Source organism: Gammaproteobacteria bacterium (assembly GCA_019911805.1).
In the GTDB taxonomy this organism is placed as follows: Bacteria; Pseudomonadota; Gammaproteobacteria; order Thiohalobacterales; family Thiohalobacteraceae; genus JAHJQQ01.
Map to the genome: position 1 here is coordinate 1 of JAIOJV010000078.1, position 42,817 is coordinate 42,817.

Annotated in this window: 41 protein-coding genes, 1 other RNA gene and 2 riboswitches; of the genes, 19 read left to right on the forward strand and 23 right to left on the reverse strand. The window is 65.4% G+C overall.

Features of this window, described 5'->3' with window-relative positions; genetic code table 11:
- The 4 genes from lptD to K8I04_10440 all read left to right on the forward strand — a co-directional run.
- On the forward strand, positions 1-2,262 hold a 2,262-nt coding region (lptD, locus tag K8I04_10425; GenBank protein ID MBZ0072124.1), incomplete at its 5' end, for an LPS assembly protein LptD.
- Positions 2,231-3,586 (forward strand): peptidylprolyl isomerase, encoded by a 1,356-nt coding sequence (locus tag K8I04_10430; protein ID MBZ0072125.1) that lies wholly within the window; start codon positions 2,231-2,233, stop codon positions 3,584-3,586. The genes lptD and K8I04_10430, both read left to right, overlap by 32 nt.
- A gap of 76 nt (positions 3,587-3,662) precedes the next feature.
- Positions 3,663-4,442 (forward strand): 16S rRNA (adenine(1518)-N(6)/adenine(1519)-N(6))-dimethyltransferase RsmA, encoded by a 780-nt coding sequence (gene rsmA, locus K8I04_10435; GenBank protein ID MBZ0072126.1) that lies wholly within the window; start codon positions 3,663-3,665, stop codon positions 4,440-4,442.
- 85 nt (positions 4,443-4,527) lie between these two features.
- The gene (locus tag K8I04_10440; GenBank protein ID MBZ0072127.1) at positions 4,528-4,974 is read left to right on the forward strand and encodes a universal stress protein; all 447 of its coding nucleotides are present in this window, start codon (positions 4,528-4,530) and stop codon (positions 4,972-4,974) included.
- A gap of 45 nt (positions 4,975-5,019) precedes the next feature.
- On the opposite strand, the gene K8I04_10445 is transcribed toward K8I04_10440, so the two are convergent.
- Complete coding sequence (locus K8I04_10445; GenBank protein ID MBZ0072128.1) at positions 5,020-5,439, reverse strand: hypothetical protein; 420 nt, start codon at positions 5,437-5,439, stop codon at positions 5,020-5,022.
- A 273-nt stretch (positions 5,440-5,712) separates the two neighbouring features.
- Positions 5,713-5,934 (reverse strand): acetyltransferase, encoded by a 222-nt coding sequence (locus tag K8I04_10450; protein ID MBZ0072129.1) that lies wholly within the window; start codon positions 5,932-5,934, stop codon positions 5,713-5,715.
- Between the two features lie 175 nt (positions 5,935-6,109).
- Here K8I04_10450 and tal point away from each other — a divergent pair, with 175 nt between their 5' ends.
- The 5 genes from tal (at position 6,110) to K8I04_10475 (ending at position 10,626) form a co-directional block, all read left to right on the forward strand.
- Complete coding sequence (gene tal, locus K8I04_10455; GenBank protein ID MBZ0072130.1) at positions 6,110-7,255, forward strand: transaldolase; 1,146 nt, start codon at positions 6,110-6,112, stop codon at positions 7,253-7,255.
- Between the two features lie 65 nt (positions 7,256-7,320).
- Entirely contained in the window at positions 7,321-8,085 is a 765-nt protein-coding gene (pgl, locus tag K8I04_10460; GenBank protein ID MBZ0072131.1) for a 6-phosphogluconolactonase, read from the forward strand.
- Between the two features lie 166 nt (positions 8,086-8,251).
- Positions 8,252-9,262 (forward strand): glucokinase, encoded by a 1,011-nt coding sequence (locus tag K8I04_10465; protein ID MBZ0072132.1) that lies wholly within the window; start codon positions 8,252-8,254, stop codon positions 9,260-9,262.
- A 137-nt stretch (positions 9,263-9,399) separates the two neighbouring features.
- Positions 9,400-9,783: a Co2+/Mg2+ efflux protein ApaG gene (gene apaG / locus K8I04_10470; protein MBZ0072133.1), complete on the forward strand. Its 384-nt coding sequence runs from the start codon at positions 9,400-9,402 to the stop codon at positions 9,781-9,783.
- Between the two features lie 9 nt (positions 9,784-9,792).
- A complete protein-coding gene (locus K8I04_10475; GenBank protein MBZ0072134.1) occupies positions 9,793-10,626 on the forward strand; it encodes a symmetrical bis(5'-nucleosyl)-tetraphosphatase in 834 nt (277 codons plus the stop codon).
- Positions 10,627-10,896: 270 nt separating this feature from the next.
- Here the strand turns inward: K8I04_10475 and folA are convergent, their stop codons facing one another.
- The 7 genes from folA to K8I04_10510 all read right to left on the reverse strand — a co-directional run bounded on the left by folA (position 10,897) and on the right by K8I04_10510 (position 18,549).
- Entirely contained in the window at positions 10,897-11,406 is a 510-nt protein-coding gene (folA, locus tag K8I04_10480) for a type 3 dihydrofolate reductase (protein ID MBZ0072135.1), read from the reverse strand.
- Between the two features lie 512 nt (positions 11,407-11,918).
- Positions 11,919-12,713 carry a thymidylate synthase gene (locus K8I04_10485; protein MBZ0072136.1) on the reverse strand — a complete coding sequence of 265 codons (795 nt, stop codon included), beginning with the start codon at positions 12,711-12,713 and terminating at the stop codon, positions 11,919-11,921.
- Between the two features lie 186 nt (positions 12,714-12,899).
- The gene (gene lgt / locus K8I04_10490; protein MBZ0072137.1) at positions 12,900-13,718 is read right to left on the reverse strand and encodes a prolipoprotein diacylglyceryl transferase; all 819 of its coding nucleotides are present in this window, start codon (positions 13,716-13,718) and stop codon (positions 12,900-12,902) included.
- 183 nt (positions 13,719-13,901) lie between these two features.
- Positions 13,902-15,155: a class I SAM-dependent rRNA methyltransferase gene (locus K8I04_10495; protein ID MBZ0072138.1), complete on the reverse strand. Its 1,254-nt coding sequence runs from the start codon at positions 15,153-15,155 to the stop codon at positions 13,902-13,904.
- A 7-nt stretch (positions 15,156-15,162) separates the two neighbouring features.
- Positions 15,163-16,806 carry a glycosyltransferase family 39 protein gene (locus K8I04_10500; GenBank protein ID MBZ0072139.1) on the reverse strand — a complete coding sequence of 548 codons (1,644 nt, stop codon included), beginning with the start codon at positions 16,804-16,806 and terminating at the stop codon, positions 15,163-15,165.
- 56 nt (positions 16,807-16,862) lie between these two features.
- Positions 16,863-17,561 carry a VTT domain-containing protein gene (locus K8I04_10505; protein MBZ0072140.1) on the reverse strand — a complete coding sequence of 233 codons (699 nt, stop codon included), beginning with the start codon at positions 17,559-17,561 and terminating at the stop codon, positions 16,863-16,865.
- Between the two features lie 265 nt (positions 17,562-17,826).
- On the reverse strand, positions 17,827-18,549 hold the full coding sequence (locus K8I04_10510) for a glycosyltransferase family 2 protein (protein ID MBZ0072141.1): 723 nt from the start codon (positions 18,547-18,549) through the stop codon (positions 17,827-17,829).
- Between the two features lie 92 nt (positions 18,550-18,641).
- On the opposite strand from K8I04_10510, the gene K8I04_10515 reads away from it, so the two are divergent.
- Positions 18,642-20,720 (forward strand): thioredoxin domain-containing protein, encoded by a 2,079-nt coding sequence (locus K8I04_10515; protein MBZ0072142.1) that lies wholly within the window; start codon positions 18,642-18,644, stop codon positions 20,718-20,720.
- A gap of 173 nt (positions 20,721-20,893) precedes the next feature.
- A complete protein-coding gene (mscL, locus tag K8I04_10520; GenBank protein MBZ0072143.1) occupies positions 20,894-21,298 on the forward strand; it encodes a large-conductance mechanosensitive channel protein MscL in 405 nt (134 codons plus the stop codon).
- 49 nt (positions 21,299-21,347) lie between these two features.
- Here the strand turns inward: mscL and K8I04_10525 are convergent, their stop codons facing one another.
- Positions 21,348-21,566, reverse strand: a complete 219-nt coding sequence (locus K8I04_10525; GenBank protein MBZ0072144.1) for a hypothetical protein — start codon at positions 21,564-21,566, stop codon at positions 21,348-21,350.
- Positions 21,567-21,883: 317 nt separating this feature from the next.
- Positions 21,884-23,035 (reverse strand): RNA polymerase sigma factor RpoD/SigA, encoded by a 1,152-nt coding sequence (locus K8I04_10530; protein ID MBZ0072145.1) that lies wholly within the window; start codon positions 23,033-23,035, stop codon positions 21,884-21,886.
- Positions 23,036-23,258: 223 nt separating this feature from the next.
- Here K8I04_10530 and K8I04_10535 point away from each other — a divergent pair, with 223 nt between their 5' ends.
- Positions 23,259-23,717, forward strand: coding sequence for a helix-turn-helix domain containing protein (locus K8I04_10535; protein ID MBZ0072146.1), 459 nt, complete (start codon positions 23,259-23,261; stop codon positions 23,715-23,717).
- Positions 23,718-23,905: 188 nt separating this feature from the next.
- A complete protein-coding gene (locus tag K8I04_10540; GenBank protein MBZ0072147.1) occupies positions 23,906-25,816 on the forward strand; it encodes an LTA synthase family protein in 1,911 nt (636 codons plus the stop codon).
- A 221-nt stretch (positions 25,817-26,037) separates the two neighbouring features.
- On the opposite strand, the gene K8I04_10545 is transcribed toward K8I04_10540, so the two are convergent.
- From K8I04_10545 to K8I04_10595, 11 genes are all read right to left on the reverse strand, one after another.
- Positions 26,038-26,976 carry a carbohydrate kinase family protein gene (locus K8I04_10545; GenBank protein MBZ0072148.1) on the reverse strand — a complete coding sequence of 313 codons (939 nt, stop codon included), beginning with the start codon at positions 26,974-26,976 and terminating at the stop codon, positions 26,038-26,040.
- A 292-nt stretch (positions 26,977-27,268) separates the two neighbouring features.
- Entirely contained in the window at positions 27,269-27,631 is a 363-nt protein-coding gene (locus K8I04_10550; GenBank protein MBZ0072149.1) for a diacylglycerol kinase, read from the reverse strand.
- 3 nt (positions 27,632-27,634) lie between these two features.
- A complete protein-coding gene (gcvPB, locus tag K8I04_10555) occupies positions 27,635-29,086 on the reverse strand; it encodes an aminomethyl-transferring glycine dehydrogenase subunit GcvPB (protein MBZ0072150.1) in 1,452 nt (483 codons plus the stop codon).
- 134 nt (positions 29,087-29,220) lie between these two features.
- A complete protein-coding gene (tpx, locus tag K8I04_10560) occupies positions 29,221-29,718 on the reverse strand; it encodes a thiol peroxidase (protein MBZ0072151.1) in 498 nt (165 codons plus the stop codon).
- A 204-nt stretch (positions 29,719-29,922) separates the two neighbouring features.
- On the reverse strand, positions 29,923-31,323 hold the full coding sequence (gene gcvPA / locus K8I04_10565) for an aminomethyl-transferring glycine dehydrogenase subunit GcvPA (protein ID MBZ0072152.1): 1,401 nt from the start codon (positions 31,321-31,323) through the stop codon (positions 29,923-29,925).
- A 111-nt stretch (positions 31,324-31,434) separates the two neighbouring features.
- Positions 31,435-31,827 carry a glycine cleavage system protein GcvH gene (gcvH, locus tag K8I04_10570; GenBank protein MBZ0072153.1) on the reverse strand — a complete coding sequence of 131 codons (393 nt, stop codon included), beginning with the start codon at positions 31,825-31,827 and terminating at the stop codon, positions 31,435-31,437.
- Positions 31,828-31,936: 109 nt separating this feature from the next.
- Positions 31,937-33,037, reverse strand: a complete 1,101-nt coding sequence (gcvT, locus tag K8I04_10575) for a glycine cleavage system aminomethyltransferase GcvT (protein MBZ0072154.1) — start codon at positions 33,035-33,037, stop codon at positions 31,937-31,939.
- 139 nt (positions 33,038-33,176) lie between these two features.
- Positions 33,177-33,290: riboswitch (glycine riboswitch) on the reverse strand.
- Positions 33,291-33,385, reverse strand: a riboswitch (glycine riboswitch).
- 22 nt (positions 33,386-33,407) lie between these two features.
- On the reverse strand, positions 33,408-34,676 hold the full coding sequence (locus tag K8I04_10580) for a UbiH/UbiF/VisC/COQ6 family ubiquinone biosynthesis hydroxylase (GenBank protein ID MBZ0072155.1): 1,269 nt from the start codon (positions 34,674-34,676) through the stop codon (positions 33,408-33,410).
- Between the two features lie 262 nt (positions 34,677-34,938).
- The gene (gene ubiH / locus K8I04_10585; protein MBZ0072156.1) at positions 34,939-36,162 is read right to left on the reverse strand and encodes a 2-octaprenyl-6-methoxyphenyl hydroxylase; all 1,224 of its coding nucleotides are present in this window, start codon (positions 36,160-36,162) and stop codon (positions 34,939-34,941) included.
- Between the two features lie 108 nt (positions 36,163-36,270).
- The gene (pepP, locus tag K8I04_10590) at positions 36,271-37,575 is read right to left on the reverse strand and encodes a Xaa-Pro aminopeptidase (protein MBZ0072157.1); all 1,305 of its coding nucleotides are present in this window, start codon (positions 37,573-37,575) and stop codon (positions 36,271-36,273) included.
- A 91-nt stretch (positions 37,576-37,666) separates the two neighbouring features.
- Positions 37,667-38,230, reverse strand: coding sequence for a UPF0149 family protein (locus K8I04_10595; protein MBZ0072158.1), 564 nt, complete (start codon positions 38,228-38,230; stop codon positions 37,667-37,669).
- Positions 38,231-38,418: 188 nt separating this feature from the next.
- Between K8I04_10595 and K8I04_10600 the strand changes: the two genes are divergently transcribed.
- From K8I04_10600 to K8I04_10625, 6 genes are all read left to right on the forward strand, one after another.
- On the forward strand, positions 38,419-38,652 hold the full coding sequence (locus K8I04_10600) for a TIGR02449 family protein (GenBank protein ID MBZ0072159.1): 234 nt from the start codon (positions 38,419-38,421) through the stop codon (positions 38,650-38,652).
- Positions 38,649-38,963 carry a cell division protein ZapA gene (locus tag K8I04_10605; GenBank protein ID MBZ0072160.1) on the forward strand — a complete coding sequence of 105 codons (315 nt, stop codon included), beginning with the start codon at positions 38,649-38,651 and terminating at the stop codon, positions 38,961-38,963. The genes K8I04_10600 and K8I04_10605 overlap by 4 nt, the downstream gene beginning before the upstream one ends.
- Before the next feature lie 44 nt (positions 38,964-39,007).
- Positions 39,008-39,194: non-coding RNA, 6S RNA (ssrS, locus tag K8I04_10610), on the forward strand.
- A gap of 39 nt (positions 39,195-39,233) precedes the next feature.
- The gene (locus tag K8I04_10615; GenBank protein MBZ0072161.1) at positions 39,234-39,869 is read left to right on the forward strand and encodes a 5-formyltetrahydrofolate cyclo-ligase; all 636 of its coding nucleotides are present in this window, start codon (positions 39,234-39,236) and stop codon (positions 39,867-39,869) included.
- A gap of 76 nt (positions 39,870-39,945) precedes the next feature.
- Positions 39,946-40,404, forward strand: a complete 459-nt coding sequence (locus K8I04_10620; protein MBZ0072162.1) for an EVE domain-containing protein — start codon at positions 39,946-39,948, stop codon at positions 40,402-40,404.
- Between the two features lie 368 nt (positions 40,405-40,772).
- Positions 40,773-41,156 carry a hypothetical protein gene (locus K8I04_10625; protein ID MBZ0072163.1) on the forward strand — a complete coding sequence of 128 codons (384 nt, stop codon included), beginning with the start codon at positions 40,773-40,775 and terminating at the stop codon, positions 41,154-41,156.
- Positions 41,157-41,245: 89 nt separating this feature from the next.
- Here K8I04_10625 and ilvA read toward each other — a convergent pair whose 3' ends face one another.
- Complete coding sequence (ilvA, locus tag K8I04_10630; GenBank protein ID MBZ0072164.1) at positions 41,246-42,766, reverse strand: threonine ammonia-lyase, biosynthetic; 1,521 nt, start codon at positions 42,764-42,766, stop codon at positions 41,246-41,248.
- Positions 42,767-42,817 lie beyond the last annotated feature (51 nt).

Consider the following 42,817-nt stretch of genomic DNA (forward strand, 5'->3'; position numbering starts at 1 on the left):
CCATCCCCCGCTCCGGCAGCACCCCCGGTCACACCCGTGCCGCCCCCTCCAGCCCCGCGAGAGGCGGCGGTGCCGGTCACCTCGGAGGCGGCGCCCACCGCGACCGGGATCGTTGCTGACACCCGCAATGCCGCCGAACCCTACGGCCCCTGGGCACTGTGTGCCCCGCGGCCCGTGGCGGCGCTGCCGCCGGCCACCCTGGCCGATACCATACTCACCGCCGATCGGGCGGAGATCGAGCAGAACCGCTTCTACACCCTGACCGGCGACGCCGTTGTGGAGCAGCCCGGCCAGCGCATTCGCGCCGACCGCATCCGCTATGACGAAACCCGCGACGAGGTGCAGGCCGACGGTGACGTCCGGCTCGACCAGTCCACATTGCAGGTGACCGGCGACTCCGCAACGCTGCAGCTGGGCAGCGATACCGGCGAAATCCACGCCGTGCGGTACTTCGTCCCTGCCCAGCATGCGCGCGGCCGGGCCGAGATCGCCCGCCAGGAGAGCGCCACGATACGGTCCTTCGAGCACGCGACCTACAGCACCTGCGACGAAGACCGCGAACGCTGGCGTCTGCACGCCCGCAGCGTAACGCTCGACGCGGCCGAGGGCGTCGGTTACGCCCGCCACGCCCGCCTGGAAGTCGGTTCGGTACCAATTTTGTACACGCCTTACATCAGTTTCCCCATCGACGACCGACGCAAGAGCGGTCTGCTGGTGCCCAGCTGGGGCAATTCCGAAAGCAGCGGTGCGGAGCTGACCGTACCCTACTACTGGAACATCGCACCGCACCGCGACGCCACCCTCACCCCGCGCCTGCTGAGTAAGCGCGGGGTACAGATGCAGGGTGAATTCCGCTACCTGAATCCGACCAATCTCGGCCAGCTCGGACTGGAATACCTGCCCTCGGACCGCGCGTTCAACGACGAGGACCGTACGCTCTTCACCCTCGAGCACAGTGGCCGACCGCTGCCGCAGCTGCAGACCACGATCCGGGCGGCCGACGTCTCGGACCAACGCTACTTCGAGGATCTGGGCCACAGCCTGGAGGTCAGCAGCATCACCCACCTGGAGCGCCTCGCCGAGGCCACCTGGTTCGGCCAGGGCTGGTCGCTGACCGGGCGCGCTCAGGATTACCAGACCGTGGACCACACCATCTCCGACCTCGATCACCCTTACCAACGCCTGCCGCAAGTGCTATTGGCGGTGCAGCCCCGCAGCCAGCCCTACGGCCTCGATCTCCGCCTCGACAGCGAGATCGTGCAGTTCGGTCACGACCTGCGTGAGGATGGCACGCGCCTCGATCTGCAGCCCAAGGCGAGCCTGCCACTGAGTGGCGCGGCCTGGTTCATCACACCGGCCCTGGGCGTACGCCATACCCAGTACAGCCTGGACGACCGCGCCGCGGGGTTGCCGACCGATCCGTCGCGGACCACACCCATCGCCAGCCTGGACAGCGGCCTGTTTTTCGAACGCGATACCCGCCTGTTCGGCAACGCCCTGCACCAGACCCTGGAGCCGCGCGCCTACTATCTGTATGTGCCGTACGAGGATCAGGACGAACTGCCGGTGTTCGACACCGGTCTGCGTGACTTCAGCTTCCAGCAGATGTTCGAAGACAATCGCTTCAGCGGCGCCGACCGCATGGGCGATGCCAATCAGCTGACCCTGGCGGTCACCAGCCGGTTTCTCGACCCCGAGAGCGGTGTGCAGCACCTCAGCCTGAGCCTGGGCGAGATCCTCTACTTCCGCGACCGTGACGTGGTGCTGCCGGGTCAGCCGGTGGGAAACCAGAGTGCCTCCAACCTGGTCGGCGAGCTGGACATGCGCCTGACGCACAGCTGGAAGGCCACCGCCGGCATCCAGTGGGACCCGCACGAGTCCAAGACCGACCGCGGCAGCCTGCGCCTGCAGTACCGCCCGGACCCGCGCCATCTGTGGAACCTCTCCTACCGTTACCGCAGCGGGGAACTGGAGCAGATCGACACCTCGGCACTGTGGCATTTCACCCCGCGCTGGCACGGGGTGGTCCGCTGGAACTACTCGCTGCCCGACCGCACGTTGCTGGAAGGCCTGGTCGGCGTCGAGTACGAGAGCTGCTGCTGGGTCCTGCGCCTCATGGGCCGCGGCTACGTGCATGACACCGACGGTGAACGCAACGACGCGATCCTGGTCCAACTGGAGCTGAAGGGCCTGACCAGCTTCGGCGACCCGATCGAGGCCCTGCTGGAAAATGGTATCCTTGGCTATCAGCGCAATCAGTAGGTTCAATCCCGTGATCCAATGCCTTCGCAACGCCCTCTGCCGCCGCGTCCTGCCGGTATTCCTCGCCCTCGCGACGCTCCTCCCGGCCGGCGGTGCCAGCGCCGCCGACGACCTCAACCGCATTGTCGCCGTGGTCAACGACGATGTGGTGCTGGCGAGTGAACTGGAAGCGAGGCTACGCATCGTGGGTGAACAGCTCGCGGCCCAGAACACCCAGATGCCACCCGCGAACGTGCTGCGCCAGCAGGTATTGGAGCGGGTGATCGTCGACCAGCTGCAGTTGCAGCTGGCAGCGCGCAACAATATCCAGGTCGACGACGAGACCCTCAACGCCAGCCTGCGCAATATCGCCGAGCAGAACGGCCTCAGTCTGGAGCAGTTCCGTGCCGCGCTGGAGGCCGAGGGCCATCCCTTCGCTGCCTTCCGCGAGGAGATCCGCAACCAGATCATCCTGTCGCGCCTGCATCAACAGATGGTCGGTAACCGTATCAACGTCACCGACCAGGAGATCGACAACCTGCTCGCCAATGAGCAGGCCTGGGGTGGTGGTGAGCGTGAATACCATCTCGGGCATATTCTGATCGCCGTACCCGAGGGTGCGTCCCCGGAGATGATTCAGGCCGCCGAGGAGCAGGCCAGGGGTATCGTACGCGAGCTGCGCGCGGGCGCGGACTTCGCGCATACGGCCGTATCGGTATCGGCGGGCCAGACCGCGCTCGAAGGTGGCGATCTGGGTTGGCGCAAGGCCGGGCAGCTGCCGACGCTGCTCGCCGAGCCCGTGTACGCGATGCAGCCCGGCGACATCACCGATCCGATCCGCGGCACCGGCGGCTTCCACATCGTCAAGCTGATCGAGACACGCGGTGACGACCGGCACGTCATCACCCAGACCCATGTGCGGCATATCCTGCTGCAGCCCGATGAGCTGATGTCGGAGACCGAGGTGCGCCTGCGGCTCGAACAGTTGCGTGAACGGATCATCGGCGGTGAGGACTTCGCCGCGCTGGCGCGCTCGCATTCCAAGGACCGGGTGTCCGCCTCCAAGGGCGGCGATCTGGGCTGGGTGAGCCCGGGCGACCTGGTGCCGCGCTTCGAGGAGGCCATGAACCGCCTGCAGCCGAACGCGATCAGCGGCGTGGTCGAGACGCGCTTCGGCCTGCATATCATCCAGGTCCTGGGGCGGCGGGACCATGACAGCACCGATGAGTTCAAGCGCAACAAGGCGCGCGAAATGATCCGCAAGCGCAAACTGGACGAAGAACTGGCCCTGTGGATCCGCCGCCTGCGCGACGAGGCCTATGTCGAATACCGTACCGAAGAGTGAGCCGGCGCGGCACGGCGTACGCCAGACATCACGCCCGGCCTGACGACGGTCGGCCGGATCGCGGCAACAGGCCCTGATGGCGCACATAGCCCGCAAACGTTTCGGCCAGAATTTTCTGCACGACCGCGGTGTCATCGCGCGCATCGTCGCGGCCATCGATGCGCGCCCCGGCCAGGAACTCATCGAGATCGGCCCCGGCCAGGGTGCGATCACCCTGCCGCTGCTGGCGGCCTGCGGGCGGCTGCAGGCGGTCGAACTGGACCGCGATCTGCTCGCCCCGCTGCAGGCTGCGGCGACGGGCGTCGGGGAGCTGATCTTGCACAACCGCGATGCCCTGCGCCTGGATTTCTGTGCGTTGCGCCAGGGCGAACACCGGCTGCGCATCGTCGGCAACCTGCCCTACAATATCTCGACGCCACTGCTGTTCCATCTGCTCGATCAGGCGACATGCATCGCCGACATGCACTTCATGCTGCAGCAGGAGGTGGTCGAGCGCATGGCCGCAGCGCCCGGGGCCGCGGCCTACGGCCGTCTGTCGGTGATGCTGCAGTACCGCTGCGCGGTGACACCGCTGTTCACCATCGGGCCGGGCGCCTTCCGCCCGGCGCCCAAGGTCGAATCGGCCTTTGTGCGGCTCATCCCGCATCCCGTACCGCCGGTGACCGTACGGGATGAGCAACGCTTCGCGCAGCTGGTACGACAGGCGTTCTCGCAGCGGCGCAAGACCCTGCGCAATACGCTTAAGGGCCTGCTGGATGCCGAGGCCATCGCGGCGGCCGGCATCGACCCGCAGATCCGCGCCGAGCAGCTGGATCTGGCGGCCTTCGCGCGGCTGGCGAACGTCCCTGTCCCCTGAGCCTGTCCATGCCTGCCCGGCCGGCCGCCCTGCCGTCCCGGTCCTACGGCTATACTGATCCACGACGCTCATAAGGGGAATCGCCATGGAACACCATCGACACATCCTGGCCGCCGTCGACTTCGGCGGCGACAGCGATCAGGTGATAGATCGTGCCGCCGCACTGGCCCGCGCCATGGGAGCCCGGCTCAGCCTGGTGCATGTCGTGGAGTTCCTGCACTTCGATCTCGCCAGCGAGTTGGTGCTGCCACAGGATGTACACCTGGAGACGCAGATGGTCGAGGCCGCCACGCGCAGGCTGGCGGCAATCGCCGCGGACATCGATGTCGACGGGTCGGTGAATCACTGGGTGGAACTGGGTGCTACCAAGCAGGAAATCATCCGCATCGCGGAGACACAGGGCGTGGACCTGATCGTGATCGGCAGCCATGGGCGGCACGGGATCGGCCGGCTGCTGGGGTCGACCGCCAATGCCGTGCTGCACGGCGCAAGCTGCGATGTGTTGGCGGTGCGCATCCGCGCGCCCGATTGAGAGCGATTTCCGGTAGCCGCTCGGTGGACAAGCCGGGCGGCGGTCTTACCAGTGCCTGGTCAGATTGATGTACAGATCCGGACGCCACTCCGGAACAGCGCCGCCGGCCGAGTCAGCATTCTTGGCCGCCGTCGACACCGGTGCAGGACGCAGGCTCAGGGTGAGCTCCGGGCCTCTGACTCCGAACGGCCGCCCCACCCCGCCACGTGTCTCGATCAACTGTCGCAGCGCGGGGCGCTCGAGCAGATTGTTCACCCAGAGCGGTGCAATACGTTCCGCCAGGCCAGTGCGCGGATCCAGCAGCAGGTGTGTCCCGACGGCATAGAGGCTATCCGCTCTGGCGGCCCGCTGCTCCCCGGGTCCGGCCGCCTGGGCAGCTGTCGTCACCACCACGCCCAGGCCCACGATCAGCGCCAACAGCAGCAGCGGGTCGGGTTTACGCATACGGGGGCTGCGGTATTTCATGTCGAGTCTTCCGCTGGGCGATTTCGGATCAATTTCTGGCTGATTCGCCGTGCAAGCGCCAAATCCCCTGGCACCCTGTCGAAACCGGATCGGTGCGCCTGTCTGGGTGTTAACGGCCACGCGCCGATCACCTTCAATCCAAAAGGGAACCGGGTTCACAACTTTGAAAGGGAAAGATCGAGACGCGGCCAGGGTAAGGCACCCGCCAGTTGCCCGCACGCAGCACTGGCAGCTCGGGCCAATGATAGATTTAACATTATGTTTTAATTGATATTATCTTGTGGCTCCGTGGCTGCGGTACGCGCCATCCAGCCAGCAACGGGGCAAGGCCTCGCCCGAGGGGAAGGCCAGATCGCCCTTGGCGAAGGCCGCCGGGTCCTGGAGCTCTTCCCCGGCGTGGATCCGTCCCTGGACGCTGTCCTGAAACGGATCGAACAGATTCGGGAGATTCAGGATCTCCACCAAGTCACCGCTGGACACGTGTTTGAGATACATGTGACACCTCCAATCGTCCGACTCGCCCGCCGGTCTTCCATCGCCACACCTGCGCCCGGGAACAACGGGCGGCCTTCGCCAGTCGAATGTGCAGGACTGGTCTATTCTCACTATAGTCCGTTGTTACGGGTGGCAGGACGCCAACGCCCGATACCATCATTCCCAGGAGGGATCCATGACGACACCGGCCTCATGCGTGACCCAGACATTCGGTCAGACGATCTGGTACGACAATATCCGTCGCGAACTGCTGCGCTCCGGCGCCATCGCGCAGATGATCTCCGAGCAGTGCCTGGCGGGCCTGACCAGTAATCCGAGCATCTTCGAGAAGGCCATTACCACCGGCCGCGAATATGACGAGGCCTTGTCGTCCGCCCGCCGACAGCATCCCCAGGCCTCCGCCCAGGACATCTTCTACGACCTGGCGATCGACGACATCCGCGCGGCGGCGGATCTGTTTGCCGGGCTGCATCGCAGCAGCGAAGGGCGCGATGGCTGGGTCAGTCTTGAGGTCTCGCCGGATCTCGCTTATGACACCGACACGACGATCGATGAGGCCGAAGCGCTGTTCCGACGCGTCGACCGGCCAAACGTCATGATCAAAGTGCCCGCCACGCGTCAGGCGCTGCGTGCGATCGAGGTGCTGACCGACCGCGGCATCAGCATCAACGTGACCCTGCTGTTCTCGACCGCCCGCTATGAGCAGATTGCGGATGCCTATCTGCTCGGCCTCGAGTCCCGGCTGCGCCGCGGCCAGCCGCTGCACCGGCTCCGTTCGGTCGCCAGCTTCTTCGTCAGCCGCGTCGACAACCTCATCGACCGGCAGCTGCAATCGGTCATCGCCCAGGCGGAACCCGCGCGTGCGGCACGGGCGCAGGCACTGCTCGGCCAGGTCGCCATCGCCAATGCACGCCTCGCCTACCGGCGCTTCCAGACCCTCTTCGGCAGCGAGCGCTTTCAGATGCTCGCCTCCGCCGGTGCCCATGTGCAGCGTCTCCTATGGGCCAGCACCAGCACCAAGAATCCGGCCTACAGCGATCTTCTGTATGTCGAACCGCTGATCGGCGCGGATACCATCAACACGCTCCCACCGCAGACGCTCGCGGCCTTCAATGATCATGGCAAGGTCGCACAGACACTGCCCGCCGATACGGTGCAGGCGGAGAACGTCCTGAAGGAACTGGAAGCGCTGGGCATCAGCCTGGATGCGGCCACCCGTCAGCTCGAGGACGATGGCATCGCTGCCTTCGCCACGTCGTATCACAACCTGCTGCAGTCCATCGCGGAGAAGACGGCCCGGCTGTCGGGCACGGGCAGTTGAGCGGCACTCGCCATCGGGCCGGGCGCGTGCCACCATAGCGTAAACACCCGACCGGCAGCGTTGTCATGTCACTACAACAGAGAATTTGTGACTATCCACTCTACGTCCATCCGGACGTCACACGTCTCGCCGAGATCGTCGCCGAGCGCGTGATCGCCATCGGTACCGACGCCATCGCGCAGCGCGGCGCATACCACCTGGCCCTGTCCGGCGGTTCGACCCCGCGGCACCTGTACCGGACACTGGCGCAACCCGAACGGCAGGCACGGCTGGACTGGAGGCACGTGCACCTGTATTTCGGCGATGAACGCGCGGTGCCGCCGGATCATCCCGACAGCAACTTCCGCATGGCCCGCGAAGCGCTCATAGACCACGTCCCGACACCGGCCGCGCAGGTGCACCGCATGGCCGCCGACCCCGCCCATATCGAAGCGGATGCGCGGGCCTACGCCCAGGTGCTGGCGACGCACCTGCCGCAGGACACTGCCGGGATACCGGTATTCGACCTCATCCTGCTCGGTCTCGGGACAGACGGTCACACCTGCTCGCTGTTTCCGGATACGCCGATCCTCGCTGAGCAGGAACACAGTGTGGCCGCCGTGCATGCGACGCATCTGGACAGCTGGCGGCTATCACTGACCTATCCGACGCTGCACGCCGCGCGCCAGTTGCTGTTCCTGGTGAGCGGCCCGGACAAGGCGGTCATCATGGCGCGCCTCTGCGGTCCAGCCGCTGCGGGTACCAGCCGGCTACCGGTGGAGCGCATCGAACCCGGCGGGGCCGTCGAATGGCATCTGGACCGCGCGGCAGCCGGGAGTCTTGCCTCATGAACCTGAAAAACTCATTGCAGCCACGGCAGCGCACCGAAGGCGCGGCGATGAAACCACATCGTGAAGCCCGGGCTCAGCACCTGGCGGATGAGGGAGGTTATTGTATGAAACGTAGGATCCCGCCTGTGTTTTTTCGTGTACTTCCGTGGCAAATGCAGTTTCTGAGATGAATGCACCAGCGGTCATGGCGGCCGATGTCGGCGGCACGCATGCACGCGTACAGCTCGCTGAGATTGCCGACGGTATCCCCCAGACAGTCCACGAGCGGCATTATCGCAGCGCCGCCCATGCGGATCTGGCGTCGATCCTCCAGGACTTCCTGGAGTCGACCGGCGCACGGCCCCGCCACGCCTGCATCGCGGTCGCCGGCCCCGTCAGCCGCGCTGCGGACGGCCAGCGCGCACGCGTCACCAACTTGCCCTGGACGCTCGACAGCCGTGCGCTCGCCGCGCAGCTGGGCATCGATACATTGCAGATCATCAATGATTTCGAAGCGGTCGGATACGGTATCGCTGCCCTGCGACCCGCCGACCTGGTCACCCTGCAGGCCGGCGAGCCACAGGCCGGCGCGCCGCGCGCCGCATTGGGTGCAGGTACCGGCCTCGGTCAGGCCCTGCTGATGCCATGTGCGGGCCGCTACGACGTCATTGCCACCGAGGGCGGGCACGCCGACTTCGCCCCGCAGACCGATCTCCAGATGGCCCTGCTGCGTCACCTTACGGCACACCACGGCCACGTCTCTTATGAACGCCTGCTATCGGGGGCCGGGTTGGTGCACCTCTATGAATTCCTGCATCACGAGCGGACCGGCACGGCCGCGCCGGCACCCGCTGGCGACCCCGCGGCGGCCGTGAGCCAGGCCGCTCTGGCGGGCACGGACCCCATTGCCGTCGAGGCCTTGCAGGAATTCGTGCGCATCTACGGCGCCCAGGCGGGCAACCTCGCGCTCGCCTGCCTGCCGTTCGGCGGGCTGTTCATCGCCGGCGGCATTGCACCAAAAATCCTGCCGCTATTGCAGGACGGTGGCTTCGTGCAGGCCTTCAACGCCAAGGGCCGCATGGAACCGCTGCTGCAGCGCATACCCGTGCACATCGTCGCGCACGCGGCGCCGGGCCTGTTGGGTGCCGCCTTGTGTGCCGCACGCCCGATCGCCGACGAGATTGCACGGGGGCACTGAGGGATTTTGAAATAGTGGCCACCCCCGGCGTATCCTGGGAGCCTGTCGGACTCGGGCGGTCGTAGCGAGCCGGGTGGGATAGCAGTCCCACGTCCGACAGGCTCCTAGCCACCCCTAAGTCGATCAGCAGGTACATGATGGGTCAGTCGTCGAACTACGCCGTTGAAGTCCGTGTGGAGTCGCAGTATGTGGAGGCGCAGTCCGTCCCCGCGAGCCAACGCTATGTATTCGCTTACCTGGTGACCATCCGCAACACCGGCGATATCCCCGCGAAGCTCCTGACCCGCCATTGGATCATCACCGACAGCAACGGCAAGACCCAGGAGGTGCGCGGTGAGGGTGTGGTGGGGGAACAACCACACCTCCGGCCGGGCGAGGCCTTCCAGTACACCAGCGGCACCATGATCGAGACCACGGTAGGTTCCATGCGCGGCAGTTATCAGATGATCGCCGACGATGGCGTCGAGTTCGACGCGGAAATACCAGCATTCACCCTGTCGACGCCGCGCGTGCTGCACTGACGCCACCCCGTGGCCGTCTACGCCATCGGCGATGTCCAGGGCTGTCTCCACGAACTGGACCGCCTGCTGACCGAGCTGCATTTCGACCCCGCCCGCGACCGGCTGTGGTTCGCCGGCGACCTCGTCAACCGCGGCCCCCGCTCACTGGAGACCCTGCGCTTCGTGCGTGGCCTGGGCGCCGCGGCGACCACCGTGCTGGGCAACCATGATCTGCACCTGCTCGCCGTCGCCTGCGACCCGGCGCGCGCCCGGCCCAAAGACACCCTGCACCCCATCCTGGACGCGCCCGATCGCACGGAACTCCTGGACTGGTTGCGCCGCCAGCCGTTACTGCACCATGACGCGACCCTCGGCTACACGCTCATCCATGCCGGCTTGCCGCCGCAATGGGACCTCGGTCTGGCGCAGGACTGCGCCCGGGAGGTCGAGGCCGCCTTGCGGGGAGACGACTACGCCGCATATCTCACGCAGATGTACGGCAACGAACCCGACCGGTGGACGGACGACCTGCAGGGCCAGGAGCGCCTGCGCTTCATCACCAACTGCTTCACGCGACTGCGCTATTGCGATGCCGACGGCCGGTTGGGGCTGGCCTTCAAGGGGGCGCCGGGCAGCCAGCCGGCCGGCTGGCTGCCGTGGTTCGAAATCCCGCAGCGGCGCAGCCGGTCGCTGCGGATCGTCTTCGGACACTGGTCGACGCTCGGCCCACGCGATGATCCCGGGATCTTTCCGCTGGACAGCGGCTGCCTGTGGGGCGGGCAGCTCACCGCACTGCGCCTGGACGGGGTACCGCGCTGGACCCGCGTCCCCTGTCCCGGCGTCCGCACCCCCGGGCACGACTGACCGGGGCCGGACACCGCTCCCGGCTCGTTTCAGCCCAAAAATCGCATTTGCCACGGAAGCACACGGAAAAACACGGACAACATCACACGCTTCACATAACAGCCCTCCTCATCCGCCAGGTGCTGAGCCGGGGCTTTGCGACACTGTTTCATTTCGGTGTCTTCCGTGTGCTTCCGTGCCTGAAGTGAGTTTCCCAGGTTCAGTGCAACGCGCCACGCGCCTGCACAGGCAACCGGGGATGTGGGTATGTGTACATCACCTCGCGTGGGATCAGGTCGAGTCGTGATCGGAGATAGGACTCCGACGCTCGAGCAGCACGAAGCTGTAGGGGTAGGGGTTCTGCTCGTCCGGCGCATGCTCGCTGCGCTCGAGCTCTCGCCAATCCGCCGGTGTCAGCTCGGGAAACCAGGTATCACCCTCGAAGGCCGCATCGATGTGCGTCAGATAGATGCGCTGGGCGCGCGGCAGCAAGTCCGTATAGAGTTGCGCGCCGCCGATGAGCATGATCTCGGGCGCGCCGCCGGCCGCCGCCAGGGCCGCGTCGATCGAGGCCACGACGGTGCAGCCCGGGGCCACATAGTCCGGATCGCGGCTGACAATGATATTGGTTCGTCCGGGCAGGGGTCGGCCGATGGACTCGTGGGTCCGGCGTCCCATGACGATCGGTTTGCCGAGGGTCACGGCCTTGAAGTGCCGCAGATCGGCCGGCAGCCGCCAGGGCAGCGCGTTGCCGTGGCCGATCAGCCGATTGCGATCCATGGCGACGATGAGAGAAATGATCATGGCAGGATTGTATTATCAACCACGAAGGACACGAAGGAACATCTGATTTATAGGCCTACGCAATGCGAAGATGCAGCGAAGATCCTGGGCCACTACTGTCCCATAAACTTCGCAACATGGTTCCGAGCGGCCACTGACAAGACCGTCGGCCGCAGGGATGCGGCCGTCGAGCCTACAGGATGTATTCACGGCGGGTCTTGCCGGTGACCGCTCGGAGCCATATCCCCACAATTGCCAACCATGCTACTGACCGCGCCAAGACATGCCAGCTATCAAGCTATTCAGGCTATATAGAACGTTTATGGGAAAGCAGTGATCCTGGGCGCATTCAACACTGAATATCTCTGCATGTCTGCGCTCTAACCGCATAAATCAGTGCCCTTGAAAGGCGCCCTTCTGCCCTTGGTAAGTGCTCTCCCGCGAGGGAAGAGGGAACTCACAGTTTACAGTTTTACGTCGGTCAATTTTTCCCTTCGTGCCCTTCGTGTCCTTTGTGGTTGACACCGCACTCACACCGCCACCGGCGCCTTGATGTGCGGGTGATGCTGATAGTTCGTCAGCTCGAAGTCCTCGAAGCGGAAGGCGAAGAGATCCCTCACCTCGGGATTGATACGCAGGGTCGGCAACGGGTAGGGCTCGCGGGCCAGCTGCAGATCGGTCTGTTCCAGGTGATTCAGATACAGATGCGCGTCGCCCAGCGTATGTACGAATTCGCCGGGTTCCAGACCGACGACCTGAGCGATCATCAGGGTCAGCAGCGCATACGACGCGATATTGAACGGTACGCCCAGGAAGATGTCCGCGCTGCGCTGGTACAGCTGACAGGACAACCGCCCGGCCGCGACATAGAACTGGAACAAGGCATGGCAGGGCGGCAGGGCCATCCTGTCGATCTCACCGACGTTCCAGGCACTGACAATGATGCGCCGGGAATCGGGGTTGTGGTGCAGCTGATCGAGCACCTGTGCGATCTGGTCGATGTGACGCCCGTCCGCGGCCGGCCAGGAGCGCCATTGCGATCCGTACACCGGGCCGAGATCACCGTTCCCGTCGGCCCACTCGTCCCAGATGGTCACACCGTTGTCATGCAGATACTTGATGTTGGTGTCGCCCCGCAGAAACCACAGCAACTCGTGGATGATCGAGCGCAGATGCAGTTTCTTGGTGGTCACCACGGGAAAACCCTGCGCCAGATCAAAGCGCATCTGATGACCAAATACGCTCAGCGTCCCGGTGCCGGTGCGATCTTCCTTACGTACCCCCTGTTCGCGCACATGACGCATGAGGTCGAGATACTGCTTCATGACATTGCCTTCAGATATCTGCTCGAATGGTCTTTAGCCACGGAAAGCTGGGGCGAAGCCAGTGCGGGAACACGCGGTGTCGCGCCCCGGCAATCAGCGCCCGAACCGGCAGTCAGCGGCCTCCAAGAAATTTTTATTGATTATGTCCGTGCCTTCCGTGTTTTCCGTAGCCAATGCTCTCTTACCTCACTGCCCGCCGCGACGGCTCAGCACCAGCAGGATGAGGCCGAACAGGATCATCGGCAGCGACAATATCTGTCCCATGGTGACCCAGTTCAGCGCGAGATAACCGAGATGTGCGTCCGGCAGGCGCACGAACTCGACGGCGAAGCGGAATACGCCGTAGCCTAACAGGAACAGCCCGGATACGGCCATGGTCGGCCGTGGTTTGCGCGAATACAGCCATAGAATGACGAACAACACCAGGCCTTCCAGGAGCGCCTCGTAGAGCATGGACGGATGTCGCGGCGCACTGTAACCCTCGACGGCGCCGCCACAGAATTGCGGGAAACGCGCGCAGGGCAGCTGCATCGCCCAGGGCACATCGGACACGCGCCCCCACAGTTCGCCATTGATGAAATTGCCGAGGCGCCCGGCGCCCAGGCCGATCGGCACCAGCGGCGCGATGAAGTCGGTGACCTGGAAGAAGCTGCGCCCTGTCTTGCGGCCATACAGCCACATGGCCAGCAGCACGCCGAGCAGGCCGCCGTGGAAGGACATGCCGCCCTCCCAGATCCGCAGCAGCATGAACGGATCACCGAGGAAGAGATTGAAATTGTAGAATAGCGCGTACCCGATACGCCCACCGAGGATCACACCCAGCGCCGCATAGAACACCAGATCGCCGATCTCCTCCGCCTGCCAGCCACTGTCGGGGCGCCGGGCGCGCACGCCGCCCAGCCACCAGGCAGCGACAAAGCCGATGAGATACATCAGTCCATACCAGTGCACCGCGAAATCGCCGAAACGCAGCGCGGCGGGATCGATGTCAGGATAGGTCAGCATTGTTTCAACTCAGTTTTTCGAACACCGATTAACCACGAAGGACACGAAGTAAATTCACGAATGAATGCTCAACGAAAAGTCCCCTGCTCCTTGATGGGGAAGGGCCGGGAGACAGGGAGTTACGGTTTGCATTTCCTTCGTGCCCGTCGTGTCCTTCGTGGTTAAAACCATACCTCACCGCACTCACGCCGGCAGCACCCGGCAGTACAGCGCCTTGAGGTACTCGGTCTCGGGGATCGCCGCATGCGTGGGATGGTCCGGACCCTGGCGGCCGCGTTCCAGGATCTGCACGCTGCGGTCGAGATGCCGCGCGGCGGCCAGCACCAGCTGCTGCAGTGTCCCGGCCTCGAGGTGATAGGAACAGGAGGCGGTCACCAGGATGCCGTCCTTCGCCAGTACCTGCATGGCCTGCTGATTGATGCGCTGATAGGCCTCGATGCCGGCCTTGACGTCCTTCTTGCGTTTGATGAAGGCCGGTGGATCCAGCACCACCACGTCGAACTGCTCGCGCGCCTCACGCAGTTCGCGCAGCACGTCGAAGGCATCGCCCCGGCGGGTCTGCACGCGCGCCTCCACGCCATTGAGTCCGGCATTCACCGCAACCTGCGCCAGCGCCTCCGACGAGGTATCCACGCACAGCACCTCGCGCGCGCCGGCGCAGGCCATCTGCACACCCCAGCCACCGGCATAGCTGAACAGGTCCAACACCCGCAGGCCGTTCACGTAACGCGCCAGGCGCGCGCGGTTCTCGCGCTGATCGTAGAACCAGCCGGTCTTCTGGCCGGCCTGCAGGTGGGCGCGGAAGTGCGTGCCGTTCTCCTCGAGGTCCACCTGCGGCGGCACCCTGCCAATCTCCTCGACATAGTTGTGCAGGCCTTCCAGGGCACGGACCGGACTGTCGTTGCGCAGCAGGATGCCGGTGGGCTTGAGCACCTTCTCCAGCGCATCGATCAGGGCATCGCGTACCTGTTCCATGCCGGCCGTGGTCAACTGCACGACCAGCACGTCGCCGTAGCGGTCGACGATCAGCCCCGGCAGGGCATCGCCCTCACCGTGCACCAGGCGGTAATAGGGCCGGGCGTACAGGCGTTCACGCAGGGACAGCGCCACGTTCAGACGGTGCACCAGCAGCGAGCGATCGAGCACATGGCCGGAGTCACGGCTCACCAGGCGCGCGCAGATCAGCGAATGCGGATTCACATAGCCCGTACCGAGCGGCTTGCCGTTGGCGGCCTCGATCCGCACCGGCTGGCCGGGCGCGAAGGCCGTCAGCGGCGTGCGCGCCGTGTCGACCTCGTTGCTGTACACCCACAGGTGGCCGGCACGCAGACGGCGCTCCTCGTTCTTCTTCAGTCGCAAGGGGGCCAGTGTGGCGGGTATGGAGGGTGTGGCGGCGTCGCTGGATGTCACGGGGCGCTCCGGTCGATGGCCGGGCATTGTAGCATCACTGCGCGGCCAGCCATTTCCCCGCGGCCCACAAGACCAGGTCGTCGGCGTCGCCGCGATAGTCCTGCAGCAGTTCCCCGCCGGTGCAGGGCTCAGGCATCTGATCGCAATACAGCACCAGGTAGCCGTCCGGATGGGTGCGTGCCCAGCCCGTTGCCGCCGCCGCATCGATCACCGTCAGCGGCGCACGCAGGCGCCCGAGGAAATGAAACTGGCCGTGATATTTGCCGACATGGGCGACGGGATGGCCGACTGCCTGCAGTTCACCGAGCCGCAGGCTGAACGCGCGCAGATCGTAGGCCGGGGCCGCCACGCGCAGCACCGCGACATGCAGACCCACCAGCAGGACGACACCGGCCAGCGCCAGCGCCTCCACGCGGCCCAGGAGCCCGGCCGGTCGCCACCGCCACCACAGCGCGGCGGCCGCGAGAAAGGCCAGGCCCCAGAGCGGCTCGATGGCGGCGGCCCAGTGGACCCGTGCGTCCAGGTCGCGGAACGCGGCGAACCCGAACAACAGCGCCGGCGCCGCCAGCAGTGCCAGCGCCAGCCCCTGCCGCCGTGGCGACCCCTGAGGCACCTTTTGGGACAGCCCTTGGGGCGCCCTCTGGGATGCAAAGACATCCGACACACGCGCCAGCGCGCCGGCCGCCAGCAGTGCCAGAGCGGGGAATACCGGCAGCAGGTATTTCACCTGCTTGCCGCTGATCAGGCTCAGCGCGATCACCGCCGGCAACGCCCAGCACAGCAGGAAGCGGCCGGCACGTTCGCCGCCGATCCCGCCGCGCAGCGCACGCCACAGCGGCGGCCACAACGTCCAGGGCAGCAGCAGCAGCGGCAGCCACGGCAGATACCACCAGAACGGCTGGCGGTGCGCGAACGAATCCACCATGCGCTCGGCGGTCTGTCCCCAGAAGATCGCGCGCTGGTAGTCCGGACCACCGGTCTGGCCCGCCGGCAACGCCCAGGCAAGCGCGATGGCCGCGCCGAGCACGACCGCCGCGGCCAATCCGCCGTACCACCACGCCCAGCCCCGCAGGCGCGCACGATCCACCCACAGCCGCCCGAGCAGGGCGGCCGGCAGCACGTGCAGCAGGATCACCGGCCCCTTGGCGAGCACGCCCAGCCCGATGGCCAACCCAACCACCAGCCAGCCGCTGCCCAGCCCCGTCGCCGCACGCTGCAGGCCCAGCATGCCGAGCAGCGTGCACAACACGATCAACAGATCGAACTGGATGAGCGTGGAAAAGCCGGCGAAGAACACACAGCCGAACAGCAGCCAGGGCGCCAGCACCGCCGCCAGCGGTCGTTGCGGCCACAGCCGCCGCGCCAGCAGCACCGTCAGACCGAGACACCCCAACCCGATCAGCGGCGCGACCAGCCGCGGCCAGACGTCATTGACGCCGAACAGCCACCAGCCGGCCTGGATCAGCCAGAACAGCAGCGGCGGCTTGTGGCTGTAGGGCTCGCCGTTGAGATAGGGCACCAGAAAGTCGCCGCGTGCCCACATCTCCCAGGCGACGCCGACGTAGCGCGTCTCGTCTACCGGCAGCAGCGGCCGCGTGAGCAGGGCCGTGACGACCAGCAGCGCCCAGGCGGCGAGCAGCAGCCAGAAGGAATTGCGTGTGCGACCCGGTGCGGTCATGGGGTGCGATCCTGGAACAGGGGCGGTGCGAAAGTCACGTCGGTCATGGTCACGGCTCAGTCATCCAGACCGAACTCGTGCTCCAGTTGCACATCCAGATGCCGACCGCGGCGGAACCGGCGGTACAGATAGATGCCGAGCGCGCCGGAGACGAGGAACAGCACGATCCCCAGACCGAGGCGCCACAACGGATCGACACCGACACCGCTGCCGGCGAGCGCGAATACCAGCGTCTGCGGCACATAGCCGAGGGCGGAGCCGAGCACGAACGGCAGCACGCGCACCCGGGTGACGCCCGCGGCGAGGTTCGTGACCAGGTTGCTGCCGGCCGGCAGCAGCCGGATCAGCAACGTCATGCTGAAGGTGTGGTCGTGGATGAAGGCAGCGATATGATGGATACGCCCGGAGAGGCGCGCGGGCAGCAGCCCCCGTCCGAACCAGCGGGCATAGTAGAGCGTCAGCATGCAGCCCGCCACCGTCGCCGTCACACCCAGCAGCGTGCCCAGCACGAGATCGAAGGCATAGCCTGCCAGAAAGCTGATCACCTGGCGTGGGATCCCGATGGCAATGGCGAACGCACCCATGGCGAGAAACAACAGCTCGCCACTCAGACCGTGGCCGCGCACCTCGTGATCGATCCAGGCCTTGTCCAGCATCGAGGTCAGGTGCAACTTCTCGAACACGACCAGCACCGCTACGAGGCTGACGAGGAGTATCAGGCCGTTGAGGAAAATACGTAGCTTCGGGGTGGACATATGTGGCGGTCGGCTCAGCTCAGGATCCATCTATACATCTATCATCACTGCCGTCCCATAGCTTTTATTCTGAAAACTCATTTGCCACGGAAGCACACGGAAGAACACCGAAATGAAACCGCATTGCGAAGCCCTGTCTCCGTGCCTGGCAGGTGACGTAGGCGGTTGTGTAAGGCCGATGATCTTGTCCGTGTGTTTCCGTGGCAAATACGGTTTTTGGGTTTATGAGACACCCGTGATCCAGTATCGAACGATGCGCCGTGCGCTACTCGATCTCATGCACCACCGGCCGCTTGGCACGCCGCTGCAACCAGCTCACACCGAACAGGTCGACGATACCGACCCACAGCCGGTTGTGCATGCCGTACTTGCTCACCCCGCGCTCGCGATGGCGGTGACGCACCTCGACGGAGCGCACCTGGCCACCGGCCCGCAGCACCAATGCGGGCAGGAAGCGGTGCATGTGGTCGAAGTAGGGCAGGTCGAGAAACAACTCCCGCTCGAACACCTTCAGCCCACAGCCGGTGTCGGGCGTGGCATCCTGCAGCAGGGTACGGCGCACGGCATTGGCGATCCGGGACGACACGCGCTTGAACCAGGTGTCGCGGCGGGTCCGGCGCCAGCCGGCGATCAGGCGCAGCTCGGGTGGACGGTCCGGCGCCTGCACCACCGCCATCAGGTCGGGGATGTCGGCCGGGTCGTTCTGGCCGTCACCGTCGAGCGTGGCGATCCAGGGTGCGCGCGCGGCCTGCACACCGCTGCGCACCGCCGTGCTCTGGCCGCAGCTCTGCGCATGGCGCAGCACACGCAGGCGCGGATGACGGGCGCGCGCGGCGCGCAGGACCACCGCAGTGTCGTCGCTGCTGCCGTCGTCGACGTAGATCACCTCGTAGTCGTAGCGCCCGTCCAGCGCCGCGTCGATCTCGGCCAGCAGCGGCAGGATGTTGTCCTGCTCGTTGCGAACCGGGACGACGACGGAAAGATCCATAGTGATGTATCGCGTTGCAGACCAGCGGCAAAGACAGTTCGCCGCGAAGCCGCTATAGTTGACAATCTCACTCAGGAATCAGCGGCAGCGCAATGAACAAGGGCGGCGACTATAGCAATCATCTGGCCGACGAGACCAGCCCCTACCTCCTGCAGCACGCGGGCAACCCCGTGGATTGGTATCCCTGGGGTCCCGAGGCGCTGGCCAGGGCGGCCCGCGAGGACAAGCCCATCCTGCTGTCGGTGGGCTACTCCGCCTGTCACTGGTGCCACGTCATGGCCCACGAGTGCTTCGAGGACCCGGCGGTCGCCGCCGTCATGAACGACCTGTTCGTGAACATCAAGGTCGACCGCGAGGAACGCCCCGACCTCGACAAGATCTACCAGACGGCGCATGCGCTGCTGACGCAGCGCAACGGTGGCTGGCCGCTGACCATGTTCCTGACGCCCGACGGCCGTGTGCCGTTCTTCGGCGGCACCTATTTTCCGAAGGAACCGCGCTACGGCCTGCCCGGCTTCGTCGATCTCATGCAGCGCGTGGCCGACTTCTATCGCGAACGCCAGGCCGACATCACCGCACAGAACGAGGCCCTGCTCAAGGCCCTGGACGGCCTCGCCGCACCCGCCTCTGCGTCCGGTGCTACGCCTGGACGCCCCTCGGCGCAACCGCTGGACATCGCGCGCAACCAGCTGGAACAGCAGTTCGACCCGGTCCACGGCGGCTTCGGCCGCGCCCCCAAGTTCCCGCATCCGACCAGCCTGGAGCGCCTGCTGCGCCATTGGGCGGCGACCCGCGATCGGGGTCAGCCCGACGAACGCGCCCTGCACATGGCCGACTTCACCCTGGAGCGCATGGCGCTCGGCGGCATCTACGACCAACTGGGCGGCGGCTTCTGCCGCTACTCGGTCGACGATCAATGGATGATCCCGCATTTCGAGAAGATGCTCTACGACAACGGCCCGCTGCTGGCACTGTATGCCCAGGCACACGCCGCCACCGGCAAGCCGCTGTTCGCGCGGATCGCCGCCGAAACGGCGGCCTGGGTGATGCGCGAGATGCAGTCGTCAGACGGCGGTTACTACTCGACCCTGGACGCCGACTCGGAGGGCGAGGAAGGCCGCTTCTACGTCTGGACACCCGCCGAGGTCCACGACCTGCTCGGCGCCGACTACGACCTGTTCGCCCGCCGCTTCGGCCTGGACCGCGAAGCAAATTTCGAGGGCCGCCACCACCTGCACGTGTGCGCCGACCTGCCGGATCTCGCCCGTGCGTTCGGGATGGATGAAACGGCTGTCGCGCAGCGCCTGGACGCCGCGCGGGCCATGCTGCTGGCGGCCCGCGGGCGGCGCGTCCGGCCCGGCCGCGACGAGAAGATTCTGACCGCCTGGAACGGCCTCATGATCCGCGGCATGGCAATCGCCGCGCGCCATCTGGAACGGCCGGAGTACGCCGCCTCGGCGGAGCGTGCCCTGGACTTCATCCGCGCGACGCTGTGGCGCGACGGCCGTCTGCTGGCGACCTGCAAGGACGGCCGCGCGCACCTGAACGCCTATCTCGACGATTACGTGTTCCTCATCGACGGTATTCTGGAGCTGCTGCAGGTACGCTGGCGCGACGGCGACCTAGCCTTCGCACTGGAACTCGCCGAGGTCGTGCTCGGGCATTTCCAGGCGCCCGACGGCGGTTTCTTCTTCACCGGCGACGATCATGAGGCGCTCATCCAGCGCCCCAAGCCGCTCACCGACGATGCGACCCCGTCGGGCAACGGCGTGGCCGCGACGGTGCTCGGCCGGCTGGGCCATGTGCTCGGCGAGCCGCGCTTCCTCGAGGCCGCCGAACGCACCCTCGTCGCGCTCTGGGCCGGCATCGAACAGAACGCCTACGCCTGCGCGGCGCTGCTGCTCGCCACCGAGGAATACCTCGCACCCATCCAGACCATCGTGCTGCGCGGCGCGGTGGTGGCGCTGAGAGACTGGCACCAGTCCTGCGCGCGACCCTATGCGCCGCGCCGCCTCACCTTCACCATCCCCGCCGATGCCACCGACCTGCCCGGCATCCTGCGCGAGCGCCGGCCGCAGGGCGAGCGCGTCGCCTATGTCTGCACCGGTACCCAGTGCGCGCCGCCGGTCACCCGGCTGGATGATCTCGCCGCCGTGCTGCAGGCCAGCTGAGCGCGACACCGGACCGTCACACGGGCCCATCGAACCCGCGTCGGCCGGCCCGTCGTTCCATTCCCTGCCCGCAATTGATTCTGTACGATAACGCCGGTACGCGACGGCGCGCCCTATGGCACCTGCGTGCCACACGATCATGACGGACCATACAATCAACCGGAGGGATTAACATGGGGATGGTCAGCGAATTCAAACAGTTTGCCATGAAGGGCAATGTGGTCGACATGGCCGTCGGTATCATCATCGGTGCGGCCTTCGGCAAGATCGTCTCGTCGTTCGTCGGCGACGTCATCATGCCACCACTCGGACTGCTGATCGGCGGCGTGGACTTCACCGATCTGGCGGTCACGCTCAAGGCGGCGACGGACGGCGCAGCCGCCGTCACCCTCAACTACGGCACGTTCATCCAGACGGTATTCGACTTCGTCATCGTCGCCTTCGCCATCTTCATCGCCATCAAGGCGATGAACCGGCTCAAGCGCAAGGAAGAGGAAGCGCCCGCCACGCCGCCGGCACCGAGCAATGAAGAGGTGCTGCTGGCGGAGATCCGCGATCTCCTCAAGCAGAAGGGCTGAACGGGACGGACCGGGGGGCGGATCGCACCCTGCCCCCGGCGCCCCCGGATCAGGGCGCGGTGTCCTGCCCCTGCCGCCGGGCGGCGGACGCGTCCAGGACGCGCTGGACATCCCTGGCCTTCTCCACGGCCTGCACCTGTGTGCTGAATACAGAGCCGTCGTCCACACCGCTACCCTGCCGGGACGAGGTCTGGGGCTCGCCGTCCTGCCCGGAACATCCGCTCAGCAGCAGCGCGGCCAGTACCGACAAACATACCGTTCGTGTCATAACACCCCCTAGCTCGTGCGTGGTGGAGAATTGCGTGGTGGTGGGCCGCACCGAAGACGGCTCATGCAGTTTGAGCTTCCCCCCGAAAACCGCATCTGCCCGCTCCGCGCCTGCGAGGAAGCAGGCGTGTAGGGTGCGTCGGCGCCAGCGACGCACCGTGGCGTGAAACCCGGTGCGTCAGGCTGCGCCTCGACGCACCCAACGGATGACTTTATTAGGGTTTTCGACAATGGGTCTTTTCCGTGTTCTTCCGTGTGCTTCCGTGGCCGAAACGCTTTTCAGTATAAGCACAGATACGGCCCCTGCAATGTGCCCGCTCAACCCGGGTTGCCGCGCAAGTCCCAGGCCGTATCCAGGCCGCGCAGGGTCTGCAGCGCCTGCGCCTCCAACTGGCGGATGCGTTCGCGGGTCACGCCCTGCTGACGCGCGATCTGTTCCAGGGTGCAGTCGTCGCGCAGGCCGATGCCGAAGCGCATGCGCAGGATATGGGCCTGGCGCTCGGGCAACTGGGTCAGCAGGGCCTGGATCGCGCGCTGCATACCCGCACGTTGTGCGTTGTGCTCGGGGCAGGTAGCGGGCGCGGCGACCAGCTGATCGACCATGGCGAGGCCGTCGGTGCCGCGCAGCGGCGCGTCCAGGGCGAGCGGTGCGGCCTGTGTCGCCATACCCCGGTGTACATCGGCGACGCTCACACCCAGCTGTGCGGCGATCTCGCGCTGGGCGACCGTATGGCCACGCCGCGCGGCCAGCTGCTCGGCCGTGCGCGCGACCTCCCGCCCCTCCCAGTAGTGCGCCACGGACGGACGCACGGCCTGCCCCTGGCGCACGATGGCATAGATCATCGCCCGCCGGATCCACCACAGGGCGTAGGTCGACAGACGCACACCGCGCGCCGGGTCGAAGCGCTCGATGGCACGCAACAGGCCGAGATTACCCTCCTGCACCAGGTCCATATAGGCCAGTGGGCCGTTGCGATACTGTCGGGCGAGCGTGGCGACCAGGCGCTGATTGGCCTCCACCAGCCGGGTCGTCAGTGCCCGCATCGGTTCCAGCCCGCGACCGAACACGCGCGCCAGTCGCGCCTCAGCAGGACCCGCAGCGGCGAGGTGTACCTGCAGATCCGCCATGTATTCAGCCCGTAAGCGCAGCGGGCTCAGCGCGGTCCACAGCGGCTGTGGCGCGCACCCGCCCTCCCGCAACAGCATCAGGGCCTCGGCGAAGTGGATCGCGGGCGCGTTGGAGGACGCCGCCCAACGACCGAGCATGGCCGGATCATCGCGGCCACCCAGCCAGACGTCCAACCGTTCGGCGACCAGCGGCCACGCCGTCGGACAGGCGACGATGGCCTGACAGACGTGGCGCTGCACCCGGTCGATACGCCACACCCAGGCGAGTTGAACCGCGGCCGGAGGGACGGCGCAGGCGTAGATCCGGGAACGATACAGCTCGGCTGCATCCATGTGTTCCATCGGTGGCTTCTCTCCCATAAAAGTTCGGATGGTACTTCGCGGGGCTGGCCGGCAGACGCCCCGCACACCTGCCACAGGTACATGGCGTTGCCTGACGTCTGCCGCGAGGCACTGTGGTATGCTTTTTTCAACTTGTTGTTTTGACCCATTAAAAAATACACTACCTGTGTATCGGTGCACATGTTTTGTGTATGTCTAACACACGCGGATGGTGGCGTCAAGAATGCGGGAGGAAAAGAACGCTGCGTTGTTGCGCCAGGTGCTGGATCGGCTCAAGACGCTCGAGGGGGTCCGCAACGACACCGACCTGGCCGAACCGCTGGGGACCAACAAGCGTAATGTCTCCGCCTGGAAGGAACGCGGCACCCTGCCCTGGGAACGGCTGCACGCCTATTGTCTGCGCCGGCAGGTCTCGCTGGAATGGCTGATCAACGGCCGTGGCGCCGCCCAGGTGACTGCGCTGGTCGCCGAGCCGGGCAGCGTCTACCGACTGGAGACCGACCAGGATGTGATCTATCGCATCGCCGCCGACGTCCACCGCGCCCTCCAGCAGGAAGGCACCACCATCAGTCCGGACAAGTTCGCCCAGATCGTGCGGCTGCTGCACCGCGACCTGCTGCAGGGCGGCGGGGACGCCGTGGCCTATGACAAAGTGCTGGCGGTCGTGAAGCTCGCAGGATAAAAGCATGCGAAGGACGCAGCCGGCGAGACCCGGCCCGCTGAATTTCAGACAGGGTCGACCGCGGTGCGGCATCGCTGCCGGCCGGTCCACCACCGACCGTCGCGACCGCGAGGCACGCCTGCCTCCGTTCCCTGGGCACACACCTTCCGCGGGCGCCGGCGACCCCTGACCATGTGAGGTACCTGTCCATGTCCACTTTCTTCGAGCGTCGCTTCGGGGCAGTCTACCTCCTGACCGCTCTCTTCCTGGCCGTCGGCGCCCTCACCCGTATCACCCTGCTGCTGCAGTCGACCGACACCGGCCTGGGCGCCGCCACCGTCGCGGGCGCGTTCGCGATCGGTGCCGGTTTCGATCTCATCACCGCCGGCTATTTCACCCTCCCGCTGATTCTCTACCTGGCCCTGCTGCCGGAGCGGCTCCATCACAGCCGCGCACAGCGCACGCTGCTGCAGCTGGGTGTCTTCGCCACGCTCTACCTGCTGCTGTTCGTCGCGGTATCCGAATCGATCTTCTGGGATGAGTTCGAGAGCCGCTTCAACTTCATCGCCGTCGATTATCTCGTCTATACGACAGAGGTGATCGGTAATATCCGGGAGTCCTATCCCGTCGGCAGCCTGCTGACCGTTATCGGTGCCGCGGCACTGTCGGTCTTCCTGCTGCTGCGGCGCCTGATCCGTGTGGACGGCGAGGCCGCCCCCCTGCGGCGGCGCCTGCGCGCGGCGGCCGCGCTGCTCGCCCTGCCGATCGTGTCGACGGTCGCCGTCGACAGTTCCTCGGCGAACTTCTCCACCAATCGCTATGCCAATGAGCTGGCCGGCAACGGCATCTACGACTTCTTCGCCGCCTTCCGCCAGAATACCATCGACTACACGCGCTTCTATGCCGTCGAGGATGAGGACCGCGTGTTCCGCCATCTGCGCACGCTGCTCGCCGAACCGGGCTCCCGCTACACCAGCGCAGACCCGCGCGATATCACCCGGCACATCGCGGGACGTGGGCCCGAGCAGCACCTGAACGTCGTGCTCATCACGGTGGAAAGCCTGAGCGCCGAATTTCTCGGCATCTTCGGCAGCGACCGACAGGCGACGCCGCACCTCGATGCCCTGGCGCGCGACAGCCTGCTGTTCACCCAGCTGTATGCCACCGGCACCCGTACCGACCGCGGCCTGGAGGCCATCACCCTGTCGGTGCCGCCCACGCCCGGCCGCTCCATCGTCAAACGGCCAGACAACGAGAACATGTTCTCGCTCGGCCGGGTATTCCAGGCACATGGCTATCGGACCGAGTTCCTCTACGGCGGCTACGGCTACTTCGACAACATGAATTACTTTTTTTCCCACAACGGCTTCGATGTCGTCGACCGCAACGACATCGCAGCGGAAGACATCCATTTCGCCAATGTCTGGGGGGTCGCCGACGAGGATCTCTACACCAAGACGCTGGCCGAGATCGATCGCGCGCATGCCGACGGGCAGCCGTTCTTCGGCCTGGTGATGACGACCTCCAACCATCGCCCCTACACCTACCCCGAAGGCCGCATCGATATCCCGCCGCCGGGCAGACGTACCGGGGCGGTGAAATACACGGACTATGCCATCGGTGACTTCCTCGATCGTGCGCGCGGCAGACCCTGGTTCGACGACACCGTGTTCGTGATCGTCGCCGACCACTGCGCCAAGAGTGCCGGCCGTGATGCCCTGACCGCTGCCCGCTACCGGATCCCTCTGCTGGTATACGCGCCCCGCCACGTCACGCCCGGCCGCGTCGACCACCTGATGAGCCAGATCGATGTCGCGCCCACGTTGCTCGGCCTGCTGAACTTCAGCTACGACAGTCGCTTCTTCGGCCGCGACGTGCTGGCATCGCAGCAGGCAAACGCCGGCCGGGCGCTGCTGGGGAACTACCAGAAACTGGGTTACCTGAAGGATGGTGAACTGGCGGTGCTGGCGCCGCACCGGCTGACCGAGGCCTATCGGCTTGGCGACGACGGCGCCCAGGAACTCGTGCAAACCACCGACCGGCATTTAGTGGAAGACGCCATCGCTTACTACGAAGGCGCCAGCCTGCTCTACCAGCGGGGGCTGAACCACTATCCCTGAGCGTATCCGAAGGCTCGGTAGCGGGTCGGGAAATCCCCGGAACGACCCGGGCAGATCGCGAGTCAGCCACGGAATCGCACGGGCGGGCCCCGGGTGCCGGCCCAGGCGCTATCGAGCCTTGGGACGATCGCTCACGGATACCGCGGCGTGCAGCCCCTTCCGTGTGCTTCCGTGGCCAGACTCCTTTCCCCTGGCTCGCACGCCGGCCTCCGGCCGGCCGGTCACCACCCCAGCGTGTGGCCGAAGCTCTCGCGATAGCGGTCGGCGAATTCGTCCCGGTCGAAGCGGTGGTTCTGGGTACCGTGCCGCTCGATCTTGAAGGCACCCATGAGCGCCGCGATCCGGCCGGTGACCTCCCAGTCGAAATCGTGCATCAGGCCATACAGCAGGCCGGCGCGATAGGCGTCGCCGCAGCCGGTGGGGTCCAGCAACTCGTGGGCCGGCGCGGCCGGGATGTCGAGGCGCTTGTTGGGCAGATAGATCTCCGAGCCCTTGCCGCCACGGGTGACGATCAGACCGGCGACGCACTCGGCGATCTCGTGCGGCGAGAGACCGGTGCGGTCGCAGATCAACTGTGATTCGTAATCGTTGACGCAGATGTAGGTCGCCTTGTCGATGAAGTCGCGCAACTCCTCGCCACCGAACAACGGCAGGCCCTGGCCCGGATCGAAGATGAAGGGGATGCCGGCCTCGGCGAACTCCGCCGCATGCTCGAGCATGGCGGTGCGGCCATCGGGCGAGACCATGCCGATGCTCACATCGGTGGCGTCCGCGACGTGATTGCGGTGCGCATGATCCATGGCGCCGGGATGGAAGGCGATGATCTGGTTGTCGTCGAGGTCGGTGGTGATGAAGGCCTGGGCCGTGTAGGTGCCTTCGACCACGGTCACGTACCTGCGCGAGATGCCATGCCGGTCCAGCCATTCGGCATAGGGTACGAAATCCGTTCCGACCGTCCCCATCGGCAGCGGCTCGCCACCGAGCAGTTTGAGGTTATAGGCGATGTTGGCCGCGCAGCCACCGAACTCACGGCGCATGTCCGGCACGTGGAAGGCGACATTCAGGATGTGCACCTTGTCGGGCAGGATGTGGTTCTTGAAGCGGTCGCGGAACACCATGATGGTGTCGTAGGCGAAGGAACCACAGATCAGTGCGGACATATCACGTCCCTCCGGGACAGTTGCGAGTGACAAGAGGCAAGAGACAAGAAGACAGACATCGGTTCATGGTGCTGCTTGTATCTTGCGTCTTGGTTCTTGTATGAACCCAAAAACCATATTTGCCACGGAAGCACACGGAACAACACGAAAAGGATTCACTGCGCAAACCCCTGGATCATCACCCTGCGGTTTGGTTTCCGGGCTTTATATGATGAGTCTTTTTCCGTGTTATTCCGTGTGCTTCCGTGGCCAAAAATAGTTATAAGCAAGCACCATCCACCACCTGTATCTCTTATAAAAGCACCAGCACCCAGACTACCACGGTGTTGAGCAGCGCGAGCAGCACGGCGGCGGAGCCGATGTCCTTGGCGCGGCCGGCAAGTTCGTGATGCTCGTCACCGATGCGGTCGACCACGGCCTCGATGGCGGAGTTGAGCAGTTCGATGATCAGTACCAGCACCCAGACCGCGAGCAGCAGCGCGCGCTCCACACCCGTGTCTCCCAACCAGAAGGCGAGCGGCACGATGACCAGGCTCGCGAACACCTCCTGTCGGAACGCGGCCTCGAAGCGGTACGCTGCGCACAGGCCCTTCCAGGAGAACACCAGGGCATTCGATAGGCGTCGCAGACCCGTATTGCCGGCCGGCTTGCCCACGCCTCAGGCCTGCGGCTGCCAGGCGAGATCGAGCTCACGCGCGGCGCGCACGTCGTCCAGCCGGCGTACCGGCTGCGTATGTGGGGCCTCCTTCAGGATCTCCGGTGTGTTGCGGGCCTCTTCCAGAATCCGGGCCATCGCCGCGACGAAGCCATCCAACTCCTCCTTGGTTTCGGTCTCGCTGGGCTCGATGAGCAGGCACTCCGGCACCAGCAGCGGGAAGTACGTCGTCGGCGCATGGTAGCCGAAATCCAATAGCCGCTTGGCGACATCCATGGCGGTAATACCGAGTTCCTTTTCCTGCTTCTTCAAAGTGACGATGAATTCGTGAGTCGCGCGGCGGTTCGGAAAGGCCAGATCGAAGCCGGCGTCGCGCAGTCGCACCAGCAGATAGTTCGCATTCAGCGTGGCGTAGTCGGCGACGCGCTGCATGCCCTCGCGGCCGAGCATGCGCGCATACACATAGGCACGCAGCAGCACGCCGGCATTGCCCATGAAGGCCGACAGCCGGCCAATGGATTGCGGCTTCTCCTGTTCGGTGATCCAGTGGTATTCGTCGCCGTCGAAGCCGACCATCGGCACCGGCAGAAACGGCTCCAGACGTTTGTTCACACCCACGGGGCCGGCCCCCGGGCCACCACCGCCATGCGGTGTCGAAAAAGTCTTGTGCAGGTTCATGTGGATGACGTCGAAGCCCATGTCACCCGGACGCACCTTGCCGAGGATCGCGTTCAGGTTGGCGCCGTCGTAATAGAGCAGACCGCCGGCGCCGTGCACGATCCCGGCGATCTCCTTGATGCGGCGCTCGAACACACCGAGCGTCGAGGGATTGGTGAGCATGATGCCCGCGGTGTGCGGACCGACTGCGCCCTTGAGCGCCTCCAGATCGACGTCACCCTGCCGGTCGGTGGGGATCTCACGCACGCTATAGCCGCACATGGTCGCGGTCGCCGGGTTGGTGCCATGCGCCGCATCCGGGACCAGGATCTCGGTACGGGCCGTGTCGCCACGCGCCGTGTGATAGGCACGGATCATCGCCACACCGGCGAATTCGCCCTGGGCGCCCGCCGCCGGCGTCAGCGACACCGCCTGCATGCCGGTGACCTCCTTCAGCATCTCCTGCAGATCGTACAGGCAGGCCATGAAGCCCTGCCCCGCCGACGCCGGCCCCAGCGGATGCCTGGCCAGGAAGCCCGGCAGCATCGCCAGCGTGTTGCAGGCGCGTGGGTTGTATTTCATGGTGCAGGAGCCGAGCGGATAGAAGTTCGTGTCGATGGAGAAATTCTTCTGCGACAGCCGCGTGTAGTGGCGTACTGCCTGCAGCTCGGAGACCTCCGGCAGAGCGGGCACATCCCCACGCAGCAGGTGCGCGGGGATGTCGCTGCAGTCCGCAGCGGCGGACGGGAACTGGGCGTGGGCGGCACGGCCGGGGCGGGAGTGTTCGAAGATGAGCATGGTTGTCTCTTAAAACAGGCTTTGGCTATTTCGTCATTGCGAGCGAAGCAAAGCAATCTCCAAACTGTAAATCTACTTGGGAGATTGCTTCGCTTCGCTCGCAATGACGATTGAACGAATAAACTTACACCCCGCTAAAGCGCGGCCAGTGCCTTGTCGTAATCCGGCTCCTGCGCGATCTCCGGTACCAGCTCGGTATAGACGACCTTGTCGTTCGCATCCAGCACCACGACGGCGCGGCCGGTGATGCCGGCGAGCGGGCCGTCGGTGATCAGCACGCCATAGTCCTTGGCGAAATTGCGGTTACGCATCATCGACAGCGGGATGACCTTGTCGATGCTCTCACCGGTGCAGAAACGCTCCATGGCGAACGGCAGGTCGGCGGCGATCACCAGCATGACGACATCGTCGCGACCCTTGGCGTGGTCGTTGAACTTCTTGGTCGAGGTGGCGCACACCGGCGTATCGAGGCTGGGCACGATGTTGAGCAGCTTCTTCTTGCCCTTGTAGTCGGCCAGGCTGCGATCGTTCAGTTCCGCGTCGACCAGCGTGAAGGCCGGCGCCTGACTGCCGACCTTCGGCAGCTCGCCGTTGGTGTTGATGGGATTGCCATGCAGTGTGATCTTGGCCATGTTCGGTTACTCCTTGTTTGCGGTCGTCATTGTACCGTTCAAAACACTTCCACCACGAAGGACACAAAGGACACGAAGGGAATCTATTCAAAATAGAATCGTGGATTCCCTCTCCCCTCGCAGGAGAGGGGTCTCGTCTTTTAACCCTCGTTGTGGGTTTCCTTCGTGTCCTTTGTGTCCTTCGTGGTTACTACTCACCCACCGTCATCCCATCTTCGGTTTCACTATGGAGCCCACCGTGGCCTGGTGTTCGATGAGCTGGTGCAGGTGATCGGCGAACCGGTTCAGGTCGGCCTCGGTCTTGGTCTCGGTGGCGCAGACCAGCAGACAGTCACTGAGCTCCGGATAGTCCTGCTCCAGTGTATAACCTGGCAACAGATTGTGCGCCGCCAGCGGGCGTAGCAGGTTCTTCAACGGCACCCGCAGCCGCAGTACACGTTCATGGAAACAGGTCCCCGAGAAGACCGGCTCGACAGCGGGATTGGCGGTGAGCTTCGCCACCAGGGCGCGGGTATTGGCATGGCAGGCCTGCGCGACCCTCTGCAGGCCGGTGCCGCCGACGATGGCCATGTGGATGGTCGCAGCGGTGACCAGCAGACCCTGGTTGGTGCAGATGTTCGAGGTCGCCTTGGAGCGGCGGATGTGTTGCTCGCGCGCCTGCAATGTCAGCGTATAACCAGTGCGGCCGTCGCGGTCGACGGTGCGGCCGACGACGCGCCCGGGCATCTGCCGCACATACTCCTTGCGGCAGCACAGGAAACCGAAGTACGGCCCCCCCGAGGACAGCGGCACACCCAGGGGCTGACCCTCGCCGCAGGCGATGTCGGCGCCCCGCGTGCCCCAGCGACCGGGCGGCTTCAGCAGCGCCATCGCCACCGGATTGACCACCCCGATGACCAGGGCCTGGTTGGCATGCGCCCAGTCGGTGAGCGCGTCGACATCCTCCAGTACACCGAAGAAATTCGGCTGCGGGATCACCAGGGCGGTGATGTCCTCGCCGTTGTAGTGCTCCAACGATGCGGGGAGGATATAGCCGCACTCGGTGCAATAGGGCAGTTCCACCAGCTCGATGCCCTGACTCGACACGATGCTGCGCACCACCCTGCGGTACAACGGATGGACCGTGCTCGGGATCAGGATGCGCCGGCTCTTGGATGAGCGATTGGCGCGCACCGCCATCAGCACCGCCTCGGCCAACGCCGAGGCACCGTCGTACAGCGAGGCGTTGGAGACATCCATCCCCAGCAGCCGCGTCATCATGGTCTGGTATTCGTACAGCAGCTGCAGCGTGCCCTGGCTGGCCTCGGCCTGATAGGGCGTATAGGCGCTGTAGAATTCGCCGCGCGTGGTGATCTCCCACACTGCTGCCGGAATGTGGTGTTCGTAGGCGCCGGCGCCGATGAAGCACAGCGGCGTGCCGTCACGCGCGGCGTGCCCGTGCATCACCCGCGCGATGTCCTGCTCGATCAGCGCCTCGGGAAGAGCCGCCAGCCCGCGGGTACGCAGCGCGGCCGGGATCTCGTCGAACAGCGTCTCGATGTCCGGCGCGCCGATGGCGGCGAGCATCTCGCGGACGTCCTCTTCGGTGTGGGGGATGAACGGCATAAACGATCCTGCAAAAATCGAACGCGTGGGATGCGGCGGTGCAGCGGTGCAGCGCGGCTCTCGGTTTGGTGCGTCAGGCTGCGCCTCGACGCACCCTGCGATAGTCGGTCCTCACTGCTCTTCGGAGGCCAGGAAGGCCGTATAGGCAGCAGCATCCATGAGGCCGGCCGGATTGTCGTCGCTGAGCTTCAGCTTCAGCAGCCAGCCACTGCCGTAGGGGTCCTGGTTTACCGCTTCGGGGGCATCGGCCAGGCTCGCATTACCCTCGAGCACCTCGCCGGCGAGCGGCGCGTACACATCCGAGGCCGCCTTCACCGACTCGACCACGGCGCAGGCCTCGCCGGCGGCAAGACTGCGCCCGGTATCCGGCACCTCGACGTAGACCATGTCGCCCAGCTGATCCTGGGCGTGGTCGGTGATGCCGATGACCGCGGTACCGTCGGTGTTCAGCCGCAGCCACTCGTGGCTGCGGGTGTATTTAAGATCCGCCGGGATGTTGCTCATACTGTGTTCCTCTCAATACCGAATGTCGAAACCTCATCCGCAGGCTGCGTCGGCACAGCGACGCACCGCGGCTTCCGAGCCGGTGCGTCAGGCTGCGCCGCGACGCACCCTACAGGGATACCATTATCTCGCCGCGGCGTACGAACGGCAGCTTGACGATGCGCGCCGGCTCCAGGCGACCGCGGATCTCGACCTCGCAGCGCTCTCCGGTTGCCGCCGCGGGGATGCGTGCCCGTGCGATCGAACGCCCCAGCGTGGGTGAAAAGCTGCCGCTGGTGATCTCGCCCGCGCCCGCTGCGGTCATCACCGTCTGGTGATTGCGCAACACGCCCTTGCCCTCCAGCACCAGTGCCACCAGCTTCGCCGGCACGCCCGCGGCACGCTGCTTCTCCAGCGCGGCGCGACCGATGAAATCACGGTCCGGCGGCTCCCAACCGACCGTCCAGCCCAGCCCGGATTCGAGCGGCGTGGTGGCCTCACTCATATCGGAGCCGTAGAGGTTCATGCCGGCCTCCAGGCGCAGCGTATCGCGCGCACCCAGGCCGATGGGGCGCACGCCACGCTCGGCCAGCCGGTCCCAGAGTTGTACGGCGTCGGCGACTGGCAGGATGATCTCGAAACCATCCTCGCCGGTGTAGCCGGTGCGGCTCACGAACCACTCGCCGTTCTCCGCCTCCAGCACGGCGAAGAACGGCTCCAGCAGCGCCGCGGTCGTGCGCAGATTCGTTTCCAGCAGATCCAGCACAAGACCGCGGGCAGTCGGCCCCTGCACGGCGATCATGGCCAACTCCGGGCGCGGGCGCACGTCCACGTCGAAGGGCCTGGCCTGCTGTCGGAGCCAGGCCAGGTCCTTGTCACGGGTGCCGGCGTTGGCCACCAGGCGGAAAAAGTCCTCGCGCACGAAGTACACGATGACATCGTCGATGACGCCACCCTGCTCGTCGAGCATGCAGCTGTACAGCGCCTTGCCAGGCGCCTGCACACGGTCGATGTTATTGGCGAGCAGCTTGCGGAGAAAGGCGCGGGCACGGTCCCCGGTCAGATCCACCACGGTCATGTGCGAGACATCGAACATGCCGGCAGCACGGCGAACGGCGTGGTGCTCCTCGATCTGGGAACCGTAATGGATGGGCATCTCCCAGCCGGCAAAATCGATGATCTTGCCGCCCATGCGGACATGCCGGTCGTACAGCGGGGTGCGTTGGCCCATGGTGCTGACTCTCCAAAGCGTCGCTCTGCGGACGGTGTCGGTAACGACAACGGTGACGAACATCGGGTCGGAGTTGCCTGCAGGCACTGCGGCTGCGGCGTAGCAGCGCACGTGACCCGTTCGATCCCGACCTGGATGTCCTCGCCCCTCTGTCCACAGACCTGAGAGTATTGACGCCGGCTGGCTGCAACCGCCACCGGCGTACTGGCCCCTTCGGTGGACCAGCGCAAGGCCGGCCGCTCTCCAGAGTCAACGTACCGCCGTGGTCCTTTTGCCTGAGCGTTTCCGGGCGAGTTGCGCCTTCGGCGTCCCGGAATGACGATCCGGGCCCTCTCCCACGACAGCCTGCGTTGAGGGTGCCGACTATACCTCAGGTGTCGGGGGCTGGGCTAGGCGGGGGTCGGGATTCGGGATTCGGGATTCGGGATTCGGCCATCCCAGGCAGATCGCCCGCCAGCCCCATGGCATGCCGGGCCAGTACGCGCTTGATAGGGCCGAGACGGTCGACCAGACCGAGGCCGGCGTTGCGCAGCCGCCGCGCGGGCAGGGCCGGCGTACCGAACAGGTCGTTGAAGCCATCCATGGCCCGCTGCATGGCGCGGTTATCGCCGTGGCGCCAGCGCTCGTAGCGACGCAGATTGGCGACGCGCCCGACATCGCGGCCGGCGGCCTGTGCGGCGAGCACCACCTCGGCAAGCGTCGCGGCATCCAGCAGCCCCAGATTGACCCCTTGCCCGGCCAGCGGGTGGATCACATGCGCGGCATCGCCGACCAGGGCCAGACGTGGCGCGACATACTGTTTCGCGTGCAGCCGCCGCAGCGGGAAACGCGCCCGCTCCTCCACCGCGGTGACGCGGCCCAGACGTCGGCCGAAGGCCTCGGTCAGGCGTTCGAGGAAGGTGTCGGGATCCAGCGCGCATAATTCCGCCGCCTGCTGCGGCGTGGTCGACCAGACGATGGAACTGCGCCCGTCGCGCAGCGGCAGGAAGGCCAGCGGTCCGGTGGGCAGAAAGCGCTGCCAGGCGGTCTCCTGGTGCGGCAGTTCGGTGGCCACCACGCCGACCACGGCCTCCTGGTCGTAGTCGCGGGTCTCGATGGCGATACCGGCCATGCCACGCACCCGCGAGGCCGCGCCGTCGGCACCGACCAGCAGCCGGGTGCGCAACACCCGGCCATCGGCGAGCGTCAGGCGCATGGTATCGCCGTCCGTCTCGAAGGCGCCGAGTTCGGCCGGACACAGGTACTCCAGCGTCGGCAGCGTCTCCATGCGTGCGTTCAGCGCCGCCTGGATCACACGCTGCTCGACGATATAGCCCAAGGTGGGCTCGCCCAGCTCGGCGCTGTCGAAATGGATCGACCCGGCGCCGCCCGCGTCCCAGACGCGCATATCGCGGAACGGGCTGACACCACCGCGTTCGATGTCTGCCCAGCAGCCGATGGCGCGGAAGATGCGCTCCGAGGCACGGGTGATGGCGAACACGCGCAGGTCGACCGACCCGGCCTCCCACGCCCGTACCGGCTCACGGGCCTCGATCACCGCCACCCGCAGACCGGCCTGCGCCAGCGCGCACGCCAGCGCCCCACCGACGCTGCTGCCGCCGACGACGGCGATGTCGTAGCTCGTGCCGGTTTCTGTCATCGGTCTTCCCTCGATTCAAATCAAATTTAACCGCAAAGGACGCGAAGGCGCGCAAAGGAAAATCATCAATATGCGAAAAAACTTATTTCAGCCACGGAACCACACGGAAATACACGGAATACAAAACCCGCCACGTACCCACCTTCCGTGTAGTTCCGTGTGGTTCCGTGGCCAATGTGGTTTTTGGCTTCCTTAGCAGGATTTCCTTTGCGCGCCTTCGCGTCCTTTGCGGTAAAAATGTCTTTGCATGTCGTTGCCGGAGTCACAACCCGATCCCGCGGGCGAGCTTCGGCAGTCTGCCCATCTGACCCATGGTCAGACGCGCGAACGCGCGTTTGGCCGGGGGGCAGAGGTCCAGTGCCAGGAGGCCGAGATCGCGCGCCCAGGCCACCGGCGGCAGCGGGTTGGTGAACAGGCGCGCCAGACCATCGGTGAAGACGATGATGCGGCGGTGATCGCCTTCGCGCCAGTCGGCGTAACGGCCGAGTACCGCGGCCGCACCGGGATCGCGGCCCTCGCGGTGCGCCTGCAGCAGCACCTCCGCGAGCGCGGCGACGTCGCGCAGACCGAGGTTGAAACCCTGGCCGGCGATGGGATGCAGGGTGTGTGCCGCATTCCCGATCAGGGCCAGGCGCGGACGCACTGACTCACGCGCACGCACCAGCCGCAGCGGATAGGTGCTGCGCCGGCCGACGCGTGTCAGGCGGCCGAGGCGCCGCCCGAAGCGTTCCTGCAGCCGCGCCAGGAAGGCCGCATCGTCCAGCGCCATGACGGCATCGACCTGATCGTCGCGCAGCGTCCACACCAGCCCGCAGCGACCCTCGCTCATCGGCAGCAGCGCCAGCGGCCCGCTGTCGGTGAAACGCTCGTAGGCGACGTGTCCGTGCGGACGCTCGGAGGTGACGTTGGCGATGACCGCCGTCTGGCCGTACTCCCAGATCGTGGTGGGGACGTCCAGCAGGTCACGCAGCAGCGATTGCGCACCGTCGGCGGCGATCAGCAAACGCGTACTGAGGACGCAGGTACCCGTCCCGGCGGCGACGCGTACCTGTGCCGCGTCGGCCGCGAAGTCCACGCCGGTCACCCGCGCCGGTGAGATCAGTTCGACAGCATCGAGTTCGGCGAGGCGCGCGCCCAGCACCGTGCCCAGGTCGCGCCCGGGCACCACGTAACCCAGCGCCTCCACGCCCGCATCGGCGCGGTCCAGACGCGCAAAACCGAAGCGGCCACGGTCGGAGACATGGATGCGGTGGATGGGCGTGGCCCGCCCGGCGAGCGCCGGCCACAGACCCATGGCCGCGAAGATGCGCTGCGTGCCCGCTGCGAGCGCGATGACACGATCATCGTAACCCGGCTGTCCGGGATCACCATAGGCCACGGCCTCGACCAGACCGATCCGCAGACCCTGCCCGGAGAGCGCACAAGCCAGACTCGCTCCGACCAGGCCGCCGCCGCTGATGAGGATGTCGTAGTGGGTATGCGTCATAGTGCCTCTGTAGGAGTCACAAGAGACAAGATACAAGATACAAGCGGCAAGTCGAAAACAGCCTTCAGCCGATACTTGTATCTTGTATCTTGCATCTTGTATCTATCCTCACCCCGCCATCAGTGCCTCGATCTCCTCGACCGTCTTGGGCACATCGCTGGTGATCACCTCGCAGCCGGCCTTGGTGACGACGACGTCGTCTTCGATGCGAATGCCGATGTTCCACCATTTCTTGGCCACGCCCTTGCTGCCTTCGGGGATGTACAGGCCGGGCTCGACGGTCAGGACCATGCCGGGTTCGAGCACGCGCCACTCATCGCCGACCTTGTAGTCACCGACGTCGTGCACGTCCATACCCAGCCAGTGGCCGGTGCGGTGCATGTAGAAGCGCCGGTAGGCCTGTTCTTTGATGAGTGCGCTCACCCGGCCCTTGAGGAGCCCGAGCTCGACCAGCCCCTTGGTCAGCACCTTGACGGCGGCATCGTGCGGATCGTTCCAGTGCTTACCCGGTCGGACCGTGGCGATGGCGGCGGACTGCGCCGCCAGCACCAGGTCATAGAGCGCGCGCTGCGGCTTGCTGAAACGGCCGTTGACCGGGAAGGTGCGGGTGATGTCCGACGCATAGCAGTCATATTCGGCACCCGCATCGATCAGCAGCAGATCGCCATCGTTGAGCAGCATATCGTTTTCGGTGTAGTGCAGGATGCAGCCGTTGGCGCCACCGCCGACGATGGGCGAATAGGCGTGCTGGCAGTTGTGGCGGCGGAATGCGTGGATGAACTCGGCCTCGATCTCGTATTCCCACATGCCCGGCCGGCAGACCTGCATGGCGCGCCGGTGCGCGGCGGCGGCGACCCGGGCGGCGTATTTCATGGTCTTGATCTCGGCCGCGCTCTTGTAGAGGCGCATATCGTGCAGCAGGTGCTCCAGCGACACGAACTCGCCCGGCGAACGCTGCCCCGAACGTGCGCCCTCGCGGATGCGGTTCAGCCACCCGATCACATGGCTGTCGAAATCGGGATGTACGCCCATGGTGTAGAAGACACGCTCGCGCCCTTCGATCAGACCAGGCAGGATGTCGTCGATGTCGCTGCTGGGAAAGGCATCGTCGGCACCATAGCGCGCGCAGGCACCCTCGGGGCCGGCGCGGCGCCCGGTCCAGGTCTCGCGCTCGGGGTCGCGGTCGCGTACGAACAGAATGGTCTCGCCATGCTTCCGGCCAGGCACGAGCACCAGCACCGCCTCCGGTTCCGGGAAACCGGTCAGGTAATAGAAGTCACTGTCGGGCCGGAACGGGTATTCGGCGTCGCGGTTGCGGATCTTCTCCAGTGCCGTCGGCAGGATGGCGATGGAATCATGCCCCATCATCCGCATCAGTTGTTTGCGGCGGCGGGCGAACTCGGTGTTCTTCATGGGACTCCGGTCGAGGCAATCGGCGTGCGGAGAAGGATATCGCGGCCCGGGTTTTTTTTCGCTCCCGGCCGGAAGACCTCATGACCCTGTATCACTGCAGCCGCGGCGTGCCCTTGCCGGGCTGGAGTTCGTCGTTGATGAGCAGGACGCCGATGCGCACGTATTCGACGATCTGGGCGAGGGCATTCTCGTCCTCTTCATCGCCGACCTCAGCGTCGAAGCCGGCACGGGAGATCTCGGTGAAATCGCGTATCAGTTCGCTGACGTCGTCGGGGACGGGCGTGTCCCGGGTGATCCCGCCGGCAGCGAGACCGAGCAGAAAGCCCTGGCACCATTCGCTTAGGGCGGCGGTGCGTTCGGCGAGCGGCTGACTGTCGGCGGGCAGGAGCAGATCCATGCCCAGTACGGGGTCATTCAGGGCGGGCACGGTCCAGTCGGCCAGTGCCTGGACGGCGGCGCGCCCCTGCTGCACCACCGCCTGCTGCGGGTCGGTATCCTCGAAGACCTGGGCCAGCCACAGGCCCTCGTCCACGCGCCCAATGGCACACCACAGGCCGCACAACAGGCCATGAACCTCGGCCGCACCCGCCGCCGCATCGGCGCGGGCAAGCGCCTGGTCGAGTCCGAGAAAATCAGGGTGACGAGGCGGCGGCATGGCTGGCTTCCCGGCTGGCTTCTGGATGCGGTGTCCCGACCCGCATCGGGGCTTATATATGGATAGTCGCGTGCGGGAATCCGTGCGGCGCGACGAACCGCAGGGATGCGCACGTCGCGATTATGCCACAGGCCCCCGCACGGGGGCGGGAGATTGACCGGTCCCGCACCCCGCACTATAGTGGCCGCATGGCGAAAACGAGCCCACAACAAGCGATAGATCAGGATCTTAAACGCCTGGAATATCGCCTCGAGGAACTCATCCGCAGCGTCGAGCGGTTGAAGGAGGAGAACCGTTCGTTGCGGGTGCAGCAGGATACCATGACCATCGAGCGCGCCCAGCTCATCGAACGCACCGAACTGGCCCGCTCCCGCGTCGAGGCCATGATCGGCCGTCTCAAGGCGATGGAGCACAGTGCATGAGTAATGCATCGAAACCGGTGTCGGTGCATATCCTGGATAAGGAATTCCGGGTCACCTGTCCGGAGGGCGAGCGCGATGATCTCCTGGCGTCCGCCGAACTGCTCAATTCCAAGATGCGCGAGATCCGTGATTCCGGCAAGGTCGTCGGCCTGGACCGGATCGCCGTTATCGCCGCACTCAACATGGCCAACGAACTGCTCGAACTGCGCTCCCGCAAGCAGGACATTCAGCAGTCGGTCGGCGCCCGCATCCGCTCCCTGCAGGAGAAGATCGAGCTGGCGCTCAACAAGGGCAACCAGCTCGAACTGTAAAGTGCCCGCCCACGGGACACTCTGGGGTATACTCCCTCCCGAGGCATTCCCTGCCCTGCATGTTAGTGGCTTGCTACATTCTTGAGCCTACATTCATCGACCCCGGGGGCTTGGCTTGCGGCGTCGGTGTGCATGCCCGCCTTGCAGCGGTAAGCCTGAAGATGCCGCCATCGCTCCCACATGGACCCAGGGTTCAAGGTCGAGGGCCGCGACGGCAGGTGCGGGGGATGCCTCACCTCTTTTTCCCGATCCGCCACCCTGTACGATGCCATGACCCGGTCATCCGACGATCCGGCAGCGGCTGACCGCCGCGCCCTGCGCGCCGCGATACGCCGTACCCGCCGCGCACTCCCACCGGCGGAGCAGGCCCGGCACGCCGATCTTTGCACCCACCTGTTGATCGGCCTGAGCGTCTTTCGCAACGCGCGACGCATCGCCGTCTATCTGCCCGCCGACGGTGAGATCGACACCGCGCCACTCATCGCCCGGGCGCGCGCGCTGGGCAAGATGCTCTATCTTCCCGTCCTGCTCCCGCACGGCGCCGGCCGCCTGTGGTTCGCGCGTTACGCCGCCGACGAGGCGCTCGTCGATAACCGGTTCGGCATCCCCGAACCCGCGCATGCCGTCCACACCCGCATCTCACCCCTGGCCCTCGATCTGGTGCTGACGCCGCTGGTCGCCTTCGATCCGCAGGGCCATCGCCTCGGCATGGGCGGCGGCTTCTACGACCGCAGCTTCGCCTATCTGCTGCGCCACACACACTGGCGGCGGCCGCGCCTCATCGGCCTGGCCCACGACTTCCAGTGCCGACCTCAGCTGCCGCACCAGCCCTGGGATGTACCGCTACACGCCGTCGTCACGGAGAAGAGGGTGTACGCCTGCGCACAGCAATCCCGTCACGATTGACACCCGCCGCGACAGCGCCACACTGTCCCCCGAATCCCGAATCCCAAATCCTGAATCCTGAAAGGGAGCCACCCTCATGAACTATTGGCTGATGAAATCCGAGCCCGATGTCTTCGGCATCGACCATCTGCGTAAGCGCCCCAAGCAGACCGAACACTGGGATGGGGTGCGCAATTACCAGGCCCGCAACATGATGCGTGACCAGATGCAGCCGGGGGACCTGGCCTTCTTCTACCACTCCAACTGCGCCACGCCCGCCATCGTCGGCATCATGAAAATCGTCCGCGGCGGTTATCCGGACCACACGGCACAGAACCCCGAGAGCGCGTACTACGACCCGAAGAGCACGGTGGACAACCCGCGCTGGTACATGGTCGACGTCGCCTTCGAGCGTAAGCTTTCGCGCGCCATCACCCTTGCCGAGCTGAAAAACCACCCCGAGCTGGCCGAGCTGGTGTTGGTGCGGCGCGGTAACCGTCTATCCATCATGCCCGTCACCAAGGCACAGTGGGACTTCATTCTGAGCCTGGAATAAAGGTATTTTCGCGCCATCCCCGGATGTACCCGCTGTGTGCCCCCAGCTATCTGGTGTGCGCGGACTGTAAGCGGTTCCTTACACCACAGACCCGGCGCACGCAGCGGCCAGCGCTCATGCAGACATGGTTTGCCCGTGTGTTCGCGTAGCATGCGATGCCATCCGTATCCGGCACACGAGATCACACCTCGCACTGCAGATACGCAGCAGTGGACTGCATACTGCAAGACGAGCCACTGATGACATTCAACTGCGGCTCGTTCCTTTACAGCTTGTCGACAAAAACTTCAACAAAAAAAACTGGCAATTTGGTTCGACCTGTTTATACTCAGCTGCGGACCCCTGTTAACAACTTGGAGGAATACCAGATGGCCACTCGTAAGAAAGCCGCTTCCAAGAAAAAAACGACCGCTAAAAAGAAGGTCGTCGCAAAGAGGAAGATCGCTACCAAGAAGAAGGTAGCTGCACGGAAGAAGGTCGCAACCAGAAAGAAGGTTGCTAAGAAAAAGGTTGCCAAGAAACGCGTAGCCAAGAAGAAGGTCGCGAAGAAAAAAGTCGCGAAGAAAAAGGCTGCAAAGAAAAAGGCCGCCAAGAAGAAGGTTGCCAAGAAGCGCGTAGTGAAGAAGAAGGCGGGCAAGAAGAAGGCCGCCAAGAAGAAAGTCGCGAAGAAGAAAGTTGCCAAGAAAAAGGTCGCGAAGAAGAAGACCAGCAAGAAGCGCGTAGCCAGGAAGAAGACGGCGGCGATGACCTGAGTCGCCCCGGCCTCCAGGCCGCAATAAGGCCCGCTCCGGCGGGCCTTTTTTTTGCCTATTTCTGGCCTGAAAACCGGGAGTTACCGGCGTCAGCCCTCGCCCAGGAACAGGTCGTAGACGGGGTTGTCGGTCTCGTCCCAATAGGGATAGCCGGTGCCATCGAGGAACTCCCGGAAGAGCTTGCGATCGGTGGCCGGGACCTGGATGCCGACCAGCACGCGGCCGTAGTCGGCGCCGTGATTGCGGTAGTGGAACAGGCTGATGTTCCAACGCTCGCCGATGGCGGTCAGGAACTGCAGCAGCGCGCCGGGCCGCTCGGGGAATTCGAAGCGAAAGAGGATCTCGCTGTCAACCGCCGGCGCGTGCCCGCCCACCATGTGGCGGATATGCAGCTTGGCGACCTCGTTCTCCGTCATGTCGATGACCGGGTACCCCTCCTGACGCAGTTGCACGATCAATGCCTCGCGTTCGACATCGCCCTCGGTCAGCTCCACACCGGCGTACACATGTGCCCGACTGGTGTCGGCGTAGCGGTAGTTGAACTCGGTGATGGCCCGTTGCCCGAGGGTCTTGCAGAAGCGCCGGAAGCTACCCGGCTGTTCAGGGATAGTGACGGCCAGCAGGGCCTCGCGCCGCTCGCCGAGATCGGCGCGCTCGGCGACATGCCGCAGCCGGTCGAAATTCATGTTGGCACCGCTGTTGATGGCGATCAGGTCGCGGTCACGTACACCATCGCGCTCGACATAACGTTTCAACCCGGCCACCGCCAGGGCGCCGGCCGGTTCGACGATGGCGCGGGTGTCATCAAAGATGTCCTTGATGGCTGCACAGATCTCGTCGGTGCTGACCAGGATCACCTCGTCCACGTAACGCCGCGCCAGCTTGAAGGGCTCTGCGCCCACCTGCCGCACGGCGACACCGTCGGCAAAGATACCGACCTGCTTGAGCGTCAATCGCCGCCGTGCCGCCAGCGCCTGCTGCAGGCTGGGCGCATCGTCGGGCTCCACACCGATCATCTTGATCCCCGGTCTCAGCGCCTTCACATAAGCCGCCATACCGGCGATCAGTCCGCCGCCGCCGACCGGCACGAAGATGGCGTGTGGATGGCCGGTATGCTGGCGCAGAAGCTCCATGGCCACGGTGCCCTGGCCGGCGATCACCTCCGGGTCGTCGAAGGGATGGATGAAGACCATACCCTTGTCGGCGGCGATCTCCAGGGCGTGCGCACAGGCCTCATCGTAGTTGTCCCCGTGCAGGACGGCGCGGGCACCGTAACCGCGCACGGCCGCCACCTTGATCTGCGGCGTAGTGCGCGGCATGACGATCAGCGCCTTGATACCGCGGTGCCGGGCCGCCAGCGCCACGCCCTGGGCGTGGTTGCCGGCGGAGGCCGCGATCACACCGCGCGCACAGTCCTCGGTGGAGAGATTGGCGATCTTGTTGTAGGCACCGCGCAGCTTGAAGGAGAACACCGGCTGCAGGTCCTCGCGCTTCATCCACACGGGATTGCCGAGACGTTGGCTGAGACGCGGTGCCAGGTCGAGTGGGGTTTCGCGTGCAACCTCGTAGACGCGCGCGTTGAGGATCATCTTCAGATAGCGTTCAAGCATGGGGGGATGATAAAGGGGCCGGGGGCTGGTGGAAAGGATTCGGGATTCGGG

Coding starts and splice junctions, on each gene's coding strand:
- ubiH (MBZ0072156.1), bottom strand. CDS start 36,162: ATGACGCATACCCACTACGACATCCTCATCAGCGGCGGCGGCCTGGTC.
- K8I04_10440 (MBZ0072127.1), top strand. CDS start 4,528: ATGGAACACCATCGACACATCCTGGCCGCCGTCGACTTCGGCGGCGAC.
- K8I04_10540 (MBZ0072147.1), top strand. CDS start 23,906: ATGTCCACTTTCTTCGAGCGTCGCTTCGGGGCAGTCTACCTCCTGACC.
- K8I04_10445 (MBZ0072128.1), bottom strand. CDS start 5,439: ATGAAATACCGCAGCCCCCGTATGCGTAAACCCGACCCGCTGCTGCTG.
- K8I04_10515 (MBZ0072142.1), top strand. CDS start 18,642: ATGAACAAGGGCGGCGACTATAGCAATCATCTGGCCGACGAGACCAGC.
- K8I04_10625 (MBZ0072163.1), top strand. CDS start 40,773: ATGGCCACTCGTAAGAAAGCCGCTTCCAAGAAAAAAACGACCGCTAAA.
- K8I04_10530 (MBZ0072145.1), bottom strand. CDS start 23,035: ATGGAACACATGGATGCAGCCGAGCTGTATCGTTCCCGGATCTACGCC.
- rsmA (MBZ0072126.1), top strand. CDS start 3,663: ATGGCGCACATAGCCCGCAAACGTTTCGGCCAGAATTTTCTGCACGAC.
- gcvT (MBZ0072154.1), bottom strand. CDS start 33,037: ATGGGCCAACGCACCCCGCTGTACGACCGGCATGTCCGCATGGGCGGC.
- K8I04_10450 (MBZ0072129.1), bottom strand. CDS start 5,934: ATGTATCTCAAACACGTGTCCAGCGGTGACTTGGTGGAGATCCTGAAT.
- K8I04_10485 (MBZ0072136.1), bottom strand. CDS start 12,713: ATGAAGCAGTATCTCGACCTCATGCGTCATGTGCGCGAACAGGGGGTA.
- K8I04_10605 (MBZ0072160.1), top strand. CDS start 38,649: ATGAGTAATGCATCGAAACCGGTGTCGGTGCATATCCTGGATAAGGAA.
- K8I04_10620 (MBZ0072162.1), top strand. CDS start 39,946: ATGAACTATTGGCTGATGAAATCCGAGCCCGATGTCTTCGGCATCGAC.
- K8I04_10500 (MBZ0072139.1), bottom strand. CDS start 16,806: ATGACCGCACCGGGTCGCACACGCAATTCCTTCTGGCTGCTGCTCGCC.
- K8I04_10535 (MBZ0072146.1), top strand. CDS start 23,259: ATGCGGGAGGAAAAGAACGCTGCGTTGTTGCGCCAGGTGCTGGATCGG.
- pgl (MBZ0072131.1), top strand. CDS start 7,321: ATGTCACTACAACAGAGAATTTGTGACTATCCACTCTACGTCCATCCG.
- tal (MBZ0072130.1), top strand. CDS start 6,110: ATGACGACACCGGCCTCATGCGTGACCCAGACATTCGGTCAGACGATC.
- apaG (MBZ0072133.1), top strand. CDS start 9,400: ATGGGTCAGTCGTCGAACTACGCCGTTGAAGTCCGTGTGGAGTCGCAG.
- K8I04_10510 (MBZ0072141.1), bottom strand. CDS start 18,549: ATGGATCTTTCCGTCGTCGTCCCGGTTCGCAACGAGCAGGACAACATC.
- lgt (MBZ0072137.1), bottom strand. CDS start 13,718: ATGCTGACCTATCCTGACATCGATCCCGCCGCGCTGCGTTTCGGCGAT.
- K8I04_10615 (MBZ0072161.1), top strand. CDS start 39,234: ATGACCCGGTCATCCGACGATCCGGCAGCGGCTGACCGCCGCGCCCTG.
- K8I04_10595 (MBZ0072158.1), bottom strand. CDS start 38,230: ATGCCGCCGCCTCGTCACCCTGATTTTCTCGGACTCGACCAGGCGCTT.
- ilvA (MBZ0072164.1), bottom strand. CDS start 42,766: ATGCTTGAACGCTATCTGAAGATGATCCTCAACGCGCGCGTCTACGAG.
- K8I04_10505 (MBZ0072140.1), bottom strand. CDS start 17,561: ATGTCCACCCCGAAGCTACGTATTTTCCTCAACGGCCTGATACTCCTC.
- K8I04_10465 (MBZ0072132.1), top strand. CDS start 8,252: ATGAATGCACCAGCGGTCATGGCGGCCGATGTCGGCGGCACGCATGCA.
- K8I04_10430 (MBZ0072125.1), top strand. CDS start 2,231: ATGGTATCCTTGGCTATCAGCGCAATCAGTAGGTTCAATCCCGTGATC.
- tpx (MBZ0072151.1), bottom strand. CDS start 29,718: ATGGCCAAGATCACACTGCATGGCAATCCCATCAACACCAACGGCGAG.
- K8I04_10495 (MBZ0072138.1), bottom strand. CDS start 15,155: ATGCCCGGCCATCGACCGGAGCGCCCCGTGACATCCAGCGACGCCGCC.
- gcvPA (MBZ0072152.1), bottom strand. CDS start 31,323: ATGCCGTTCATCCCCCACACCGAAGAGGACGTCCGCGAGATGCTCGCC.
- pepP (MBZ0072157.1), bottom strand. CDS start 37,575: ATGAAGAACACCGAGTTCGCCCGCCGCCGCAAACAACTGATGCGGATG.
- K8I04_10525 (MBZ0072144.1), bottom strand. CDS start 21,566: ATGACACGAACGGTATGTTTGTCGGTACTGGCCGCGCTGCTGCTGAGC.
- gcvPB (MBZ0072150.1), bottom strand. CDS start 29,086: ATGCTCATCTTCGAACACTCCCGCCCCGGCCGTGCCGCCCACGCCCAG.
- K8I04_10545 (MBZ0072148.1), bottom strand. CDS start 26,976: ATGTCCGCACTGATCTGTGGTTCCTTCGCCTACGACACCATCATGGTG.
- K8I04_10600 (MBZ0072159.1), top strand. CDS start 38,419: ATGGCGAAAACGAGCCCACAACAAGCGATAGATCAGGATCTTAAACGC.
- gcvH (MBZ0072153.1), bottom strand. CDS start 31,827: ATGAGCAACATCCCGGCGGATCTTAAATACACCCGCAGCCACGAGTGG.
- mscL (MBZ0072143.1), top strand. CDS start 20,894: ATGGGGATGGTCAGCGAATTCAAACAGTTTGCCATGAAGGGCAATGTG.
- K8I04_10580 (MBZ0072155.1), bottom strand. CDS start 34,676: ATGACAGAAACCGGCACGAGCTACGACATCGCCGTCGTCGGCGGCAGC.